This is a genomic window from Nonomuraea deserti, assembly GCF_004348685.1.
GTDB lineage: Bacteria > Actinomycetota > Actinomycetes > Streptosporangiales > Streptosporangiaceae > Nonomuraea > Nonomuraea deserti.
Window position 1 is genome coordinate 1 of the sequence record NZ_SMKO01000052.1, and the last position, 51,283, is coordinate 51,283.

The window sequence follows — 51,283 nt, forward strand, 5'->3', positions numbered from 1 at the left end:
GGCTTTGGTCGGCGGGTTGGGGCGGTGGTTAGCGTGAGGACTCGACCAGGAGGCCGGGCTCGCCGAAATTGCCGGACTTGAGCAGGAGTGCGAGACCGGACGCCGTGTGGATCCATGGCACGCCGCGTGCCGCCTCCCCGCCGATCACCCCGCCCGGCACGCCGAGCGCGCTCACGACGGCCCCCGAGGTCTCGCCGCCGGCCGAGATCACGCGGGTGACGCCCCGCTCGACCAGCCCCTGCGCGACGCGGCCTATCGCCGACTCCAGGATCGTGGCCGACCGTTCCGCGCCCACGATCTCCTGTACGCGGCGCAGCTCGGCGGGTTCGGCCGATGCGTAGACGAGGGGCGCGCCGGCCTCGACGTCCAGCGTGTCGTACCAGGCCAGCGCGTCCCGGGCCAGCGACTCGTGGTCCTGGTCGGCCAGCGCGTCCAGCCGGTAGGCCGGCCTGCCCGCCTCGATCATGGCGGCGACCTGCTCCAGCGTACGGGCCGAGCAGCTGCCCGCCAGCACCGCCGCGGCACCCCGCGGCGCGGGGGCGGGCGCTTCATCGTGCCCGGACCGGGCGTGCGCCGCGGCGAGCCCGCCGGCGAGCCCGGCCGCGCCCGCGACCAGCGGCGCGTCCGCCAGCGCCCGACCGGCGGTCACGAGGTCGGCGTCGTCCACGGCGTCGACGAGGGCGTAGCGCACGCCCTCCGCCCGCAGCTCGGCCAGCCGCCGCCCCATCGCCCCCGCCCGGACCTGCGCCAGCGTCACGACGCCCGCCCGGTGCGCGCTCTGGCCCTCAAGCAGGCGCGGCAGGTACGAGTCGGTCATCGGGGTCAGGGGATGGTGCCGCATGTGCGACTCGCCGAGCAGCACGTCACCGACGAAGAGGTAACCGTTGTACTGGGTGCGCCCGTGCTCGGGCGAGCTCGGCGTCATGGCGACCACGGGCGCGTCCATGGCGCCGGCCAGGGCGTCGAGGACCGGCCCGATGTTCCCCTCGGCCGTGGAGTCGAACGTGGAGCAGTACTTGACGTAGACCTGGCGGACGCCGCGCGAGCGCAGCCAGCCGAGCGCGCCCAGCGACTGCGCGACCGCGTCCGCCCTGGCGGCGGTCCGGGTCTTCAGCGCGATCACGAGCGCGTCGCACTCGGGTGGTTCCGCCGCCTCCGGCGGAAGTCCGAAGAACAGCACGGTACGGATGCCACGGCGGCGCAGGGCCACCGCGACGTCGGTCGCACCGGTGAAGTCGTCCGCGATGGCGCCGATCATCGAAGCACCGTGGCCTGGTGGGAGTCGAACATGATGCTGACGTTATCGGCGTGCGCCGCCGCCGCTGACCGGGGGTCTCGGACGGCACGGCGTGCGTCACCGATGACAGGGCGAAAGGGCTCTCACCCGGACGGACGGTTCACCCGGAAACGCTCAGGTCGTGGAACGGGTGAAAGGGCTCTCGCCGGGACGGCCCGTCGGTAGCCGTCCTCCGCTCAACCGGGGGGCGCTCAGGTCGTGGAACGGGCGCATGGGTTCTCGGCGGGATGGGCCGCCGGTCGCCGTCCTCCGCTCAGCCGGGGACGCTCAGGTCGCGGAAGAGGAAGTAGTTCTTGTGGTCCGCCTGCAGGTAGTGGTGGAACTTCGTGGCCTTGGCACGGGCCGTCCTGTCGGCGGTGACGACCGTGAGGACGACGTACCTCTTGATCGGTCCTGAGCGGATCTTCCCGTAGACGAACTTGTCGAGCGCCTGGTCCCGGCGCCACTTCACGGCGTTGGAGGAGAGCTTGGCCAGGCGCGTCGCGGCGGTCTTCGCGGCGGCCTCGCTCGGGAACGACATGATGACCTGTACCGCCTTGAGGTGCCCCGAGTAGGCCGAGTAGGCGAGCTCGATGGCGCGCTCGCAGTTGTTCTTGGCCAGCTCGCCCTGCCTGTCCACCGTGTCGCAGGAGTCGTACGTCCAGCCGCCCACCTTGTCGGCGGCGAACTTCACCTCCCCCAGGCTGAACTTCCAGTCGGGGAACTCACCGTGCGTGATCGGCGATTCCGGCTCGGGGCGGTTCGACCTGCCGGGGTTCGTGCTCGGCTCCGTGCGCTCCGCTGTGGGATCGGCGCTGGGCTCGGACGTGGGCTCCGACGTGGGCTCGGACGTGGGCTCCGACGTGGGGCTGGACGTGGGCTCGCCGGACGGCGAGGCCGACGGGGGATCCGACTGCGGCGGGGTGGGGGTCTGCAGGGCGACAGGCGGGATCGGGTCCCGGGCGCTCGTGTAGGCGTACACGCCGTACCCTCCGCCGGCCAGGAGGACCACCGCGAAGGCGGCGACCACGCCGATGATCAGTGCCTTGTTGGGCTGCTCAGGCGGGGAGCCGTACGGGATCGGGCCGGAGTAGCCGGGCGGGCCGTACGGCGAGGCCGGGACCGTCTGCGGGTCGTAACCACCTTCGGAGCCGCCCTGACCCTGAGGAGGTCCGTAGCCGTCCCGGCCTGGAGAAGGTCCGTAGCCGCCCTGGCTCGGGGGAGGTCCGTAGCCGTCCCGGCCTGGAGAAGGTCCGTAGCCGCCCTGGCTCGGGGGAGGTCCGTAGCCGCCCTGACCGGGCGGGGGACCGTGGCCGGGCTGTGATTGCGGAGGCTGCGGAGGAAATGCCATCACCCCATTGTGGGGTAATTCATCCGTTCTGTACCACCAGCCTCAGAAATGTGTGCCCGGTGGCCCGGTCAGACCCCGGTCGGCTCGCGGACCAGGCTGACCCGGACGGCCGAGGGATCGTCGCCGGTGAGGGGCACGGCGAAGACCGCCGTCCGCTCGCGTGCCCCGTAGACGACGAAGCGCAGGCCGTCCTCGTCCCAGGTGTCCTGGACGTCCGTGGTGAGCTGCGCGGACGCCGAGCAGTACGCGGGGCTGCGGTAGAGCAGGTGCAGCGAGGTGGCCAGCGGGACCTCCGCCGGCGGGGGAGCGGCGAGGGGGCGGCGCAGCCGTACCAGGAGGCGCCGCAAGGGGATGAGCCAGTGGCGGTCCAGCTCCGCCGAGAGGGCCAGCAGGACGGCGGCCTCCGCGAGGGCGAGCGTGGCGAGCGGCGGGCCGGGATCGGCGGGGATCGCGAGGAGACTTGCGACGAGCAGGAACGCCGCTCGGGCGAAGGCGCGCAGGTCCACGGGGCGGGAGTGGGCGCCGAGGCACCCGCACGAAGCGGTGGGCGCGGCGACGTGCGCGTAGACCAGGTACGCGAGGAAGCCGGCGCAGAGCGCCGCGGCGGCCGCGGCCTCCAGCGGAAGGAGGGGTGGGAGCAGGAGTACGGCGGCCACCGCGAGTTCTGCGAGCGCCACGAGCCGGAACGCGGGGACCGCGCGCGCCGGGCCGGCCAGCCGGGCCAGGGCGGTGTGCCCGGCCCCCGCCCGCATCCGCCGGCTGAGCAGTTTCATCAGGCCCGCCCAGACCAGGAAGAGGGCGATCACGTACGGCTGCGACGCGGCGATCCCGTGCATGTGGACGCTCCTAGTGCGGGGAGAAGACGGTGGCGATGTCGACTTCGTTCGTGTCCGGCCGCCAGGCGCCCAGGATCTGCACGTGCTGGCTCACTTTCAGCATCGACAGGTCCGCGGACGGCGGCGCGTCGGACCGGATCGCGACCGACTTCCCGGCCACGACGTGGCAGAGCACTTCCTTGCCGTTGTGGTCGAGGTGGAGGGTCTGGTCCTTGATGTTCGTGATGTGGCCCTTGATGTTGACGATGTTGAGCCACACCGATTCGGCGGCGAGCAGGCCGTCCGGCATGCGCACGCCGCGGGCGTAGAGGCCGTCACCGGGCTTGGCCTGGTCGAACGGGACGGGGCCCAGCTTCCACAGGCTCGTGCCGTCGACGACCCTGATGCGGTGGAACACCATGTTCGAGCCCAGGACGAAGAGCGTGTTGTCCTTGATCGAGCGGATCCGGCCCTCGACGAAGTCGGGGTCGGGGGTGCCGGGTTCGAGTTCCGGGCCGGAAGTGGTGGCGAAGGCGGCCTCCGGGCCGAGCGAGCCCAGCGCGGTGGCGGCGACGACGCCGGCGCCGCCGCCGAGCACGGCGGACTTGAGCACGTCTCTTCTGCTTCTCATCGTCGGCTCCCCTATCCGGTCGCGATCTCGCACGGCCGAAGGCCGGTGGAGAGGCTGGCGATGCGGCTGTAGGCCGCCGGGGTGAGGTCGATCAGCCGGTTGTTCGCGCAGGTCGAGCCGCAGCAGCTGCGCTCGCCGCAGAACAGGTCGGTCTGCGGGCCGCAGTCGGCGATCGTGGTGACGACGCTGGCGCCGCCGCACAGGGACGTGGTGCGGTGCCGGAATCCGCAGGTCCTGCGGGAGAGGTTGACGCCGCAGCGGTCGGGGCGGGTGATCGACCAGCAGGCGTCGGAGGCGTTCGGCCAGGCGTGCTGCAGGCTTCCCGAGTTGCAGGTGCCGCAGGCGCCCTTTCCTGTGCTGCTGCACGGTCCCCATGCGGTGCCGCAGCAGAACCAGGAGACTTCTCCTTGGACGGGGCCGAGTAAGTCGGCGGGCGGGTCGGTGGATGGGTTACGCGCCATGCGCGTCCTCCTAGGGGGTGAGCTCCGGACGAACCTTGAGGAGGTGCTGAAGCTTTCCGACTCGATCCATGAGTACCATGTAAGGATTTTTCGTCAATATCCCAATTGAGTCGGTATTCGCCCGGTATGTTGCGCTTCCGGAGTTAACCGGCGTCCCAGGAGCCCTGCCTCGGAGCAGTCGGGCTGAAGTGCACCGGCAGCGTCTCCAGGTTCCGCATCCACAACGACCGCCGCCAGCGCAGCGCGTCCGGCGAGACCGCGAGGTCCACGTCGGGCAGCCGGTCGAGGAGCACCTCGACCGCGGTCTCGGCGATGACCTCGCCGAGCTCCGGCGCGGGATAGGGGCAGCTGTACTCGCCGTGCCCGAAGGACATGTGGGCCCGGTTCGCGCCGGGATCGGACTCGTCCGCGGGCTGCACCTGCGGGTCGGCGTTGGCGGCGGCCAGGCCGAGCACCAGCAGGTCGCCCTTGCGGATGCGGCGCCCGCCCAGCTCGCAGTCCTGGGTCGCCCAGCGTCCCGGCGCGTTGCGCAGGGGCGGGTCCCGCCACAACACGTCGTTCATGGCCTGCCCGACGCTGCTGCGGCCGCCCTGCAAAGTGATCGAGAACCGGTCGTTGACCAGCATGAGGCGGAGCGTGTTGCTGATCCAGCCCGCGGTCGGGGTGTTGGCCACGACGAGCATCACCCCGAGGTCCATGTCGGCCTCCTCGTCGCTGAGCTCCGCCGGGTGGGCGATCAGCCGCGAGGCGATGTCGTCGCCGGGAACGTCACGCTTGGCGGCCATGAGCGTGCTCATCCTGTCGCGGAGCCAGGTGTAGGCGGCGTAGGTCTCGCTGGTGGCGTCGAGCACCACGTTGACGTTCGTGACCACGTCGTCCATGTCGGCCTCGGGCATCCCCATGAGCCGCGCGATGACCTGCGCGGGGATCCGTCTGGCGTACTGGGTGACCAGGTCGGCCCTGCCGTCGCCGGCGAAGCCGTCGATCAGCTGGTCGGACACCTGCTCCGCCAGCATGGCCAGCTCCGTGCGATCGACGTCGTCCATCGCGTCGCCGATCGCGCCCGTGCGCCGCTGCCGCTCCGCGCCCTCGGCGAACAACACCGTCGGCTGCCAGCGGAACGTCGCCATCAGGGACCCGTCAGGGGGTACGTGCTCCCACACGTTCCAGCGCCTGGAGTCGCGGCCGAACAGGTGCGGCATGCCGAAGACGTGGTGCAGCTCGCGGTAGCCGATCACGAACCACGCGGGCACGCCGTCGTCGAGCAGCACCGGCACCACGGTGCCGTGCTCGCGCCGGAGCCGCTGGTAGAACTCGTCCGGGTCCTCGTCGAGGGCCGGCCCGTAGAGCGGCACGGCGTCGGCGTGGTCGGGATAGCCGGACAGCGCGGCCTTCTCCGTCATGACGTGGTCTCCTGGGCGGGGGCGTACCAGGTGGTGAGGTGGCGCAGCAGCGTGACCAGCACGTCCTTGCTGGAGTGCCGGAGCCGGGCGTCGCAGTCGACGAGCGGCACCGTGTCCGGCAGCGACAGGGCATCGCGTACGGCGTCCACGCCCGGCCCTTCCGTGAACCGGTTGACGGCCACGACGAAGGGCATCCGGTGGTGTTCGAGCCGGTCGATGGAGTACCACGAGTCCTGCAGCCTGCGGGTGTCCACGAGGACGACCGCGCCGAGGCTGCCCGAGAAGAGCTGGTCCCAGACGTACCAGAAGCGCTGCTGGCCGGGCGCCCCGAACAGGTAGAGCACCTTGCTCTCCGTCAGCGTGATCCGGCCGAAGTCGAAGGCCACCGTGGTGGTCGTCTTGCCGCGCACCCGGCGGGTGTCGTCGATGCCGGCGCCCGCCTCGGTCATGACCTCCTCGGTGCTGAGCGGGCGGATCTCGCTCACTGCGCCGACCATGGTCGTCTTGCCCACTCCCAGGCCGCCCACGATCACGATCTTCAGCGCGTCCGCGGCGGTCGCGCGCAGCGCTGCGCGCTCAGATGTTCTGGAGGGCAACCAGCACCTCCTTCAGCAGCTCCGGACTCGGCCCGCCGGCCGACCGCAGCGCGGACGGATGGCGCACGGTGATCCGGCCCGTGTCCAGCAGATCGCACAGCAGGATCTTCACCACGCTGACCGGCAGCCGCAGCTGCGCGGAGAGCTCCACCACCGCCGTGGGCCGCCGCGTCAGCCGGAGGATCTTCACGTGCTCCGACTGCATGCCGGGGGCGGGCTCGCACTCGCTGACGATGAGCGACACCGAGTCGAAGGCGCTCTCGTCGGCGCGGGTGCGTCCCCCGGTGACCATGTAGAGCCGGTCGGGAGCCTCGTCGTCGACGGGCCGCTGCCTCATCTGGAACCGCCGGCCGCCGGCCGCGGCGCCGCGCTGAGGTAGGTGCCGATCTGCTCGACCAGCTCGTTCATGTTGTGGCCGACCAGGCCGACGTCGGCGTCCTCCGCGGCGACCACGGCCAGATGGGCGCCCGCGCCCGCGGGCACGATCAGCAGCAGGCCGCCGGGGAACTCCACCATCGCCTGCCCGGACCCGATGGCGGTGCCGAACTCGGCCGACGCGCTCACGGAGAGGCTCTGGATCCCGGAGGCCAGCGCGGCGAGCTGGTCGGCGCGGTCCTGATCGAGCCCGGAGGTGTGGCAGAGCTTGAGCCCGTCCCTGGTCAGGACCAGCACGTGGGCGATGCCCGGGGTCTTCTCCCTGAGGTTCTCCAGCAGCCAGTCGAGGCTGCTGTCCGTGGTCGTCAAGGCGTCCGTAGAGTTCATCGGGAAAGATGGGGGCGCGCGTCCCGCACGTCGGCCCCTGCCTCCTATCTGTGAATCGAAAAGCCGGTCAGGAGTCGGGGCTCGCGGCGCGCCCGCGCCCGCCGGCCTGGCGGAACGCGGCGAACCTGGCGGCCGGGTCGCGGCCGTCGCGTACGGGCTCGGCGGCCGGGGCGGGTGTGTCCCTGGTCGCCTCGGCGAGGGTCTGGCCGCGGCGCCGCTTGGGCAGCGACTCGCCGGTCTCGCCCTCCGGTTCCGGCGCCGGTGGCACGGGGGCGGACGCGGCGGGCACGGCGGGCGGGTCAGGCGGCTCGACGGCCGGCGGCTCGTCGTCCGGGCGCGGCTGGGTGATCAGGCGGCGCGGGATCAGCACCACGACGCCGGTGCCGCCTCTGGCCGACGGCCGGAAGCTGACCATCAGGCCATATTTGTCGACCAGGCGGCCCACCACGGCCAGGCCCAGCCTGGTGCCCGACAACATCCGCAGGTCGAGCGGCTCGGACACCAGCTTGGCCGCGCGGTGCCGCTCCCGGGAGCGCATGCCGAGGCCGCTGTCCTCGATGGTGACCACGACGCCGTTGTCCTCTTCCTCGACGTAGACGTGGACCTCGGTGCCGTGGGCGGAGAAGGCGGCCGCGTTGTCCATCAGCTCGGCCAGCGCGTGCATCACGCCTTCCGCGGCGTATCCGGCGACCGCGACCGTGCTGGTCGAGTGGAGCCGGACGCGCCGGTAGGCGCCGATGCGGCCCATGGCGCCGCGCAGCACGCTCTCCATGGTGATCGGCCTGGTCCACCGGCGTCCCGACCGGCCGCCGCTCAGCAGGGCGATGTTGTCGGCCAGCCGGCCCGTCTGGGAGACCCGGTGGTCAAGGTCGAGCAGGTCGGCGAAGACGTCCTCCTGGTCGCCGTACCGCTCCTCCAGCTCTCGCAGCCGGGCCAGCAGGCTGGTCGCCTGGGCCTGGACGCGGGCGGCGGCGCCGGCGCAGGCGCGCATCGCCGCCGTGCCCTTGCGCTCGCCCTCGCCGATCTGCCGCGCCGTCTCGGTCAGCAGCCCGCGCAGCGGGCCGTGCACCGGCTGGCGCACCTCCTTGAGCGCGGCGTCCACCGGCTGGTGGCCCGACTGGACGCGCTTGACCAGCTCGGGCAGCGCCTCGTCGGTCAGCCTGACGACCTCGGCCTCCAGCGACGCGCCTGCCGCGCGGGCGGCGGCGGCCTCGCGGGCGAGCAGGTCGAGCTCGTGGCCGGCCGCCTTGACCAGCCGCTGGAGCAGGTCGTCGGACGGCTGCGCCACCTTGGCGAGCGCGTCGACCGTGGGCACGCCCTCGCGCACCTGGCCGCCGAGCGCGGGCAGGATCTCCTCGGTCAGCCGCAGGGCCTCCCGCTCCAGCAGGGCGACTCGGCCTGCCTGCTCGCGGAGCGCGAGGGTGGCTGCCCGCTGGTGAACGAGCGCGGCGGCGGCGCAGGACAGCACCGCCGCCGCCACTCCGCCGACGGCCGCCACGAGACCCGTGGCGCCGGGAGGGGCCGACGAGACCACCCAGAGCCAGGCCGGCACCGTGACGACCAGTCCCCCGAGTAACGCGAGGGCGGCGCGGTGCCGCGGGGTGAACGTTCGCGGAGCGGGGGGATGGGCAAGTGCTGACATCGGTGGTCCTCAAGGCCGTGACGGCCAGGCGAGCGAGTTCGAACCAGGCGTTCCTGCAGGGGAACGCTGTGTTGCCGCCTCGCGACTGATCGCGTAGCAGGTTGGGGACAAACCGTAGCATCGGCGCACCATTAAGAACAGACAGCAACGCCGTAACCTCACGCCTCACCTGTATCACCGCAAGATCGACATTTCTCCTTTTGTGGTGAGGGCGGGGTGCGCCGGGTGTTGACGAGGGGCTGCCGAGCGCTTACGTTTCCCGCGACCGCTGAAATTATCGCTCTCTATCAGAAATTTTCGGAAAGTCCGGAGCGATCCGGCAGCGGTCGCCCCTGCAACGCTTCGCATCGGAGGTCGCCGGTGAAGCCCCTCATCATCGCCCTGGCGCTCGTGCTCGCCCTGCCCGCTCCCGCGTACGCCGGCCCGCGCCCGCCGCGTGACCTGCGGGAGCTGGCCCACCAGCACGGCATCAGGATCGGCACCGCCGTCGACATCGCCGCCCTGCGCGGCGAGGCCGACTACCGCAAGGTGCTCAACCACCAGTTCAACCACGTCACCGCCGAGAACGCGATGAAGTGGGAGTCCGTCGAGCCGGAGCGCGGTGCGTACACCTGGGCCGACGCGGACGCCCTCGTCCAGAACGCCCGCCGCAACCGCCAGCGCGTACGCGGCCACACCCTCGTCTGGCACAACCAGCTCCCGGCGTGGCTGACCGCGGGCGTCGCCGACGGCTCGATCGCCCCGGCCGAGCTGAGGCGGATCCTGCGCGACCACATCACCACCCAGGTCCGCCGCTACAAGGGCAAGATCAGGGCGTGGGACGTGGTCAACGAGGTGGTGGAGGAGGACGGCAGCCTGCGGCAGAACATCTGGCTGACGCACCTCGGCCCTGGCTACATCGCCGACGCCTTCCGCTGGGCGCACCGCGCCGACCCGCACGCCAAGCTGTTCATCAACGACTACAACCTCGAATGGAACGCCCCCAAGATCGAGACCACGCTCTCGCTGGTCAAGGACCTCCAGGCGCGCGGCGTGCCCATCCACGGGGTCGGTTTCCAGGGGCACCTCGGCATCCAGTACGACTACCCGGGCGACTGGGCGAACGTCATGCGCCGCTTCGCCGACCTGGGCCTGGAGATCGCGGTCACCGAGCTGGACGTGCGCATGGTGCTGCCCGTGACCCCCGAGAAGCTGACCACCCAGGCCGACTACTACCGCCGGGCGCTCACCGACTGCCTGAGCGTCGAGGCCTGCAAGGAGCTCACCGTCTGGGGCTTCACCGACCGCCACTCGTGGGTGCCGGGCTGGTTCGACGGCGAGGGCGCGGCGTGCCTGCTCGACGAGGACCTGGCGCCGAAGCCCGCCTACCGGGCGCTGCTCGGGGTGCGGGCGCGATGACCTGAGCCGCGCCGGAGCCCCTCGATCTCAGCTCGTGGTGGCTCCGGCCGGTTCGCCCGCGTGGGCGTCGGCCTCGGCCTGGTTGCGCTCGGCGCGCGCCAGATCGCGGTGGCCGGTGGCGAGGATGCCGATGCCGAGCAGGATCGCGCAGCCGCCGATGACGAACGGCACGTGCACGTTGACGTGCTCGGCGAGCTTGCCGGCCGCGAACGGCGCCAGCCCGCCGCCGATGAAGCGCACGAATCCGTACGCCGCCGAGGCCACCGGCCGCTCCACGGGCGCGACCATCATCACGGCCTGGGTGGTCAGCGTGTTGTTCACGCCGATGAACACGCCCGCGACGATCACGGCGGTGATCAGGACCGGCCGGCTGCCGGTGAAGGCGGCGATGACGAAGACGACCAGCGCGAACAGCGCGAGGTTGCCGTAGAGCGTACGGGCCAGGCCGAGTTTCCGCTGCAGCCAGGGCGCGCCGGCCACCGAGAAGATCGCCACCATCAGGCCCCAGCCGGTGAAGACGAGCCCGAGATGGATGGCGTCCAGCTCCATCGGGAAGGGGGCGTAGCCGAGCACGGTGAAGAAGCCCCAGTTGTAGCAGAGCGCCGTCAGGCTCATGATCAGCAGGCCGCGGTGGCGCAGGGCCCTGATCGGGTCGAGGAGCGAGGTCTTGCGGGGTGGCTTGGGCTGGGGGCGTACCAGCAGGATGGTAGCGACCAGCGCGAACGCCATCAGCACCGCGACGCCGTAGAACGGGCCGCGCCAGCTGATGTGGCCGAGCGCGCCGCCGAGCAGCGGGCCGACCGCGATGCCCAGGCCGAGCGCGGCTTCGTACAGGATGATCGCGCCGGAGAAGCCGCCGCTGGCGGCGGCCACGATGACGGCCAGCGAGGTCGCCACGAACAGTGCGTTGCCCAGGCCCCAGCCGGCGCGGAAGCCGATGATGCCGCCGATGCTTCCCGAGCTGCCGGCGAGCGCGCTGAAGACGACGATCAGCACGAGCCCGGCGATCAGTGTCCACTTGGCGCCGATGCGGCTGGACACCCAGCCCGTGACCAGCATGGCGACCGCCATCACCACGAGGTAGCTGGTGAAAAGCAGCGTCACCTGGCTCGGCGAGGCGTTCAGGTCGGCGGAGATCGCGGGCAGGATCGGGTCGACGAGCCCGATGCCCATGAAGGAGATGACGCACGCGAACGCCACCGCCCACACGGCCTTGGGCTGGCGGAACGGGCTGCCCGCCGCGTTGGCCTGCGTCATCCGGCCGCTCCCTGGGCCGGCGGTGTGGTGCCGAGGGCGCGGGCGGTGAGCCGTTCGAGGGCGGGCAGGGCGGCGGCGATGGCGGCGCGGTCGGCCTCCGGGAGCTCGGCGAGCAGCTCGGCCAGCCGCTTGGCCTGCGTGCTCCGCCGCCTGGCCAGCTCCGCCCGCCCGTGCTCGGTGATGGCGACGACCACGACACGCCCGTCCGCGGGGTCGGCCAGCCGCTCGGCCAGCGCCTCGCGCTCCAGCCTGGAGACGAGCTGGGTCATGGCGGGCTGGGTGACGCCTTCGAGCGCGGCCAGGTCGGTGAGGCGGCGGGAGCCCAGGCGTTCCAGGTTGGCCAGCGTGGACAGCGCGGTGATCGACAGGTCTCTGGGCACGTCGATCAGGCGCATCATCGTCCTGACCCGGCCGAGCCCGGCGGCCAGCTCCAGGTGGCTTCTGGGTTCCGAATCCATAAGCCCCTTTATATCACCAGCTCATATAAGTGGCTTATGAATCGGCGCCTGGCCGGTACGCCGCTCCCGCGCGAACACCGTCACCTTCGCCTCGGGGCCGGTCAGGCGCTCCCACCCCAGTCGTTCGTACACCCGGATCGCGCCCAAGGCCTGGGGCGAGGTCAGCAGCCAGCAGCGCTCCGCGCCCTCGCACAGCAGGTCGAGGATCTGGCCGGCCAGTCCCCGTCCGCGCGCGTGCGGGCCGACCGCCAACTCGTCGACCTCAAGGGCGCCGACCAGGCGCCGTTCGGCCTGGTCGCCGAGCTCGGCACGCACCCTGTCGTAGGCGCGGCCGGTGGGGAAAGGGCTCCGCGTGGGCCACGCCGTGCCGAAGCCCATCGGCCTGCCGTCCTGTCCGGCCAGCACCGCGACGAACCCCGGACGTCCGGTGTCGGTGGCCAGGCGGCGGGCGAAGTCCGCGACGCCGGATCCGTCCTCGTTCCACGGCGGTTCGCTGAAGGCGACGCCGTAGATCTCCATCAGCTCGGCGGCTCGGGCCCGTGTCTGCTCGCCGGTCAGCCGTTCCAGCGTCACCCGCCCCGCTGTCATGGCTTGCGGCCGAGCCCGGCCAGGACGTTGTAGCGGGTGAGGTCCTGGCGGATGAGGTCCTCCGGCTCGGCGCGCCAGTCGGCCGGCGGGACCAGCCCGGGCTCGACGAGCTCCATGTCGCCGAAGTACGACCGGATCTCCTCCCGGCTGCGCCAGCGCCCGGTGCCCAGATTCTGGTTGAAGCTCCGCTCGGCCTCCTCGGCGATCCCGGAGGCCTCCGGGTGCTCGGCGCCCGGATTGTGGAAGTGCACGATGGCCAGGAACTGCCGGATGCCGGCCTCCGTGACCATGTGCTCCACGGCGCGGCGCAGGAAGGCCCGGTTCGCCCGTCCCGCCTCGCGGGCGTCGGGGGCGATCCGCAGCGCCTCCTCGGCGACGGCGCGGTCGACGGCGAAGTTGTCCTTGCCGCCGAGGAAGTAGTCGTACACGCGGGCGATGCTGGGCTGGGCGGGGTCGATCCCCGGTGGGACCACGCCGTCTCCGGCCTCGTCCCGTCCAGTGACCTGATCGCCGTCGCGCATGGAGTCTCACGCCTTCATCGACCCGTGGCTGGACTGATCATCGTACGGGAGTCGCCGTAATCGGCATATGTCCAGACCTGTTCTTTGCCTTCCCTCGCCGGTGCCCCCGGAGGTACGAGGCCTGCCCGATCGCACCGCGACTTGCCGGTTTTTACTTGGCTGAGTTACTTTTTACCTGACCAAGTAATCAACTGGGCGGGAGCCACCTCATGACCGGATCGCCGATGAAGGGACGCAAGAGAGCCGCGTGGACCCTGGTCGCGCTGGCGCCGATCTGCGCGGAGATGACGTTCGGCGCGATCTCGCTGAACATGATGTGGCTGCTGCCGCTGCTGGTGCCGATGTACGGCGCGGGCGTGCTGCTGATCAGGGAGGCGGTGCGCCGCACCGGCGGCGGCTGGCCCAGCCTGCTCGTGCTCGGCCTGGTGTACGAACTCGCCGAGGACGGCATCGGGCTGCAGGCGCTGACCAGCCCCGCCATCTACCACGCCGCCGAGTGGGGGCCGCGCGTGTTCGGCCTCAACACGACCTACTGGGAGTCGCAGATCGGCTACCACACCGTGTTCAGCGTGATGATCCCGATCATGCTCACGGATCTCCTGCACCCGGCCCACCGCGACCGCCCCTACCTGCGGCGGGGCGGGCTGATCGGCGTCGGCGTCGTCGCGCTCCTCGGCGTGGCCATGTTGCGGGTGCTCATCCCGCCGGTCATGGATCCCGGCTACCAGGTGCCGCTGCCGGTGCTGGCCGCGTTCGTCCTGGCCTGCGTGATGCTCTCCGTGCTCGCCCTGAAGGTGCTTCCCGGGCGTACGCCGGCGCCCCCGGCCGGCACGAGCGCGCCGAAGCCCGCCGTCGTGGGCCTGCTGGCCGCGCTCGCCACCGCCGTCTTCCTCGGCCTGCTCATCCCGATCGTCCCGCCGCCCGCCGGCGGCAGGGGCTGGTGGGTGCTCGTGCCGATGATCCTGGCCGCCGCGGTCGCCGTCGTCGTCGGCGTGCTGCTCCACCGCTGGTCCGCCGCCGGCTGGACGGACACGCACCGGGTCTGGCTGGCCGGGGGCGCGCTGGTGTCCCACACCCTGTTCGGCGCCGCCGTCATGGCCACCACCACCTTCGACCGCGTGGGCCTGGTCGGCTTCGCCGTGCTCATGGCGCTGCTGCTGGCCCTGCTGGGCCGGCACACCGAACGCCGCCTCGTGCCGTCGGGCTGACCCGCCGCGCCGTGGTGCCGGTAGGGCAGGCGCCGGGGGTTCCCGTCATGGTCGCGGAGCACCTGTGATCCCTGGCGTTCAGCATTCTCCGGCCGCGCACATTGGCGAGTCCGACATGTCCGGCAAATGTCCGATCGTTGACCTGGCTCGCCCTCCGCCCTGCGGCGAGACTGGGCGAGTCCTGTTCATGGCGGTGCCGCGCGACGTGGAGGCGAGCGATGGGTAAGCGCAAGAGAATCGGTCCGGCTGTGGTGCTCTCGCTCGCGGCGTGCGCCGCCGTGTCGACGGCGGCCGCCGCTCCCGCGGCGGCGGCCACCTGCTACGCGAGCGGCGGGAACCTGTACTGCGACAACGCACCCGCTGCGATCTACGCCGCCCCGCAGTATTCCCGGCCCAACGGCAACCCGGAGCGGGTCGTCGACCGGCTGCTCACGACGTTCAGCTACTTCAAGTGTTACCGGACCGGCCAGCAGCACGGCGGCGGCAACAACGTCTGGTACTACACGTACGGTGACCAGACCGGCAGTTGGGGATACGTGGCGGCGGTCAACGTGTACACCTCGGTCGATCCGTACCCCGGCGTCGCGCACTGCTGATCGGCGCGGAGGCCGGCGCGCGCTCCCCGTGCCAGGAACGGCCGGGTCGCCGGTGTGATCCGAAGTCCTGACCGGGTGTGCCGGCGGCCGGTACCATGAGAAGTTCTCTTAGTGTGAACTTCTCGCGGGGTGGCATCCGGTGGCTGATCTCTGGTTCGGTGTCCTCGGCCCGCCGGACGTGCGGTCCGGCGGGCGGAGGATCCCCCGGCACGGGCCTCGCCAGGAGAGGGCGCTCGCGGCCCTCCTGCTGAACGCCGGCCACGCGGTGACGGTCGACCGCCTCATCGACGTCGTGTGGGAGGAGCCGCCCGCCTCGGCGCGCCGCCAGATCCAGGACCTGGTGTCGAAACTGCGGCGGGCCCTGGCCGACGCCGGCGCGGGCGGTGACGTCATCACCACCGTACGCGGCGGCTACCTGCTGCGGCCCGGCATCGGCCGGCTGGACGCGACGGAGTTCGAGGAGCTCGTCGCGTCCGCGCGCGACGCCGAGCCCACCCGTCCGGCCGCCCTGCTCAGGCGGGCGCTCGCCCTGTGGCGGGGCGAGCCGCTGAGCGGCGTCGACTGCCCCGCGCTCGCCGGCGACGTGCGCACCCTGCAGGAGAAACGGCTGGCGGTCTGGGAGGAGTGGGCGAGGATCGAGCTGGCCGCCGGCCGCCACCACGAGGTCACCGCCGAGCTGACCGCCCTGGTGGAGCGCCATCCGCTGCGCGAGCCGCTGGTGGCGGCGCTGATGCGGGCCATGACCGCCGCCGGCCGCGCGGCCGGCGCGCTCGACGTCTACCACCGGGCGCGGGAGAAGCTGCGGGACGAGCTGGGCCTCGATCCGGGCACGGAGCTCCAGAGCCTGTACGAACGTCTCCTGCGGGCCGCCGAGCCCGGCCCGCTCCCTGAGCCGCCGCCCCCGCCCGCCATCGCGTCCCGGCTGCCCATGGACGCCTTCGGCTTCGTCGGCAGGGGCGGGGAGCTGTCCCGGCTCGACGCCCTGCTGGACCACGCCGCGCCCCAGCCGACGGCGGTGGCGATGGCCGTCGTGTCGGGCAGCGCGGGCGTCGGCAAGACCGCGCTGGTGACGCACTGGGCGCACCGCGTCGGCGACCGTTTCCCCGGCGGGCACCTGTACGTGAACCTGCGCGGCTTCGATCCCGGCGGGTCGATGGTGGCGCCGGAGGAGGCGGTGCGCGGGTTCCTGTTCGCGCTCGGGGTGCCGCCGCAGGGCGTGCCGTCCGGCATGGACGCGCAGACGGCGCTCTACCGGAGCCTGCTGGCCGGCCGCCGGGTGCTGATCGTCCTGGACAACGCCCGCGACGCCGCCCAGGTGCGCCCGCTGCTGCCCGGCTCCGCCGGCTGCGTCGTGGTGGTGACCAGCCGCGACCGGCTGCCCGCCCTGGTCGCCAAGGAGGGCGCGGCTTACGCTGCCGCTGGACCTGCCGACCAGCGGCGAGGCCAGGGAGATGCTCGCCCGCCAGCTGGGGGACGGGCGGGTCGCCGCCGAGCCGGACACCGTGGACGAGCTCATCGCGAGATGCGGCCGGCTGCCGCTGGCCCTGGCGATCGCCGCCGCCCGCGCGGCCGTGCGGCCCTGCGTTCCGCTGGCCGCCATAGCCGAGGAACTGCGTGAGGCGCCCGGGGTGCTGGACGCGCTCGACGCCGGGGACCCGGCGACCCGGGTCAGGGCCGTGTTCTCGTGGTCGTACCGGATCCTCGGCGACCGGACGGCGCGCCTGTTCCGCGCGCTGGCGACGCACCGCGGGCCGCGCATCGGCGTGGCGGCGGCGGCGAGCCTGGCCGGGATCCCCGTACGCGATGCCCGCTCGCTGCTGGAGAGGCTGGCGGGCGCGCACCTCGTCACCGAGCACGCCCCTGGCCGGTACGCCTTCCACGACCTGATGCGCGCCTACGCCGGAGAGCTGGCCGACCTCCACGATCCGCCCGGGGAGCGGGACGCCGCCCGGCGCCGCCTGCACGACCACTACATCCACACCGCGGAGCAGGCCGGCCGGCTGCTCGACCCGCACCAGGACATCCCCCTGGACGAGCCGCCGGCCGGTGTCGTCGCCGAAGAGCACCGCGACCAGCGGGAGGCGCTCGCGCACCTCCTGCTGCGCCTGTCGGAACGGCACAAGGCCGACCATGAGACGTACCACGTCGCGCGTGACCTGGTCGCCTGGTGCCATGATCACGTCCGCGAGCTGGCCCGCGTCGGCAAGGACTACGGGCTGGACCTGGACCCGTCGCCTGCGGGGGACACCACGCTCATGGAACTCGTCCGCGAGAAGGCCGGCGAGTGGCTGGGCCGCCGCCCCGAGCCCTCGTTGTTGCTGCTCGCCGACTTCCGGCACCTGAACCGCGTGGCCTCCGGCGTCTCCCTCGACTGGGAGCTGCTCGCCCAGGCCGCCCAGGGGGCGAGGCGCAAGGATCTGCTCGCGCTCGCCCAGCGCTGCCATCCCGACACCCTGAGGCAGGTGCGCTGGGCGAACGCCCGGCTGAAGGACTCGGCGACGCAGGCGCTGGTGAGCTGACGCGCCTGCCGGTCCGCTGACCCCGAGGCGGGGTGTCGGGTAGGTTGCGGCAATGGCCCGTCCGCACCGCGTCCAGCTCCACACCGGGCGTTCGTCAGGGGTGAAGGTCCTGGGCGGGTGTTCCAGCGTCGTCGTGTTGTTCCTGATCCCCGTGCTGGCCTGGATCGCCAGCATCCTGTCCGGCTGGCTCTCCGTGGTGATGGGCGCCCTCGCCGCCCTGGTCGGGGTCACCTGCGTCGTCGCCCTGGGGATCGTGCTGGCCGACCTGCTGCGTGCGGCCGCCTGGCTCGACGGCACGGTCCTCGCCGTGCGCTCCGCCTTCACCACGAACCGGTGCGATCTGGCCGCGGCTCACCTGTTCACGATCGACTCGATCGCCGAGCGCTCCTATGCCGGGGACCTCGGCTCCGTGCCGACCGGGCGGCTGATCCCTCGGCTCCGCGTCCAGGATCCGGGCACGGGCCGCCTGGTCAGCCTGGTTCTGCAGGACCCGGCCACCCGCACCCTGCTCCCGGCGGTGCGGCTGCACGCCCTGGCCGACGCCATCTTGGCCGGCCGCCGCCCCGAGCCGTACGCGCGGCAGGCCCGGCAGGTCGCCCAGGAGCTGCGCCGCCTGGCCGGCGGCCCCTTCGCCGCGCACCCCTGAACGCCCGGCGTCAGCGGAGCGCCTCCTGCGGGGCGTCCGCGCGCAGCGGCCTGAGCGCCCGGGACCAGGTGACGACCTCGTCGAGCAGCTCGACGAGGGTCTCCTCCTGGTGCGGGCCGGGGGTGATCACGCCGGGTTCGGTGGGGTCGGTGAGCTCGAAGTCGGTGTACGCCGACAACCCGACCTGGGTGCGGACGTTGGCGACCTGGAGCTCGGTCATGGACAGCCGCAGCTGCTCCACGGCGCGGGTGCCGCCGTGGACGCCGTGGCTGACGAATCCGGCCGCCTTGTTGTTCCATTCGGCGAACAGGTAGTCGATCGCGTTCTTCAGCGCGGCGGGCATGCCGCGGTTGTACTCCGGCGTGACGAAGACGAATCCGTCCAGGGACGCGATGGTCCGCGCCCAGCGCCGGGTGTGCGGGTGGCGATAGTCGCCGAACATCGCGGGCACGGGCTCGTCCAGCAGGGGGAGCCCGTGCTCGGCCAGATCGACGACCTCGAAGGAGGCCTCTCCCGCCGTGACGGCGGCGTGCCGCGCGGCGACCTCGGCGACCCACTGGGCCGCGACGGCCGTCCTGCGGTGTGGGCGGGTGCTGCCGACGATGATGCCAATTCTGATCATGGGTCTCTCCTGTCGGTGCCTTGTTCGGGTAAAGTACAACGTGTATGGCAACATGTAAAACGATGACTGTAATTGAGGTGAGATGACCAGCGACAACAGGGCGAGACGTCGCCCCCATGGAGGGCTGGCCGACAAGCGCAGGGCCATCCTGGCGGGCGCTCTGACCGTGTTCGCCCGCGACGGCTACACCCGTGCCGGCATCGACGCGATCGCCGCGGCGGCCGGGGTGTCCACGCGGACGATCTACAACCACTTCACCGACAAGGCCGAGCTGTTCCAGACCGTCATCAAGGAGAGCGCGGGCCGGGCGGCCGACGCCCAGATCGCGATCATCGACCGGCACCTGCACAGGATCGTCGATCTGAAGGCCGACCTCGTGGAGTTCGGCCGCGCCCTCACCGCCCCGATGGCCACCGAGCACGCGGAGCACTTCGCGCTCGTCCGCCAGGTCAACGCCGAGGCCGGGCACATCCCCCAGGCCGCCGTCGACGCCTGGCAGGAGGTCGGTCCCCGGCGTGTCCTCCGCCGGCTCGCCGAGCACCTGCGGCAGTGGACGGCCAGGGGCCTGCTCCACGCGGACGACCCCGAGCGTGCGGCCGTCCAGCTCATGCTGCTCGTCTCAGCCGCCGGTCCGCCCCACCACGCCCCCGCCCCGAGCCGGCAGGAGGCCGACGAGATGATCGTCTCCGGCGTCCGCGTCTTCCTGTACGGCTACCGGCGCTGACCGCGTCACCCCTGACGAAAGTAAGGGGGCACGCTGGTCTTTCGGGCATGCCGGGGACGGCGCCGCCCTTCCTACGCTGCTACGCATGATCAGTGTCACCCGCGTCTCCGCGGCCGCCGTGCTCACCCTGACCCTGCCGCTGACGGCGCCGCCGCCCGCCGCGGCGGCCTCCGCGGGCGGTGCCAGGACGCGCATCGCGATCCCCGCCCCCACCGGTCACCACAAGGTCGGCCGCGACATCCTGCACCTCGTCGACCGCGAGCGCCGCGACCCGTGGCAGCCCGGGGCGGGCGCGCGGGAGCTGATGGTGTCGGTGTACTACCCGGCCCGGGGCGGCGGGCGCGCCGCCCCGTACATGACCACCGGCGAGGCCCGCCTCCTCCTCGAGGGCCAGAAGCTCGACACCCGCTTCGAGGCGGAGCAGCTCGCCGGCGTCCGTACGAACGCCCGCACCGGCGCCACCCCCGCCGGCGGCCGTCACCCCCTGGTGCTGCTCTCCCCGGGCTTCACCCTCAACCGCGCCACCCTGACCACGCTCGCCGAGGAGCTCGCCTCGAAGGGGTACGTCGTCGCGCTCGTGGACCACGCCTACGAGTCGTACGGCACCACCTTCCCGGGCGGGCGCCTGCTCACCTGCGTCGCGTGCGAGAAGGTGGAGAGCGCTCCCTCCGACGCGGCGAGCAAGAGGCTGCTCGCCGAGGCCGCCGCCGGCCGGGCGGCGGACCTCTCCTTCGTCATCGACCGGCTGACCCGCACCGCCTGGAAACGCTCGAAGATGATCGACCCGCGGCGGATCGGCGCCGCGGGCCACTCGCTCGGCGGCAACGCCGCGGCGAGCGTCATGGCCGGCGACCGCCGCGTCCGCGCCGGGGCGAACATGGACGGCACGTTCTTCGCGCCGGTGCCGAGGGCAGGCCTCGGCGAACGGCCGTTCCTCATGCTCGGCACCGAGGCCCAGCACTCGCCCGGCACCGATGACACGAGCTGGCCCCGGGACTGGCGCCGCCTGGACGGCTGGAAACGCTGGCTGACCGTGGCCGGCTCCGGCCACTTCACCTTCATCGACCTGCCCGTCCTGGGCGGCCAGGTCGGGATGACCGACCCCTCCGCGCCGCTGACGGGGAAACGTTCTGGCGAGATCACCACGGCGTACGTGGGCGCCTTCTTCGACCGGCATCTGCGCGGGAAACACCGGCCGCTGCTGGACGGCCCGTCCGCCGCCAACCCCGAGGTCACCTTCCACGACCCCTCGTGAAATTCTCACGGCCGGGCGCGTGCCCTCGCAGCTGGCCGGGCGGCGCCCGTGGCGGTGATTGAGGTGGGGCGTCCCGGCGCCCACGGTGCAGGAATCCGCACACGGTGATCCCGCCAAGGAGTCCGTCATGCGTGCCCGTGCCGTCCCGGCCCTGATCGTGGCCCTGCTCGCCCTCGTCGTCCACGCGCCCGAGGCACGGCTTCCAGGCCACCCGCCCCGGCGGCGACACCCAGACGCCCTCCGGCTACCTGTGCACGAGCCCCTGAGGCGACGTAGGCTGGACGGTGCGCGCTTCAGGACGCCACCGGTCCGCGGAAAGGGCCAAGCCCACCTGACGGTCTCCGAACGATCCCGGCATGACCTCTTTTCCGGCCTGACCATGCGGACACCAGGCCAGACGGAAAGGAGGCCATCGTGCCCATCCACCGCCTGCCCGACCACCCCCGCATCCAACGGCTTCGCAAGCAGGCCAAGACCCTCCTCCAGCAGATGAGGGCGGACGCTCCCGAGGCGCGCGGGCTCGTCGCGGAGTTCCATCCCCGGCCGCCGCAAGAGCCCAGGCTGTCCGACGCGCAGCTCGTCACCGCCCGCATGTACGGCTTCGCGAGCTGGCCCAAGCTGAAGGAGCACATCGGCACCGTCGAGCGGTACACCCGCTCGCCGCACCGGATCGCGCCGCGCGAGGACCCGCCGGAGGAGTTCCTGCGGCTCGCCTGCCTCACCTACGGCCAGGACGACCGGGGCAGGGCCGGCGAGGCCGGGCTGCTGCTGGCCCGGCACCCGTGGTTGTCCACCGCCAACGTCTTCACGATGGCGGCCACCGGCTCGGCCGGCGCCCTGGCCGGCGCGCTGGCCGCGGACCCCGGCCTGGCCCGCGCGCAGGGCGGCCCCTTCGGGTGGGAGCCGCTGCTGTACCTGGCCTACGCCCGCGTCGACCCCGCCGGCCGGCCCGTGGAGGCGGCCCGGCTCCTCCTCGACCACGGCGCCGACCCGAACGCCGGCTTCCTGTGGGACGGGCTGATCTCCCCGTTCACTGCGCTCACCGGCGCGTTCGGCGGCGGGGAGGGCGACCAGCCGCCGCACCCGCGGGGTCCGGAGCTGGCCAGGCTGCTCCTGGAGGCGGGGGCCGACCCCAACGACAGCCAGGCCCTCTACAACCGCGGGCTCGGCGGCTCCTTCTCCGACGACCCCGCCCACCTCGAGCTGCTGCTGGAGTTCGGTCTCGGGCGCGGAGAGGGCGGGCCGTGGCAGGTCCGGCTGGGCCCGACGCTGCGGTCGCCGCAGCAGCTGGTGCGCGACGAACTCGCCACCGCCGCGCTGCGGGGCGGCCCGCTGCGCACCCGGCTGCTCCTCGCGCACGGCGCGGAGGCGGACGGGCTCGGCGGGCATCCGGCGTTCGGCGGGCGCACACCGTACGAGCTGGCCGTGCTGCACGGGCACACCGAGGTCGCGGAGCTCCTCGCCGCGGCGGGCGCCTCGACCGTGCTGGACGAGACGGACGCGTTCACCGCCGCCTGCATGCGCGCCGACGCCGGCGCGGTGGCCGCGGCCGGCCGGGCGCCACTGGCCCGGGCGCTCGCCCGCACTCCCGATCTGATCAACAGGGCGGCCGAGCAGCGCAGGCCCGCGGCGGTACGGCTGCTGGCCGGCCTCGGCTTCGACGTGAACCACCTGCGTCGAGCCACCCCGCTGCACGCGGCGGCCTGGAACGACGACGTGGAGACCGCCACGACGCTCGTCGAGCTCGGGGCCGACCTCACGATCAGGGACACCGAGCACGACTCGACCCCGCTCGGCTGGGCCGAATACGGCGGCAGGCACCGCGTGGCGGCGTACCTGCGCGGCATGGAGCGGCACGAGTGACCCGGTGACGTGCGCCCGCGCGAGGGCGACCGGACCGCGCGGCCGATCTCCGGCCGCGCGGTCGCGGGCGACGGCTCGCTCACGAGATCGGGCGGATCTCCACGAGCGGGCAGGCCGGCCACGAGCGGACCAGCCCCAGCGCCTCGTCCAGGTCGGCCACCTCGACCTCGGCGAACCCGCTGACCACCTCCTTGCCCTCCACGAACGGCCCGTCCGTGACCACCGGCTCCCCGGAGCCGAGCCGCACCGTGGTCGCGGTGTGCACCGGCGCCAGGTGGGTGTGGTGGGTGATCTTTCCGGCGTGCTCGGCGAACCAGCGGCCCACCGCCTCGAAGGCGGTCTGCCGCTCCTTCTCGCCCATCTCCTCCAGTTCCTTGGCGAACTGCTCGGTCTCCACGAACATCAGCACGTACTTCACGCGTGTCCTCCTCGATCCTTCGTCGGGTGGCGGGTCCCGGCGATCTCGCCGCGGCGCGCACCCTTCACTGAACAAGACGATCGGGACGCCCGCCCGTACGACGCCTCGACGGCAGGAGCCGAATCGTATGTTCGAGCGCGACCCGCCGGCGGATCATGGAGCTGTCCGGCGTGGGTACGGGCTACCGCAGCCGGCCGCCGAGGGCCGCCGTGGCGCAACAGACTCCGCCGGTCACGATCGCCGCCGTCAACACCGTCACCCAGCTCCAGCCTCCCATCTCGACGACCCACAGGTACGCCGGCGCTCCGAGCAGCGTGCCGAGGCTGCCCGACTGCGTCACCGCCCCGACCCCCCAGGCGATACGATCGCCGGCCACCGCGGGAAGCGCCGCGAACACGGCCGAGACGGCCAGCCCGTTGACCGCCAGCACCCCCGCCGCGCAGACGGCCGCCACCGCCACCGGAGCCTGCAGGAAGACCCCGGCCGTCAGGGGCATCATGAGCAGCGCCGCGATGATCAGCCGCCGCGGCCGGGTCCCTGCGCGCAGCGCCGCTCCGGCCGCCAGGCTGCCCAGCACGCTGGCCGCGGACACCAGCCCGGCCAGCGGGCCGGCCTGCGACCCCGGCACGCTCAGCTCGGCCGTCAGATACGCCGGGAGCACGGTCACCACGCTGACCCCGACCAGGGCGATCATCGCGAACCCTGCCGCCAGGGCGGCCACCGGCCACATCGTGCCCGGTCCGCGACGCGAGCCGCCCCGGCCGTCCTCCCGGCCGGGGCGGGCGTCGCGCGGCAACGTCCAGGCCAGCGCGGCCACCACCACGGTGATCGCGCCCACGCCCGCGACCTCGGCGCGCCAGCCGGGGGCCAGCCCGCCGCCGGCGCCGGCCAGCGCCAGGCCGGACGGGACGCACAGCCCCCACAGCGCCAGGGCCGTCTGCCGTGACCTGCCGTCCAGCAAGCGAGCCAGCAGGCTCGGCCCCGTGATCACCACGAGGGCGTAGCCGGCGGCCTGGATCGCCCGCAAGGCGAACAACGCCTCCGCCCCTCCGGCGAACGGCGCCGCCAGCCCCGCCACCCCCAGAGCCACCAGACCGGCCACGAAGACCCCGCGCAGCTGGTGCCGATCAACCCATAACCCCAGCGGCAGGCAGGTGAGCCCGGCGACCAGCGTGACGGCCGAGGACAGCAGGCCCACGGCGGTGAGCGACAGATCGAACTCCACGCTCACAGAGGTCAAGAACGGGACGAATTCCCCCAAGGCCATGCTGGCCGCTCCGCCTGACGCCACCACGGTGACGACCGTACGAATGCTCAACGGGCACGCACCTCCCACAAGTCGGGAGACGCGACCGGCGAGCCGGCCCGATCCTCAAGCCCGGTTGGGCGACGCCTCGACGAGGATCCTCGGACATGGAGTGGCGCAAACCACCGGGCGACACCCTATCCCGCAGGTTTCGCGGGATCCAGTCCCCGCCGGCCAGGCGGTGAGCCGATCCGGCGGGGGGCGCGAACGGCCTCGCGTAAGCTGCGGCGGCTGTCGCGGGCGGTATCCCGTAAGCAGGGCCCGGACCGGCGCACCGACCGACCCCCTCCAGACGGTGGGGGCGGGGTCGTACGCCGAGGCGGCATGGCGCGGCTGGTTCGCGGCCGCGGGCTTCTTCGCGACCCTGCACCACTGGGTGCTGCACTCCCTGGGAGTGTTCGAGCCAGTGGCGCGTGCCGCTCGTACTCGCGCCGGCCGCGCTCGGCGGCGTGTGGCTGCTGAGCTTCGTGCTGGTCGCCGTCCACGCCAGGCTCTCCGCCGCCGTGCTGCCCGGCGCCGGGCCGCGAGCCCTGCGGAGGGACGCGCTCGGCGGGGACGCGACAGGCGTGCGCGGTGATCGCGGAGGCGCCGGCGGCCGTTCCCCCTACGGGTGTGACGCTTCGATCAGCCGCCGGTGCGACTCCAGCAGGCCCTTCGGCAGGTCGTCGGGGGCGCACCAGCGGGCCTCGAGGATCTCCATCGGGTTCAGCCGCATCGTGCCGCCGCCGGTGTACCCGGCCGCGTAGGCGACCTCCACCCTGAGCTGGAACCCGCTCCTGAGTTGCACCATCTCCCCGACGCGCACCTCCAGCCCGGTCTCCTCCCTGACCTCGCGGACGACCGTCTGCTCGAAGGTCTCGCCCCGCTGCGCGCCGCCCGTCGGCAGCCCCCACTGCCGGTCCTCGGCCCAGAACCGGTGCCGCAGCAGCAGCACGTTGCCGTCCGGGTCGCGGACGACGCCGGTCACCCCGACCATGAACTTGTCCTGCGACAGGTAGAGCAGCCGCCACTTCACCGGCCCGCGAAGTGAGCGCCAGAGCCGGGCCAACAGCCTCTTCACCGGCGTCCTCCGCCATCCGTTGTCCTTGACGGGGAAGCGTACCGGGGTGCCACCGAGGGTCACGTATACGCCGTCATATCAGCATATTTACCGCCGACGACGCGGTTTCGTGCCCGGTATAGTCCCCGCATGTTGCATGGTCGCCGTGCTGAGCAGGCCCTGATCGACGGGTTACTCGACGGGGCGCGTCGCGGCGTCAGCGGCTCGGCGATCATCCGCGGCGAGCCGGGCATCGGCAAGACGGTGCTGCTCGACCACGCGGAGAGCGGCGCCGACGGGATGCTGATCCTGCGCGCCGCGGGCATCGAGTCGGAGGCCGAGGTGCCGTTCGCCGGCCTGTACCTCCTGCTGCGTACCGCCCTCGACCATCTGGACGCGCTTCCTGAACCGCAGCGGCGGGCCCTCGCGGGGGCGTTCGGGCTCGGCGCCGCGAGCGGGGACCGGTTCATGATCGGCGCTGCCGTGCTGTCGCTGCTCGCCGACGTGGCGGAGCGCGCACCGCTGCTGTGCCTGGTCGATGACGCGCACTGGCTGGACCACGCCTCGGCCGAGGCCCTGCTGTTCGCGGCCCGCAGGCTCGACCGCGAAGGCGTCGTGCTGCTCTTCGCCTCGCGCGAGTACGGCGGGGTGCTCTGCTCGGCCGGCCTGACCGACATCGAGGTGCACGGGCTGGACCCGAGGAGCGCCGCGGCGCTGCTCGACGACGGTGGCGCCGTCCTGTCGCCCGCCGCGCGGGAGGAACTGATCGCCGAGACGCGGGGCAACCCGCTCGCCCTGCGAGAGCTGTCGGCGGCGGCCCTGCCCGCGGGGCCCAGGGTCGGTCCGATACCGCTCACCAGCCGCGTGCTCGACGCGTTCCACCACCAGGTGCGCACGCTGCCCGCCGCCGGCCAGACGCTGCTGCTGGCCGCCGCCGCGGACGGCACCGGCGACCTGGCGACCCTCCTGCGTGCCGCCAGGGAGCTGGGGGCCGGGGTGGCCGACCTGCAGCCGGCCGAGGCGATCAGGCTGGTGTCCGCCTCCGGGGGACGGCTGGCCTTCCGCCACCCGCTGATCCGGGCCGCCGTCTACCACGGCGCGAGCCTCGGCCAGCGGATCGCCGCGCACGCCGCGCTGGCGGTGGCCTTCTCGGAACAGGGCGACGTGGACCGGCACGCATGGCACCTCGCCGCCGCCACGACGGGGCCGGACGAGGAGGTGGCCGCCGTACTGGAACGGGCCGCGGCCGGCGCGGCCGCCCGCAACGGGCACGCCGCGGCGGCGACCGGCTACGAGCGCGCGGTCCAGCTCAGCCCCGACCCCGCCGCGGCCATGGGGCGGCTCGCCCTGGCCTGCGAGGCGGGAGTGACCAGCGGACAACTGCAGTGGGCCAGGGTCCGCGCGCAGCGCGGCCTGCGCTCGGAGCCGGAACCCGCGATCCGGGCGCGGCTGATCGACGTCCAGGCGCGCGCGGAATTCGTCGACGGCGACCTGCGCCACGCGCACCGGCTGCTCGTCACCGCCGCTGAGATGCTGGCCCGCACCGATCCCGAGCGCGCGTTCTGGATCCTGATGGCGGCGCTGCACGCGGCCTGGGCCGCGCGGACCGACCCGAAATTGATCTCCGAGCCGGCGGACCGGTTCGACGCGCTGGCCCTCGGCCCCGACGCGCCGCTCATGTCCGTGGCCTGGCTGGCGCGCTGGGCCACGGCGGCCAGCCTGGATCGCGACACGGCCGCCTACCCTCCGCTCGAATCGGTCATCGCGAAAGCGCGGGCGGCAGCGGCGGCCACCGGGCCCGCCGCCCTGGTCGAGGTGAGCAGCTTCGCGTTCATCGCCGCGCGCGACGCCGTTTCCGCCGACGTGGCCGCGGAGCTCGTCGCCGAGGCGCGGGCCGGCGGCGCGATCTTCTCCCTGCCCGTGGGGCTCGGCCAGCTGTGCCTCACCCAGACCGTGCTCGGCCGCCACCGGGAAGCCCTGATCAACGGCACAGAGGCGGTGAAGACCGCGCGGGACACCGGCCAGCCTCTGTGGGAGCGCTATGCCTGCGCGGCGCTGGCCTACCTGGCGGCGATCGAAGGCGACGAGGAACGGTGCCGCCGCAACGCCGAGCGGGCCGAGCTGGACACCGACGCCCCCGCGGGCGCGTCGACCGGCACCGCCTGGGCCCAGTACGGCCTCGCGCTGCTGGACCTGGGCTACGGGCGGGTGCAGGACGCCTACGATCGGCTGCGGGCGATGCTGCGCTGCCCGACCCGCCACCACTCCGCCGTCCAGCGCTGCGTACCCGACCTCGTCGAGGCCGCGGTGCGGCTCGGGAGGCCCGGCGACGTCGCCGCCGAGGCGGAACGGTACGCCCGGTGGGCACGGACCATGGGGCAACCCTGGATCGACGCGCTCGCCACCCGCTGCCGGGCGATGCTGACCTCCGACGCGGGCGCCGAGCGGCACTTCCAGCGGGCTCTCGCGCTGCACGAGCAGGACAGCCGCCCCTTCGAACACGCCAGGACCGCCCTGCTGTACGGCGAGTGGCTCCGCCGGACGCGGCGCAAGGGCGAGGCCCGGACCCATCTGGGCACGGCGCTGCGGTTGTTCGACGAGCTCGGCTCGGCCCCGTGGGCGGCACGGACGCGCAGCGAGCTCGGCGCCTCCGGGGTCGGTGCGCCCCGCGCCGCGGCCTCGGACGTCTTCGCCGACCTGACGCCGCAGGAGCTGCAGATCAGCCGCCTCGCCGCCCAGGGAATGTCGAACCGCGACATCGCCGCCCAGCTGTTCCTCAGCCCGCGCACCGTCGCGTACCACCTGTACAAGGCCTATCCCAAGCTCGGGATCAGCTCCCGCGGCGAGCTGGCCGGGCTGCACCGCCCCTAGCGGGCGCCTGCCGCCGGCGAAGTGCTGATACGGCGACGGATGTGCGGGCGTACGTGACGACCTAGCGTCGGCACCGTCAATCACACCATCAGAAGGCGGTGCGACAGGGTGATGGCCGATGAGGGTCAGCGGCTGCTCAGACCGGGTGACCAGGGATACGACGACGCGCGCACGGTCTGGAACGCCATGGTGGACCGGCGGCCGCGGGTGATAGCCCGCTGCGCGAGCGCCGATGACGTGGTGGCGGCGGTGCGCACCGCCCGTGAGCTCGATCTCGAGGTCGGGGTGCGGTGCGGCGGGCACGGCATCGTCGGGCTGGCCGTCCCGGACGGCGGCTTCATGATCGACCTCACCCCGATGGGCGGGGTCCGGGTCGATCCGGTGCGGCGCCGGGCGTGGGTGCAGGGTGGAGCGCTGCTCGGCGCACTGGACCGGGAGTCGCAGCGGCACGGCCTGGCGACGACCGCGGGCAACGTCTCCCACACCGGGGTGGGCGGCCTGACGCTGGGCGGCGGGATGGGCTGGCTGGCCCGGCAGTACGGGCTGGCCTGCGACAACGTCGTCTCGTACGAGATGGTGACCGCGGACGGCGACCTGGTGCGTGCGAGCCGGAGCGAGAACCCGGACCTGTTCTGGGGGCTGCGCGGCGGTGGCGGCAACTTCGGGGTGGTCACCGCGTTCGAGTTCCAGCTGCATCCGGTGGGCACCAGGGCGCTCACGGCCGAGTACTCGTTCCCGGTCGAGGAGGCGCTGCCGGTGCTGCGCGGCTGGCGGGAGCTGAACGCGGAGGCGCCCCGGCAGGCCACCTTCACGGCCTATGCCGGCGACGACGTGGCCACGGTCGGTTTCGTGTGGGTGGGCGACCCCGCCGACGGCCGGCGGCTGCTCCCCGGCCTGCGCGCGCTCGGCCGTCCGGTGGCCGAGCGGGTGGCCGAGACGTCGTACGTCGAGCTGCAGCGCGCGGACGACGCGGACGGCAGGCACGGGTTGCGGCGCTACTGGAAGGGGCACTACCTGCGGCAGCTGCCCGACGAGGCGATCGAGGCGTTCCTGCGGCGGGGGACAGCGGACGGTCGCGGCCGGGGCCTGCCCGGAGCGCGGCTGCAGGCGTACGGCGGGGCGATCGCCGACATGCCCGACGAAGCCACCGCCTTCGGCCACCGCGACACCCTCTTCGAGTACGTGATCTCGGCGAGGTGGAGTGACCCCGCCGAGGACCAGGCCCGTACGGCCGCGGCCAGGCGCGGTGCCGCGGCACTCGAACCGTTCGCCGGCGGCGTGTACGTCAACGCGCTCAGCGACGAGGGGGCCGAAGGCGTGCGCCGCGCGTACCCGCCGGCCAAGCTCGCCCGGCTGACCGCGCTGAAGGACGCCTACGACCCGCACAACGTCTTCCACCTGAACCACAACATCCGGCCGTCCGCCGAGGACGCGCACGCCTGAACGGGAGTGACCATGGGAGAGAGCACTATCGGGCCGGGCATGACGCTCGGGCTGGCACTGCCGACGTCCGGCGCGGCCTCCTCTCCGGAGGAGATGCTCCGCGTGGCGCAGCGCGCCGAGGAGATCGGGCTCGCCGCCGTCTGGACGTTCGAACGGTTGTTGCGCCCGGTCGGAGCCGCCGCGGTGGTCGGAGGCGGCCCCGCGGTCCCGCTGCCCGAGCCCTACGGCTGGGTCTACGACCCGCTGGAGACGCTCAGCTTCGTCGCCGCGGGGACCCGCGAGATCCGGCTCGGCACCAGCGTCCTCGTGACGCTCCTGCACAACCCCGTGGTCCTGGCGCGGCGGCTGGCCACCCTCGACCGGCTCAGCGGCGGCCGCCTGATCGCCGGGATCGGCCAGGGCTGGATGGCCGACGAGTTCGCCACGGCAGGGGTGCCGCCACGGCAGCGGGGCGCCCGTTTCGAGGAGCACGTCACCGCCATGCGCCGGGTGTGGCTGCCGGACCCGGTCGAGTTCGACGGCACGTTCTACCGGATCGCCGCGTCGCACATCGGTCCCAAACCGGTCCGGCCGGACGGGCCGGCGCTGCTCGCCGGCGCGGCCTCGCCCCCGGCGATCGAACGTGCCGCCCGCATGGGGCTCGGCCTGAACGCGATCATGATGTCGTGGGCGGCGTTCCACGACACGATCGAGGCCTTCCGGCGGGCGGCGGAGGCCGCCGGCCTGGACCCCGACACCCTGCCCGTCGTCGTACGGGTCAACGGCTCGATCACGGAGAAGCCGCTGGACGGGCGCGCGCCCCTGACCGGTTCGGCCGAGCAGGTGCTGGACGACCTCGCCCGGCTCGGGTCCGCCGGTGCGGATCACGTCTTCTGGGCGATGGAGACGGAGCCGGACGAGCAGCTCGACAGCATGGAACGCCTGCGCGCCCACGCGGGATGACTCCGGTGCCGGCCCGCCCGTGGTGATCCGGGCTCGGCCGGCCCGGCGCTGCGGCGAGCCCGCGGGACGGGCCCGGGACGTGCCCCGGGCCCGTCCGTCGTATGCGGCCCATGACCAGGCACCCGTTTGCTCCAGGAATACTATAGGGGGGTATGGTGTTTTTCACAGCGACACCACCGAGGGGAGGCCGGCGATGCCCGGATACAGCGGTAACAAGCAGGAGCACGCGCTGCGGCTGCGCCGCGTCGAGGGTCAGATCCGTGGCCTGCAGCGCATGGTCGAAGACGACAAATACTGCATCGACATCCTGACCCAGGTGTCGGCGGCGACCAGCGCGCTGAAGTCGTTCTCCCTGTCGCTGCTCGAGGAACACCTGGCCCACTGCGTCGCCGAGGCCACGCGGAAGGGCGGCCCGGAGGCCGACGCCAAGGTCAAGGAAGCCTCCGACGCCATCGCCAGACTTGTCCGTTCTTGATGGAAAGAGAGACCGCCATGAGCACCGTCACCTACACCGTCAAGGGGATGACCTGCGGGCACTGCGTCAGCTCGGTCAAAGAAGAGGTCGGCGAGGTTGCCGGCGTCGCCGCTGTCGAGGTGGATCTGGCGTCCGGGCTGCTGACGGTCGGCAGCGACGGCCCTGTCGACCCGGCGGAGATCGTCGCCGCCGTCAAGGCGGCCGGATACGACGTGGCGGATCCGTCATGAACACGCCTGCCAAGATCGGGGCCTACGTCCCGGGGCTCGCCGCCGTCTTCGGCGGCACCCTGGGCGCGGGCAAGGTCGTCGGGCCGGCCGCGACGAGCCCGGCCGGCGCGACGCCCGCCCCGGAGGACCACAGCGCCATGGCGGCGCCCACCGCGAGCGCGGCGCATGGCGAGCACGCCACCCAGCAGACGGCAGAAGATACCAGGGGGCTCCAAGTGTCCGAGAACGGCTACACCCTCACCCCGCTCACCTCGAAGCTCGAGCCCGGCGAGCCCGCCGACTTCCGCTTCACCGTGACGGGCCCCGACGGCCGGCCGGTCACCGGCTACGAGGTCCAGCACGACAAGAAGATGCACTTCATCGTCGTGTCCCGCGACCTGTCGACCTTCCAGCACGTGCATCCCGAGATGGCCGCCGACGGCACCTGGTCGGTCGAGCTCGCCTTCCCCGAGGCCGGCGCCTACCGCGCCTTCGCCGACTTCGCCCCCACCGGCGGCGATGCCCTGACCCTGGGGACCGACCTGTCCGTGGCGGGTGACTACGAGCCCAAGGCGCTCCCGCCGGTCACCCGCACCTCCACCGTGGACGGCTACACCGTCACCCTCGACGGAGACCTGAAGCCCGGGCAGGCGAGCAGGCTCACCCTGAAGGTCGGCAAGGACGGCGAGCCGGTCACCGACCTGCAGCCCTACCTCGGCGCCTACGGCCACCTGGTGGCCCTGCGCGCCAACGACCTGGCCTACCTTCACGTGCATCCCGACGGCGAGCCCGGCGACGGCAAGACCGGCGCGGGGCCGGACATCGTCTTCTACGCTGAGGTGCCGAGCGACGGCGACTACCGTCTGTTCCTGGATTTCCAGCACGGCGGCGAGGTCCGTACGGCCGACTTCACGCTCGGCGGCGGCCGGCGGGCGGCGACGCCCCGGCAGGCTCCGGCCGCCACGCACCGCGAGCACGACGACGATCACGGCCACTGAACGAGAGAGGGGAGCGGTGATGTCCACGATCACCGATGACCGGCAGCAGGCGGTCGAGCTCTCGATCGGCGGCATGACCTGCGCCTCCTGCGCCAACCGGATCGAGCGCAAGCTCAACAAGCTCGACGGCGTGACCGCCACGGTCAACTACGCCACCGAGAAGGCGAGCGTCACGTTCCCGGCAGACGTCGACCCCCGGCGACTCGTCGCCGAGGTGGAGAAGGCCGGCTACACGGCCGGGCTGCCCGCGCCACCCCACGCGGAGACGGCCGGGCAGGAGCCGCAGGACGAGCTCGGGCCGCTGCGCAACCGCCTGATCACGGCCGTGGTGCTGGCCGTGCCGGTGGTCGCGATGGCCATGGTCCCGCTGTTGCAGTTCACGAACTGGCAGTGGTTGTCGCTGACGCTGACGGCGCCGGTGGTGGTGTACGCGGGATGGCCGTTCCACAAGGCCGCGTGGACCAACCTGCGTCACGGCGCGGCCACCATGGACACGCTGATCTCGATCGGCACGCTGGCCGCGCTGGGCTGGTCGTTGTGGGCGCTGTTCTTCGGCACGGCGGGCATGCCCGGCATGACCCATCCGTTCGAGATCACGATCGAGCGCACCGACGGGTCGGGCGCCATCTATCTCGAGACCGCGGCGGCCGTCACCGCGTTCATCCTGGCCGGGCGCTACTTCGAGGCCCGCTCGAAGCGGCGGGCGGGCGCCGCGCTGCGGGCCCTGCTCGACCTGGGCGCCAAGGACGTCGCGGTGTTGCGCGACGGTGTGGAGACCCGCATCCCGGCCGATCAGCTGCAGACCGGCGACACGTTCGTCGTCCGTCCCGGCGAGAAGATCGCCACGGACGGCCTGGTCCTGGAGGGCGCGTCGGCGGTCGACGCCTCCATGCTGACCGGCGAGTCCGTGCCCGTCGACGTGCGCCCGGGCGACGCCGTCACCGGTGCCACCGTGAACGCGGGCGGGAGGCTCGTCGTCCGCGCCACCCGGGTGGGCGGCGACACGCGGCTGGCCCAGATGGCCAAGCTGGTGGAGGAGGCGCAGACCGGTAAGGCGCAGGTGCAGCGGCTGGCCGACCGCATCTCCGGCGTCTTCGTGCCGATCGTGATCGCCCTGGCGGTCGGGACGCTCGGGTTCTGGCTGGGCACGGGCGACGGCGTGGGGGCGGCCTTCACCGCGGCGGTGGCGGTGCTGATCATCGCCTGTCCGTGCGCGCTCGGCCTGGCCACGCCGACGGCCCTGCTGGTCGGCACCGGCAGGGGCGCCCAGCTCGGCATCCTGATCAGGGGCCCCGAGGTGCTGGAGTCGACCCGCAGGATCGACACCGTCGTGCTGGACAAGACCGGCACGGTCACCGAGGGCAAGATGACCCTCAGCGAGGTGCACGTCGCGGAAGGGGAGAGCGAGGCCGAGGTGCTGCGCCTGGCCGGGGCGCTGGAGCACGCCTCCGAGCACCCCATCGCGCAGGCCGTCGCCGCGGGCGCCGCCGACCGCTTCGGCGACTTGCCCGCCCCCGAGGACTTCGCGAACGTCGAAGGGCTCGGCGTTCAGGGCGTCGTCGACGGGCACGCGGTCCTGGTCGGCCGGCCCAGGTTGCTGGCGGACTGGTCGCAGCACCTTCCGCCCGACCTGGAGCGGCGGCTGCACTCCGCTCAGGCCGCCGGCCGCACGGCCGTCGCCGTCGGCTGGGACGGCGAGGCCAGGGCGGTGCTCGTCGTGGCCGACGCGGTCAAGCCGACCAGCAAGGAGGCCGTCCGGCAGCTCGCCGCGCTGGGGCTCGCCCCGGTGTTGCTGACCGGCGACAACGAGGCGGCGGCCAGGACGGTCGCGACCGAGGTGGGCATCGACGAGGTGATCGCCGAGGTGCTGCCCGCCGACAAGGTCGACGTGGTCAAGCGGTTGCAGGCCGAGGGCAGGGTCGTGGCCATGGTGGGCGACGGCGTCAACGACGCCGCCGCGCTGGCCCAGGCCGATCTGGGGTTGGCGATGGGCACGGGCACCGACGCCGCCATCGAGGCCTCCGACCTCACCCTGGTCAGAGGCGACCTGCGGGTCGCGGCGGACGCCATCAGGTTGTCCCGCAGGACACTGACGACGATCAAGGGCAACCTGTTCTGGGCCTTCGCCTACAACGTCGCCGCCCTTCCCCTGGCCGCGCTGGGCCTGCTCAACCCCATGATCGCCGGGGCCGCGATGGCCTTCTCCAGCGTGTTCGTGGTGAGCAACAGCCTGCGGCTGCGCCGCTTCCGATAGCACGGCGGGACGGCTCCGAGCACACCGGCTCGGGGCCGTCCTCCGCCGTGGAGCGGACGATGCGGGTCGTCGTAGGGCACCCACCACAGGACGATGCGGTCGTCGTAGGGCAGCCGCCACAGGACGATGCGGGTCGTCGCGGGGCAGCCGCCACAGACGAGGCGGGACACCGCCTACCGGCCCGGCCGGGACAGGGAGGCGCCGGTCGACGCTCTGATGATGAGCTCCGGCTGGAAGACGATCTCTTGGTGCCAGTGGCCCGCGTCGCCCCGGGAGTCGGTGAGCAGCAGCTCCGCGGCGGCGTGGCCGAGCTGGTGCTTCGGCTGGCGGATGGAGGTCAGCGACGGCGACAGCGCTGCCGCGAACTCCACGTCGTCATAGCCCATGACCGCCATGTCGTGCGGGACGCCGACGCCGCGCTGCTCCAGCCCGCGCAGCGCGCCCAGCGCCACCGTGTCGTTGACGCAGAACAGCGCCGTCGGCCCCCCGCGCAGGGATAGCCGCTCCAGCGCGGCCTCGCCCTCGCGCGGGGTGAGCGCGGGCAGGGTGACCTCGGTGACCACCTCGCCGGGGTCGAGCCCGGCGGCGCGCACCGCGTTGTCCAGCCCCTTGCGCCGGTCGGCGCACTGGCGCACGATCGACGGCCCGTTGAGGAACCCGATGCGCCGGTGGCCGAGCGACAGCAGATGGGCGCCGGCCAGCTCGCCGCCCCTGACGTTGTCGACCGCGACCGCGCAGAGCTGGGAGTCGGCGCCCGGCCGGTCGAGCAGCACCATGCCGATGCCGCGCCGGCGCAGCTCCACCAGGTGGGAGATGTCGTCGCCCGCGGGCGTGATGAGGATGCCGGGCACCCGGTGCTGCTCCAGGATCTGCAGGTAGTAGGCCTCTTTCTCGACCGAGTCGCTGGAGCTGCAGAGCACGAGCAGCAGCTCCTCCTGCGACAGCCTGGTCTCGATGCCGGGCAGCACCTCGGTGAAGAACGGGTTGCCGATGTCGCGCACCATGACGCCCACGGACCGGCTCGCGCCGCCGCGCAGCTGCCGGGCGGGAGCGTTGGGCACGAACCCCAGCGCCTTGATGGAGGCGCGCACCCGGCGCAGCGTCGGCTTGGCGACCAGCTCAGGCCGGTTGAGCACGTTGGAGACCGTTCCCACGGACACGCCGGCGTGGGCGGCGACGTCGACCATGCTGAGCCGGCGGCGCTCGGCCGGCTTGTGGATGTCGGTCACCGGCGGACAGCCCTTCTGGTCACCTGGCAGGAACACCCAGTGTAGCCATTGAAATGTTTCATCCGTATGACGTCAACGCATCAGGTTTTCAGGCAGGCATTGACGCGAGTACCTCCACCTGCTTACGGTGCGCGAGGATTGAAATGTTTCAAATAGTTGGGAGCCCCTGCATGCAGCTGGCCGTGACCGAGCCGCGGGTCGAAGGACTGGCCGAGCCCCTGGGCCTGGACGTGAGCGCTCCGCTGTTCTCGTGGCGGATCACCGGGGCCGGGCGCGGGCGCGCGCAGAGCGCGTACCGGGTGATCGTGGCGCGGGAGGGCGATCCGGCCGGCGAGGGGGCCGAGCTGGTCTGGGACAGCGGCGCCGTGACCGCGGCCGCCACGTACGACATCCCGTACGGCGGGGCGGAGCTGCGGCCGCGGACCCGCTACGGGTGGCGGGTCAAGGTGGCCGACGAGAGCGGCACGTGGTCGGAGTGGGGCCCCGCCCACTGGTTCGAGACCGGGCTCGGCGACACCGCCGGCTGGACGGCGGGCTGGATCGGCACGCCCGTGGTGCCCGGTTCGGAGCGGTTGCCGTCGCTGGAGAACGTGCCGCGCATGTGGGTCGCCGGCCGGCTCGGGCCGTCCCCTTCGCCGGTCGGGGCGTTCCGTACGCGGTTCGAGGTGCCGGGCGGGGCGCGGCCGCTGTCGGCGTGGCTGGTGGTGGGCGGCGGCTCCGAGGTGGAGGCGTACGTCAACGGCGTGCCGGTCGCCGGCGAGACGCGGGACGGCGCGTTCGTGGCCGACGCGGGCGACCTGGTGGCCTCGGGCGAGAACGTGCTGGCGATCAGGGCCGGCGGGTCCGGGCTGTGCGTGCGGCTGGAGGTCGTGGTCGAGGGGCGGCCGGTGCTGGCGCAGCTCGTGCCCGTGGCGGCGGCGGGCGGGGTGACCGTCACGTCCGGCGGCAGGTGGCGGGCGGGCGACCGGCCGGAGGACGGGTTCGAGCAGCCCGGCTTCGACGACTCGGCGTGGTCGCTGGCCGAGGTGGTGGGCCTGCACGGCGACCCGCCGCACGGCCGCGAGCCGATCGCCGACCGGCCCAGCCCCTACCTGCGGCGCGAGTTCGACGTGCCGGCGCCGGTGCGCAGGGCCAGGCTCTACGCCACCGCGCTCGGCGTCCACGAGGTGCACGTGAACGGCGGCCGGGTGGGCGCCGACCACCTCGCCCCCGGCTGGACCGACTACCGTCACCGGATCACGTACCAGACCTATGACGTCACAGACCTGCTGTCGGAGGGGCGCAACACGATCGGCGCGATCCTCGCCGACGGCTGGTACGCCGGCCACATCAGCTGGTTCGGCCCCTTCCAGTACGGCCGCAGGCCGGCCTTCCGCGCCGAGCTGGAGATCCTGCACGACGACGGCAGCGTGACCCGGCTGCGCACGGACGCCGGGTGGCGGGCGGGGACGGGCGCGATCCGCTACGCCGACCTGCAGAACGGCGAGCGGCAGGACCTCGCCGCGGAGCCGCTCGGCTGGACGGCGGCCGGGTTCGACGACTCCGGCTGGGCGCCCGCGGTGCCCGTGAGCCCGCCGCCCGGCCGGTTGACCGCCGCCGTCGCGCCGCCGATCCGGGTGCACGAGGAGCTGGAGCCGGTCGCGGTCTGGGAGCGGAGCCCCGGCGTGTGGATCGCCGACTTCGGGCAGAACCTGGTCGGCTGGGTCCGGCTCACCGGCCGCGCCGGCCGGGGCCGCCCGGTGGTGCTGCGCCACGCCGAGGTCCTCGACCACGAGGGCGGGCCGCACCTGGCCAACCTGCGCTCGGCCCGCGCGACGGACGAGTTCCTGCCGAGCGGAGACGCGCCTGAGACGTTCGAGCCGCGCTTCACCTTCCACGGCTTCCGCTACGTCGAGGTGTCGGGGCTGCGCGCGGCCCCGGCGCGGATCACGGCCAGGGTCGCCCATGCCGCGATGGAGCCGGCGGGCGAGTTCACCTGCTCCGACGAGCGGCTCGACCGGCTGCAGCGCAACATCGTGTGGGGGCAGCGGGGCAACTTCCTGGCCGTTCCCACCGACTGCCCGCAGCGTGACGAGCGGCTCGGCTGGACGGGCGACATCTGGGCGTTCGCGCCCACGGCGCTGTTCAACTACGACGTCTCCCGCTTCCTGCGCAGCTGGCTGGACGACGTGGTGGCCGCGCAGGGCGACGACGGCGCCGTCACGCACGTGGTGCCCGACGTGTTGTCCGGCCGCGGGTTGTCGCCCGACGCCAAGGAGGCGGGCTCGCCCGGCTGGGGCGACGCGCTGGTGATGCTGCCCTGGGTGCTGCACCGGCTGCGCGGCGACACGGGTGTGGTGGCGGCCTGCTTCGAGCCGATGAAGCGCTGGCTGGCGTACCTGGACAAACGCTCCGACGGCGGGATCTTCCCGGAGGAGGGGTTCGGCGACTGGCTGTCGATCGGCGCCGAGACGTCCAAGCGGCTCGTCGGCACCGCGATCTTCGCGCTGTCCGCCCGGCAGCTCGCCGGGCTGGCCGCCGCGCTCGGCCGCCACGCGGACGAGCGGGCCTGCCTGGAACTGTACGGCCGCGTACGGGAGGCGTTCCGCGCGGCCTTCGTCGAGGGCCCCGGCGTGCTGGCGGAGGGCACGCAGACCGCCTACGTGCTGGCCGTCACGGCGGGGCTGTTCGAGGAGCACGAGCTGCCCAGGGCGGCCGCCCGGCTGGCCGGCGACATCGAGGCCCGCGGCGGCCACCTGTCGACGGGCTTCCTCGGCACGCCGTTCCTGCTGGACGCGCTCACGTCGACCGGGCGGCTGGACGTGGCCTACCGGCTGCTGACGCAGGACACCTTCCCGTCCTGGCTCTACCCGGTCGTCCACGGCGGGGCGACGACCATGTGGGAGCGCTGGGACTCGTGGAGCCACCACCGGGGGCTGCAGGACCCGGGCATGAACTCCTTCAACCACTACGCGTACGGCGCCGTCGGCGACTGGATGTACCGGACGGTCGGCGGGCTCGCCCCGGGGTCGCCCGGCTACGCCGACGTCGTGGTGCGGCCGCGACCGGGCGGCGGGATCACCTGGGCGACGACCGCGCACCGCACCCGGCACGGCCGGGTGGAGGTCGCCTGGCGGCTGGAGGGCGACCGCTTCGCGCTGGACGTCGTCGTGCCGCCCAACACCCGCGCCGAGGTGCACGTGCCCGCGCCGCCCGAGCGGGTGACCGAGGGCGGCGTGCCGGCCGGCCGGGCGGAGTGCGTGACCTTCGACCGGGTGGACGGCGGGGGAGCGGTCTACCGGGTCGGCTCGGGCTCGTACGCGTTCCGGGCGCATGACACGGCAAGCTGAGAGGCAGTTCGATCGTGACCAGCACAAAGGCGCGCCGCCGGCCCCCGTGGGGCGTCTACCTCGTCCTCCTCCCCACATTCGCCCTGCTCGCGGCGTTCGCGTACTACCCGGCGCTGAACGGCATGGTCCACTCGCTCTTCGAGTGGCGGCCGGGCTTCGAGTCGCCCTTCGTCGGCTTCGAGAACTATCTGACGATGCTCGGCGACGACCTGTGGTGGGCCTCGTTCCGCAACATCGGGATCATCTTCGTCTGGGCGGTCACGCTCATGTGGGTGTTCCCGCTGCTGGCAGCCGAGCTGGTGATGTCGTTGTCGAGCGAGCGGCTGCGCTTCGTGTTCCGCACGCTGCTCATCCTCCCGCTGGCCTTCCCGGCGGTGGTCAACGTGCTGCTGTGGCAGTTCATGTACGACCCGCGCGACGGCGTCATCAACAGCCTGCTGCGCGCGATGGGGCTGGAGGGGCTGGCGGGCAACTGGATCGGCGACCCCGACACCGCGCTCGTGGCGCTGATGACGATCGGCTTCCCGTGGGTGGCGAGCCTGCCGTTCCTCGTCTTCCTGTCGGCGTTGCAGAACGTGCCGGCGGAGATCTACCAGGCCGCCGAGGTCGACGGCGCGGGGCGGCTGCGCCGCTTCTGGAGCATCGACCTGCCGATGATGTTCCGCGACGTCAAGCTGCTGTTCGTGCTGGCGGTGATCTCGGTGCTGCAGTACGGCATGCAGGCGCACATCATGACCGGGGGCGGGCCCGACAACGCCACGCAGGTGCCGGTGCTGCGCATGCTCGACGCGGCCTTCGTGGACACGAGCTGGGGTTACGCGGCGACGCTCGGCACCGTGCTGTTCGTGCTGACCCTCGCGGTGAGCCTGGTCGCGCTGACGCTGGGCAGGAAGGCGGACGCATGAGCCGCACGCGCAGGACCGACCTGGTGGCGGGGGCCGTGCTGGCGGTGCTGGCGTTCGCCGGGCTGTTCCCCTACCTGTTCATGCTGGCGGCCTCGGTCAAGGACAACGAGCAGTTCTTCGCCGGCTACTGGTCGCCCGCCTGGCCGTTCCACCTGGACAACTACGCGGTGGCCTGGGAGCAGGTCAGCCCTTACCTGTTCACCTCGTTCGTGGTGGCGGGGCTGGCCATCGCCGGCACGCTGGTGCTGGCCCCGGCCGCGGCGTTCGTCTTCGCCCGCTTCCGCTTCCCCGGTCGCGGCGCGCTGTTCGGGCTGATCGCGGCGCTGCTCATGGTGCCCTCGATCACCAGCCTGGTCCCGCTCTTCGTGCTGATGCGGGATCTGGGCATCCTGGACAGCCGGCTGGTGCTGATCGTCCCGCACGTCACCGCGAACACGGTGTTCGGGATCGTCATCATGCGCACCTACATGGCGCAGATCCCTGAGGAGATCTTCGAGGCGGCCCGGGTCGACGGCGCGGGCGGGACCCGGTTGTTCCTGGCCTTCATGCTGCCGCTGTCCCGGCCCGTCATCGGCACCGTGGCGCTGATGACGGTGCTGGGCGTGTGGAACGACTACTTCTGGCCGCTGCTCACGGTGCAGACCGATGCGTACCGGACGATCCCCGCCGGGCTGGCGTTCTTCGCCAACCAGAACGCGCAGCAGTGGGGTCCGCTGTTCGCGGGCTACGTTCTGGCCAGCCTTCCGCTGGTGGTGCTGTTCACGTTCCTGTCCAAGTGGTTCCTGGCCGGCATCCAGGGCGGCATCGTCTCCGGCAGATGAGGGCCGCCGTCCGTTGAAACGTATCAACCAAGAAAGGAACCGGCTCCCCATGAGAACACCCCCCAAGAGCGGGCTGGCGGCCTCGGCCCTGCTGCTCGCGCTCACCGGCTGCGGCCTGCTGGGCACCGGCGACACGTCGGCGACCGGCGCCGACGGCAAGGTCACGATCACGCTGGCCGGCCCCAACCAGTGGAACGCCAGCGGCAGCAGCTTCGGCCCGGCCTGGGAGGCGCTCGTCGACTCCTTCGAGAAGCGCGAGCCGGGCATCGAGGTCAAGACCCAGGTGCTGCCCCTCGACGGCTTCTCCCAGACGATCACCACCCAGCTCGCCGCCGGCACCGCGCCCGAACTGGTCTTCAACCAGCCGCCGCACAAGGCGCACGAGGTGCACGCGCTCGACGCCGAACTGCAGGAGCCCAACCCGTACGTGCCGGGCAACCAGCGCTGGATCGACGTGTTCAGGAAGGAGTACTACGGCCCCGGCGTCTCCAAGGCGCTCAGCAAGGAGAGCGGCAAGCTGGAGTACATCCCGTTCAACCTGGTCGCGATCGGCCTGTTCTACAACAAGGACGCCTTCGCCAAGGCGGGCATCGAGCAGCCGCCGGCCACCTGGGAGGACTTCAGGTCCGCCTGCGCGAAGCTGAAGGACGCCGGCTTCGACCCGGTCGCGCTCGACAAGGGCGGCCTGGCCGCGGGCTGGACGTGGGAGGCGGTCAGCACCCAGCTCATCGACAAGTACTACGACGAGTGGAACCAGTTCGACGCCACCGGCGAGCCCGGCAAGGCGCCGACCGTGACCGAGAAGTCGATGAGCAAGGTGATCAAGGAGGGCACGCTCACCACCAGGACGCCCGAGGTGGCCGAGTCGCTCAAGATCTACAAGGAGTTCTTCGACTGCGGCACGCCCAACTGGACGGGCGTGGCCGACGGCGGCGCGACGGTCGGCTACCGCGACTTCGTCTCCGGCAAGGCGGCCATGTCGTGGGGCACCGACTTCGCCGTCGAGGCGCTGAAGGCGGACGCGAAGTTCCCGCTCGGCACGATGCCGTTCCCGACGATCACCAAGGCCACCACGTCGCTGTCGACGGACGCCCCCGCCCGTTACGGCGCGTCGATCGGCGGCACCAGCTACATGATCCCGTCGACGGTCGAGGACGAGAAGTACGCGGCGGCGATCAAGTTCCTGCAGTACATGAGCTCGCCGGCGATCAAGCCGTGGCTGGACGCGACCGGCGGCCTGCCCGCCGTCGAGGGCGTCGAGCCGTCGGCCGAGACCGCGGGGCTCCTGGAGGGCGAGTGGGGCAAGCCGTTCCGGGTGACCGCGTTGCCCGGGGGCCCCGAGGGCACCTCGTTCCGCGACGTGTTCGACGGCTACCTGCTGGGCGAGCGCTCGCTGGAGGAGGAGCTGACCGACCTGGCGAAGTGGTGGGAACGCGGCATCGAGGCCGGAATCAAGAAGAACGCCTGGGGCGACGAGGACTGGGCCAAGTAGGAGGTAGCTGACAATGCGGTTATTGATCGCCCTGGTGCTGGCCGTACCGGCGATGTTCGTGAGCCTGCCCGCGCACGCGGCAACCCCAGACGGGGTGACCGGTGTGGAGGTCGGCGAGAGCGCGGTCACCATCACGGGCACCGCGTCCGGGCCCGCCGAGTTGTACGCGCTCGACACGTGGCAGGACACGCACACGGGGGAGGCGCCGGTCGCGACCGTCGAGGCGGGCGAGTTCCGTGTCGAGGTGCCGCGCATGGACGGGGACCAGGACCGGCTCTACGACAAGTTCATCGCGGTGGGCGCGGAGGGGCCGCTGGGCGAGGTGCACTACGCCGACCGGCTGAGCTTCGCGTCCACCAGCCAAGCCCCATATCCCGAAATGTCGGGCAAAAAGGGTCTGCAAGTGCAGATGTCCGACGACGCCGAGGAAATCGGCGTCCAGCACGCCGGCATCAACCTGGCCCTCGACTCGGTCATGATGGCCGGGCCCGGCGACCCCGGCAACACCATCGAGTTCGTCTCCCAGGGCCAGACCTACTACTTCGACCGCGGCGCCGTCGCCGGACTGGACGCCCAGGTCAAGCCGCTGTCGGACAACGGGATGCTGGTCAACCTGATCGTCCTCGTCTACAACAGCACCGCTCCCAACTCCGCCGCCCGCACCCTCATCCACCCCGAGGCCGAGCTGGGCAAGGGCACGGTCTACGCGTTCAACACCAAGACGGCCGAGGGCGAGGCGCACTTCACGGCCGCGATGGAGTTCTTCGCCCAGCGCTACAGCCGGGCCGACGGCCGGTACGGAAGGGCATGGGGCTGGATCGTCGGCAACGAGATCGACGCCCAGCAGTTCTGGTACAACATGGGCCCGCAGGAGCGGGACGTCTTCCTGGAGCAGTACACCCGGGCGATGCGGCTGACCTGGCAGGCCGTGCGCAAGGCCGACGCCGCCGCGCGCGTCTACACCTCGCTGACGCACTTCTGGACCGGCGCGGCCAACGACGACCCGAAATACACCTACAAGGGCCGCGACGTGGTCGACGGGCTCAACGCGCTCACCAAACGCCAGGGCGACTTCGACTGGAACATCGCCTACCACCCGTACCCGGAGAACCTGTTCAACCCCGCGTTCTGGAACGACAAGACCGCCACGGACAGCTTCGACACGATGCGGATCACGTTCAAGAACATCGAGCTGCTGCCGCGCTACCTCGCCCAGGACCACCTGACGTACGGCGGCGAGCGGCGGCGGGTGATCCTCTCCGAGCAGGGGCTGAACTCGCAGGACTACTCCGACGAGGAGCTCAGGCTCCAGGCCGCGGCCTACGCGTACGCCTACTACAAGGTGGCCTTCGCCGACGGCATCGACTCCTTCATCCTGCACCGGCACGTCGACCACAAGCAGGAGGGCGGGCTCCGGCTCGGCCTGTGGACGTGGGACGCGGAGCACGAGGCCGCGTCCAACGCCGGCGAGCGCAAGCCGGTGCACGAGGTGTTCGCCGGGATCGACACCGAACGGTCGCTGGAGGTGACCGAGTTCGCCAAGGAGATCATCGGGATCTCCGACTGGAAGGACGTCATCCCCGGTTTCGACCCCGCCGAGCTCGCCGTCAGGAAGCCGCCCACCACGGTCGGGGTGCGACTCGGCGCCGAGCCGGTGGCCGAGCGGGTGATCTCCGGCTTCGAGACGGACACCGGCGGCTGGCGGCCCTCGGACAACGCCGCCGCCGTGGAGCGGGTGGCCGCCGGCGACGGGCACGCCCTGCGCGTCCGCTTCGACCGCGACCTGCCCGGCTGGTCGCAGTACGCCAAGTCGTACAAGGGCGCCGACGTGGTGTTCGGCGAGCCGCTCGACGCCACGCGCACGTCGCGGCTCTCGGTCTCGATCAGGGTGCCGGAGAACGCCGACGACGGCTTCAAGCCGGGCAACGCCTTCTCCGCCAAGATCCGCGTGTACGGGCGGGACGGCGCGGTGGCGGAGGGCGTGGGCGCGATCGACCCCGCGCTCGGCTGGAACCGGCTCACGCTCGACCTGTCCCGCTGGGCCCCGCGCGAGGCGATCTCCAGGGTCAAGGTGTGGGTGCGCGGCTCGGTCGGCTCCGACTGGGCGGGCTCGTACGAGATCGACCGGCTCAGCCTGGCCGCGGCCGCGGTGCCCAGCCCGGACCGGCGCAACATCGACGTGACCGCCGCCACCGGCGAGCGCGGCCAGGTCGGCTCCACGGTCACCTTCACCGTGACCAACCGGGACGTGCTGCCCATGGCGGGCAAGGTCCGGCTCACCTCCTGCGACGGCGTGACCGTCGACCCGGACGCGCTGCGCGTGACCGGCCTGCGCACCGGAGCCAGCCGTACGTTCGGGACGAAGCTGACCGCGTACGAGCCGGCGGACCAGGAGTATCCGGTCGTGTGCGCGTCCTACTCGGGCCAGGAGCGGCGGGTGACGTTCCGGCTGCCGCCGGAGGCCGGGTCCGTGCCGCCCGCCCCTGACGCCTTCGCCAACCTGGAGCTCGACGACACCTTCGACAGCGCCGGCGACTACCAGGTGCACCGGGCGGAGCCGGAGAACAAGGAGCTGCCGCAAGTGACGTACGCGGACGGCGCGCTGTCGGCCGCCCACCCGTCGGCGGGCTGGTTCGGGCTGATGTCGTCGAGCGTGTCGCCGCGTAACCCGGCGTTCAGCACGGCGATCACCGTCAGGAAGTTCCAGGGCGACTCCACCGACATGGACACCGTCTACACGGGCCTGGTCAAGGACGGCAGGACGGACGTGGTGGCGTTCTACGTGAACACGCAGAAGTTTGTGGGCTTCGAGGTGCGCGGACCCCAGGTGCCGGGCGGACTCGCGGTCTTCGGCGTCAAGCAGGGCGTGAGCATCCCCGACGGCGGCCGGTTCGCGCTGTCGCTGGTGGGCGACCGCGCCGCCGTCTACGCCGACACCGGGTCGGGCTGGGAACTCGTCACCGCCGCCACGCTGGAGCACCTGCCCGCGCTGTCGGACCCGGAGGTGCGGGCCGGCTACCGGTACGGATTCGGCGTGCGCGGCGACGCGGGGGCCGGCCCGCTGCAGCTCGACGCGGTGGAAGGACGCAGCATCTCGTGAGGTCCGCGGTCTCGGGACCGGCCTACGTCCGCTCTTCTGCGGACAGCCGGTCGAAGAGGCCGCAGACGCCGACGAGGCACACGAAGAACGCCGCGGCCGCCCACAGCAGGCGTGCTTCCGGGTGCCCGGCGGGCGGCGTGGCCGCCTGGGTGACGGCGGCCACGCCGCCCACCCCGGCGGCGCACGCCACCGCGAGCTGCGAGAGCCAGACCACCGGCCGCCCGGTGGCCTGCGCGAACACGTCGCGCAGGCCGTACACCAGGGCGACGAGTACGACCAGCACGGCGCCACCGGCGGCGGCGTGCGGGGCGCCGAGCGAGAGGCCGTACCGGATCGGCAGAGCGGGAACGAAGAACAGCACCAGGAACCAGCCGAAGGAGTGGCCGACCGCGTCGACGCGGTGCCCCGGCGGGCGCCAGGGGAACGAGCGGGCCCCGTAGCGGACGGCGGCCAGCACGACCAGGGCGGCCATCCCGGGGATCGCCTGGGCGCCCAGGTGCCCGAGGTTGTAGAGCAGCGCGGTGTCGTACACGACGAGGACGAGCGCTCCGAGCGCCGCCGTCGAAAGGGCGAAGAGCAGCAGCCCCGACAGGCCGGTGGCGCGGGCCCAGCCCTCGCGGGTGAGCCGCGCCGCCCAGAGCGGCACGACGGCCGCGGCCACGACCCTGATGATGACGTCCTGAACCGTGTACGGATGGAACAGCTGCCACTCGACCAGGCAGAAGATCGCGGTGTACGCCGCCGACGCCGGCCATGCCAGCCGCAGCGCCCGCGCGTAGACGCCGGGGGAGAACCACCGGCAGACCGACAGGTAAGCGAAGACGACGAACGGCAGCTCAAGGAAGGCCTGCACCCGTAACACCGTCGGAGCCAGCAGCTCGGGCAGCGGGAAGCTCGCCGCCAGCGCCTGCATCGCGGGGCCGCGCGCGAGCGAGAACCACCCGTCCGGCAGGTGGCGGGCGACGAACGACACGTCGCCGCCCCGCACGCTCAGGATGTACACGGTGAACAGCACCTGGTTGGCATAGATCAGGCACGTCACCAGGGCCAGCGCGGCCTCGGGGGAGCGCCACCAGGACGCACGGCTCCCGCGCGGTTCCCTCGTCACCGGCTTGCGCCGGGCGAGCGCCAGCGCGGCCACGACCGATCCGGCGATGAGGGCGTGCACGATCATGCGGGTCATCATCCCGCGAAACCGCCCGCCGCCGCGGGCCCGGCGATCCCGGCGGCCCCGCATCCAGGCAGGGGCTCGCGCCGTCGTGCTCACAGCCAGTCGTGTTCGCGCGCGTAGCGCGCCGCTTCGTGCCGGATCCTGGTCTGGGTCTTCTGCATCGCGTTGGACAGGTGGTTGCGCACCGTGCCCTCCGCCAGGTGGAGCCGGGCGGCGATCACCCGCACCGAGGAGCTCACCCTGCTCAAGCGGCTGATCCCCGGCGGCTCGGCCACCGAACTCGTCGTCAACGCCTGGAACGGCGGCGTTCCCCTCGCGGACTCCCTGCTCCTCCTGGCACCCACGCCGGGCTGGGTCGTCGTCGCCGTCGCGCCGGCTTCCCGGATCTTCCGCTGGGAGCCCCGCCGATGACGCTCCCGGAGTCGATCCGGACCTGCCAGCACAACGTCACGACGGATCGTGTCCGCCACCCGACGTCCGGCGCGGCAGGGGCCGATCTCGCGCCGTGCGCGGCAGAACCGGCCCGGACCCGGTGACGGCGCCGCGGGGGGCGTGGCATTCCCGCAGGTCAGTGGTGCCGCTGGCGGAGCGGGTATACCCTTCCCTCATGACCCCGCAGGACCTCGCCACCCTCGTGCACCTGAGGCGGGCTCGGGATCTGATCGACCGGGAATACACCCGCCCGCTCGACGTGCCGACGCTGGCCCGCCACGCGTTCATGTCGCCGGCGCACTTCTCACGGCAGTTCCGGGCGGCCTACGGCGAGACGCCGTACAACTACCTCATGACCCGCCGCGTCGAACGCGCGATGGCGTTGCTGCGCGCGGGTGTCAGCGTGACCGACGCGTGCATGGCGGTCGGCTGCACCTCGCTCGGCTCGTTCAGCTCCCGGTTCACCCAGCTTCTGGGGGAGACGCCGAGCGCCTACCGCGCCCGGGAGCACCGCGCCGTGACGGCGATGCCCCCGTGCGTGGCGAAGGTGCACACCCGGCCGACCAGAAACGCGTCGAGCAGGATCGAAGAAGCGGACAGCGAGGCGGTTACCTAGCGTTGTCCGCATGACCATCTCACTCCACAACTGCCACATCACCGTCCACGACGTCGACGAAGCGCTCGGCTTCTACCGCGACGCGCTCGGCCTCGAGGTACGCAACGACGTCCCCTCCGGCGAGGGCCGCTGGGTCACCCTCGGCAGCCCCGGCCTGCCGGCCCCTGAATACGTGCTCTCCACACCGCATTCCGGCCGGTCGAAGGCCGACGGCGACGCCCTCCAGGACCTGCTCGCCAAGGGCGTGCTGCCGATGATCGTCTTCCGCGCCGGCGATCTCGACGCGACCTTCGACAAGGTCCGCGAATCCGGCGCCGAGGTGCTGCAGGAGCCCATCGACCAGCCCTGGGGCCCGCGCGACTGCGCGTTCCGCGACCCCTCGGGCACCATGGTGCGCATCGCGCAGGCACCGAAGGCGTAGGCGTACGCGGGGCGCTCGGCTGCCGGTGGCGCAGGTCGTCGGTGAGGACGGCACCGGGTGCCGGCTCCCGCCCGTCGGCGATCGGGAGCCGGGCACGTCGGACGTGGGGCGGGACCGGTCGCGGCCGGTGATCAGGGGGTGCGCGGGACGTCCTTGACGAACACGATCCCGTCGCTCGCGGCCACATGGGCCGGGTTCAGCGGGAAGTAGCCGTACCAGGGGGACACGCGGGGAGCGGGCGGCGGGTCGCTGAGGGCGGCGGCCAGCCGGCGGGCGTCGACGACGTAGTGGTCGTGCGGGATCGTGTACAGCAGCCCTTCGAGGGTGTCCGGGGGAGGGGTGTCCACTCCCTGGTGCCGGATCGTGCCGATGGCCGTGGCCAGGAAGGCGTACCCCTCGCCCAGGTGGGCGCTCACGAGCGCGCCGGCGCCCCACCATTCCGGTTGCAGGTCGCCCAGCCGCATCGTGCTCTTCTCGCGCTGGAGATGGGCGTTGTGGGCGTGGACCAGGGCCGGGCCCCGCTCGGCGATCGCGAGGAGGTTGGCGGCCATCATCGTGTCCCGCACGCCCAGCAGCCGTGCCACGCGGCCCGGTGACGTGTCTGCCATCCAGAAGTGGTAGCGCAGCAGGCCGGTGGCGGTGCGCCCGTACAGGCGCGCCCGGTCCCAGTCGTCGCGTGAGGACGCCGCGATCAGGTACGGCGTCTCCGCGTCGAGCAGCGCCACCAGGTCGTCGGCGAGCAGTCGCAGCTCCCTGGCCTCGGCCGACCGCCCGGTAGACCGGGACGGGTCCATGATCGCGGCGGGCTCGGTCCACCGGTCGTCGGCGCCGAGCAGGCGGTCGAGCGTTTCCGCGGAGCAGGGCAGCAGATCCGCCTCCACCCGGGCCGCGAGGTAGCCGTGGAGCGCGGTGAGGGCCTGCCGGGGGCTCGCGGCGGCGGTCATCTCCAGCGGGCCGTCGAAACCGGCGAAGCGCAGCCGCTCGGACGCGGGCCGGCCGTCGTTGTAGGCCCGCATCCAGCGGACGAGCTCACGGTTGGCCGCGGACGCGCCGAACCCGTGGCTGAACCCGCGCTCCATGACCTCGTCGAGCTTCCCCGTGCCCGAGGTGACGTGGTCGTCCACCACCAGGCCCATCATGCAGTCGCTCTCGATCGCGATCGTGCGGTGGCCCTCCTGCTCGACGAGCTGCCGGAAGAGGTCGTTCCGCTGGTGGAGCAGGATGTCCTCGCCGTGGGTGGGCTCGCCCAGGGCGAGCAGCCGCGGGCGGGCCGGGAGCAGCCTCATGACGGCGGCGGCCTCGACGGCCTGGGCGATGTCCTGGATGCGGGTAGTCATTCCTTCAACGGTATCGCTGAACCTTCCGTGGAGACTTTCCCGCGATATCACTATATTCACGGGGCTTAAGTCTCAAAACGGCGTCGACGCCGTACCGCCTCCTCGCCGCGGCGAGCGGATCCGCGGGCCGTGCGGAGTCACAGATTCGGAGGCTGCCCGGTCTTACCTGAGGAACGAATCCGATGCGACGCCATGGTGAGAGAGGACGACCATGAGTGGTACTCATCGCCGGAGATCGGTCTCCTCGGTCTCAACGGCTCCAGCGAGCACGGCTCGCCAGGTGATCACGGCGACGCGAAGCGCCGTGCCATGACGGGCGGGCAGGGGCTGCCGTCGGACGAGGGCCCGACGCCGGCGGGCCTGCGCGCCCTTCCCCGTCCCGTGGCGGCGGTGGTAGGGGGCGGAGGTGCGCTCGGGGCCGCGCAGGTCGGCGTCGGGTACGCGTTGGAGCAGCGCGAGTTCGTCCCGGACCTGATCGTCGGAACCTCGGTGGGCGCACTCAACGGAGCGATCGCGGCCGCCCACCCCGGCGAGGCCGCACCATGGCTGGATCGTGTGTGGACCCAGGTGCGCCGCCGCGAGGTGTTCCCGCTCGGCTACCGGTCCTCGCGGGCCGGCGTCTTCGCCGACCGTGGCCTGCGCAGGCTGATCGCCCAGGCCGGGCTGCCCTCGCGGATCGAGCAGTTGGAGATCCCCTTCACTGCGGTGGCCATGGATCTGGCCACCGGTGCTCAGGTGCTGCTCGACCGCGGAGACCTCGAGTCGGCGCTGCTGGCCAGCGCGGCCGTTCCCGGGGTCCTGCCCCCGGTCGATCGGGACGGCAGGACACTCGTCGACGGCGGCGTGATCGCGCTGGTCCCGGTACGTGCGGCCCTGCGGAAAGGGGCGGCCAGCGTGGTGGTGCTGTCGACCGGGCCGGCGAGCCGGCCGCCGCTCCCGGCCACGCCGCCCAGGAAGGCAGGCGCGGTCGCCGCCAGGGCCGGGCTGCTGCTCTGGCACGACCAGGTCGAGCGTGACCTGCGCGAGGTGTCCGAACGGATCCCGACCGTCGTGGTGCCGACCGGCGTCGAGACCTGGCCCGCGCCGTGGGACTTCGGCCACTCCCGGCGGCTGATCACCACGGCCTCCGGCACGGCGGGCCGTTTCCTCGACGGGCTGCGCGTCAGCGGGCCCGGCCTGTATCGGGCCGACGACCCACCCGCCGATCCGGCACGGACCGCCACCGCATCGGAGGCCGGCCGGTGAGCACCATCGCGTTCCTCAACGTCGCCATGCACGGCCACATCAATCCGACACTCCCGATCGCGGCCGAGCTGGTCCGCCGCGGCCACTCCGTCACCTATCACACCACGCCGGCGTTCGCGAAGGAGATCGAGGCCACCGGGGCGACCGTGTGCCTCTACGCCGGGGGAGACCGGCCGTTCCCCGGTCCGCCGATGCCGGTCACGATGCTGGACGGCCTCGCGCGCACCGCCGTCGGGCTGCTGCCCGCCGCGCTCGCCGATCTACGTCGTGTCCGGCCCGACCTTATCGTCCACGGCGCCGCCTGCCTCTGGGGAGCCGTCGCCGCCCGCGAGCTCGCGGTGCCGGCCGCGGCGCTGTTCACCACGTTCGCGTTCAACCGGCACGCGCCCAGCCCCACCGGCGCCTCATGGGAGCTGCTGGCCTCGGCGGCGACCCGGCCGCGCACCGTCCAGGGCTACGTGCGGTCGAGGTGGCGGCTGTCCCGTCGCCACGACACCCGCGGGTTGCCGCTGCTCGACCTGGCGAACGTACGCCAGCCGCTCAACCTGGTCTTCACCTCGCGCGCGTTCCAGCCGGGCGCCGGCGCCTTCGGCCCGTCGTACCGGTTCGTCGGGCCGAGCCTCGGCGCCCGCCCACCC

Annotated in this window: 47 protein-coding genes and 1 pseudogene; 26 read left to right on the forward strand and 22 right to left on the reverse strand. The window is 72.7% G+C overall.

The genetic code is table 11. The annotated features are described in order from the left end of the window. Nucleotides 1–28 precede the first annotated feature (28 nt). The 10 genes from otnK to E1292_RS20445 form a co-directional block, all read right to left on the reverse strand. Nucleotides 29–1,258, reverse strand: a complete 1,230-nt coding sequence (gene otnK / locus E1292_RS20400; RefSeq protein ID WP_132596829.1) for a 3-oxo-tetronate kinase — start codon at nt 1,256–1,258, stop codon at nt 29–31. A gap of 292 nt (nt 1,259–1,550) precedes the next feature. Next, nucleotides 1,551–2,627: a hypothetical protein gene (locus E1292_RS52255; protein WP_181958265.1), complete on the reverse strand. Its 1,077-nt coding sequence runs from the start codon at nt 2,625–2,627 to the stop codon at nt 1,551–1,553. 68 nt (nt 2,628–2,695) lie between these two features. After that, nucleotides 2,696–3,463 (reverse strand): MauE/DoxX family redox-associated membrane protein, encoded by a 768-nt coding sequence (locus E1292_RS20410; protein ID WP_132596830.1) that lies wholly within the window; start codon nt 3,461–3,463, stop codon nt 2,696–2,698. 10 nt (nt 3,464–3,473) lie between these two features. After that, nucleotides 3,474–4,073, reverse strand: coding sequence for a cell wall protein (locus E1292_RS20415; protein ID WP_132596831.1), 600 nt, complete (start codon nt 4,071–4,073; stop codon nt 3,474–3,476). An 11-nt stretch (nt 4,074–4,084) separates the two neighbouring features. Next, entirely contained in the window at nt 4,085–4,534 is a 450-nt protein-coding gene (locus E1292_RS20420) for an RlpA-like double-psi beta-barrel domain-containing protein (RefSeq protein WP_132596832.1), read from the reverse strand. 143 nt (nt 4,535–4,677) lie between these two features. Beyond that, nucleotides 4,678–5,937, reverse strand: coding sequence for a cytochrome P450 (locus E1292_RS20425; protein ID WP_132596833.1), 1,260 nt, complete (start codon nt 5,935–5,937; stop codon nt 4,678–4,680). Further along, complete coding sequence (locus E1292_RS20430) at nt 5,934–6,533, reverse strand: GTP-binding protein (protein WP_220446962.1); 600 nt, start codon at nt 6,531–6,533, stop codon at nt 5,934–5,936. Before E1292_RS20430 ends, E1292_RS20425 begins: the two co-directional genes overlap by 4 nt. Further along, on the reverse strand, nt 6,514–6,870 hold the full coding sequence (locus tag E1292_RS20435; protein WP_132596834.1) for a DUF742 domain-containing protein: 357 nt from the start codon (nt 6,868–6,870) through the stop codon (nt 6,514–6,516). Before E1292_RS20435 ends, E1292_RS20430 begins: the two co-directional genes overlap by 20 nt. Then, complete coding sequence (locus E1292_RS20440) at nt 6,867–7,295, reverse strand: roadblock/LC7 domain-containing protein (RefSeq protein WP_132596835.1); 429 nt, start codon at nt 7,293–7,295, stop codon at nt 6,867–6,869. The genes E1292_RS20435 and E1292_RS20440 overlap by 4 nt, the downstream gene beginning before the upstream one ends. A 67-nt stretch (nt 7,296–7,362) precedes the next feature. Beyond that, nucleotides 7,363–8,937: a sensor histidine kinase gene (locus E1292_RS20445; RefSeq protein ID WP_132596836.1), complete on the reverse strand. Its 1,575-nt coding sequence runs from the start codon at nt 8,935–8,937 to the stop codon at nt 7,363–7,365. A 360-nt stretch (nt 8,938–9,297) separates the two neighbouring features. Between E1292_RS20445 and E1292_RS20450 the strand changes: the two genes are divergently transcribed. Next, a complete protein-coding gene (locus E1292_RS20450) occupies nt 9,298–10,335 on the forward strand; it encodes an endo-1,4-beta-xylanase (RefSeq protein ID WP_132596837.1) in 1,038 nt (345 codons plus the stop codon). Between the two features lie 27 nt (nt 10,336–10,362). Here the strand turns inward: E1292_RS20450 and E1292_RS20455 are convergent, their stop codons facing one another. Genes E1292_RS20455 through E1292_RS20470 form a run of 4 tightly spaced genes read right to left on the reverse strand, consistent with a single transcriptional unit; the run spans nt 10,363 to nt 13,159 of the window. Further along, entirely contained in the window at nt 10,363–11,592 is a 1,230-nt protein-coding gene (locus E1292_RS20455) for an MFS transporter (protein ID WP_132596838.1), read from the reverse strand. Next, nucleotides 11,589–12,050, reverse strand: coding sequence for a MarR family winged helix-turn-helix transcriptional regulator (locus E1292_RS20460; RefSeq protein WP_132596839.1), 462 nt, complete (start codon nt 12,048–12,050; stop codon nt 11,589–11,591). The genes E1292_RS20455 and E1292_RS20460 overlap by 4 nt, the downstream gene beginning before the upstream one ends. A 21-nt stretch (nt 12,051–12,071) precedes the next feature. Beyond that, nucleotides 12,072–12,638 (reverse strand): GNAT family N-acetyltransferase, encoded by a 567-nt coding sequence (locus E1292_RS20465; protein ID WP_132596840.1) that lies wholly within the window; start codon nt 12,636–12,638, stop codon nt 12,072–12,074. After that, nucleotides 12,635–13,159: an SAM-dependent methyltransferase gene (locus tag E1292_RS20470; RefSeq protein WP_132596841.1), complete on the reverse strand. Its 525-nt coding sequence runs from the start codon at nt 13,157–13,159 to the stop codon at nt 12,635–12,637. Before E1292_RS20470 ends, E1292_RS20465 begins: the two co-directional genes overlap by 4 nt. A gap of 209 nt (nt 13,160–13,368) precedes the next feature. Between E1292_RS20470 and E1292_RS20475 the strand changes: the two genes are divergently transcribed. The 5 genes from E1292_RS20475 (at nt 13,369) to E1292_RS20495 (ending at nt 18,128) form a co-directional block, all read left to right on the forward strand. After that, nucleotides 13,369–14,367, forward strand: coding sequence for an AF_0692 family protein (locus tag E1292_RS20475; protein WP_132596842.1), 999 nt, complete (start codon nt 13,369–13,371; stop codon nt 14,365–14,367). 218 nt (nt 14,368–14,585) lie between these two features. Further along, complete coding sequence (locus tag E1292_RS20480; RefSeq protein ID WP_132596843.1) at nt 14,586–14,963, forward strand: hypothetical protein; 378 nt, start codon at nt 14,586–14,588, stop codon at nt 14,961–14,963. 139 nt (nt 14,964–15,102) lie between these two features. Next, entirely contained in the window at nt 15,103–16,581 is a 1,479-nt protein-coding gene (locus E1292_RS20485; protein ID WP_132596844.1) for an AfsR/SARP family transcriptional regulator, read from the forward strand. After that, nucleotides 16,466–17,482 (forward strand): hypothetical protein, encoded by a 1,017-nt coding sequence (locus tag E1292_RS53860; RefSeq protein WP_246090223.1) that lies wholly within the window; start codon nt 16,466–16,468, stop codon nt 17,480–17,482. The genes E1292_RS20485 and E1292_RS53860 overlap by 116 nt, the downstream gene beginning before the upstream one ends. Nucleotides 17,483–17,534: 52 nt before the next feature. Then, on the forward strand, nt 17,535–18,128 hold the full coding sequence (locus E1292_RS20495; RefSeq protein ID WP_132596845.1) for a hypothetical protein: 594 nt from the start codon (nt 17,535–17,537) through the stop codon (nt 18,126–18,128). Nucleotides 18,129–18,138: 10 nt separating this feature from the next. Here the strand turns inward: E1292_RS20495 and E1292_RS20500 are convergent, their stop codons facing one another. Beyond that, nucleotides 18,139–18,750 (reverse strand): NADPH-dependent FMN reductase, encoded by a 612-nt coding sequence (locus tag E1292_RS20500; protein ID WP_132596846.1) that lies wholly within the window; start codon nt 18,748–18,750, stop codon nt 18,139–18,141. Between the two features lie 82 nt (nt 18,751–18,832). Between E1292_RS20500 and E1292_RS20505 the strand changes: the two genes are divergently transcribed. The 3 genes from E1292_RS20505 (at nt 18,833) to E1292_RS20515 (ending at nt 22,592) form a co-directional block, all read left to right on the forward strand. Beyond that, nucleotides 18,833–19,474 (forward strand): TetR/AcrR family transcriptional regulator C-terminal domain-containing protein, encoded by a 642-nt coding sequence (locus E1292_RS20505; protein WP_132596847.1) that lies wholly within the window; start codon nt 18,833–18,835, stop codon nt 19,472–19,474. Between the two features lie 85 nt (nt 19,475–19,559). Further along, nucleotides 19,560–20,729, forward strand: coding sequence for an alpha/beta hydrolase family protein (locus E1292_RS20510; RefSeq protein ID WP_132596848.1), 1,170 nt, complete (start codon nt 19,560–19,562; stop codon nt 20,727–20,729). 414 nt (nt 20,730–21,143) lie between these two features. Then, on the forward strand, nt 21,144–22,592 hold the full coding sequence (locus tag E1292_RS20515) for an ankyrin repeat domain-containing protein (protein WP_132596849.1): 1,449 nt from the start codon (nt 21,144–21,146) through the stop codon (nt 22,590–22,592). A 79-nt stretch (nt 22,593–22,671) separates the two neighbouring features. On the opposite strand, the gene E1292_RS20520 is transcribed toward E1292_RS20515, so the two are convergent. The 3 genes from E1292_RS20520 to E1292_RS20530 all read right to left on the reverse strand — a co-directional run bounded on the left by E1292_RS20520 (nt 22,672) and on the right by E1292_RS20530 (nt 25,376). Further along, the gene (locus tag E1292_RS20520; protein WP_165974645.1) at nt 22,672–23,010 is read right to left on the reverse strand and encodes a YciI family protein; all 339 of its coding nucleotides are present in this window, start codon (nt 23,008–23,010) and stop codon (nt 22,672–22,674) included. A 181-nt stretch (nt 23,011–23,191) separates the two neighbouring features. Then, nucleotides 23,192–24,328 carry an MFS transporter gene (locus E1292_RS20525; RefSeq protein WP_132596850.1) on the reverse strand — a complete coding sequence of 379 codons (1,137 nt, stop codon included), beginning with the start codon at nt 24,326–24,328 and terminating at the stop codon, nt 23,192–23,194. A 592-nt stretch (nt 24,329–24,920) separates the two neighbouring features. After that, nucleotides 24,921–25,376: an NUDIX domain-containing protein gene (locus tag E1292_RS20530; RefSeq protein ID WP_165974646.1), complete on the reverse strand. Its 456-nt coding sequence runs from the start codon at nt 25,374–25,376 to the stop codon at nt 24,921–24,923. A 129-nt stretch (nt 25,377–25,505) separates the two neighbouring features. On the opposite strand from E1292_RS20530, the gene E1292_RS20535 reads away from it, so the two are divergent. From E1292_RS20535 to E1292_RS20565, 7 genes are all read left to right on the forward strand, one after another. Further along, nucleotides 25,506–28,226 (forward strand): helix-turn-helix transcriptional regulator, encoded by a 2,721-nt coding sequence (locus E1292_RS20535; protein WP_132596851.1) that lies wholly within the window; start codon nt 25,506–25,508, stop codon nt 28,224–28,226. A gap of 111 nt (nt 28,227–28,337) precedes the next feature. Beyond that, a complete protein-coding gene (locus E1292_RS20540; RefSeq protein ID WP_132596852.1) occupies nt 28,338–29,669 on the forward strand; it encodes an FAD-binding oxidoreductase in 1,332 nt (443 codons plus the stop codon). 12 nt (nt 29,670–29,681) lie between these two features. Then, entirely contained in the window at nt 29,682–30,611 is a 930-nt protein-coding gene (locus tag E1292_RS20545; RefSeq protein WP_132596853.1) for a TIGR03619 family F420-dependent LLM class oxidoreductase, read from the forward strand. Between the two features lie 193 nt (nt 30,612–30,804). Next, nucleotides 30,805–31,086 carry a metal-sensitive transcriptional regulator gene (locus E1292_RS20550; RefSeq protein ID WP_132596854.1) on the forward strand — a complete coding sequence of 94 codons (282 nt, stop codon included), beginning with the start codon at nt 30,805–30,807 and terminating at the stop codon, nt 31,084–31,086. Nucleotides 31,087–31,103: 17 nt separating this feature from the next. Continuing rightward, nucleotides 31,104–31,316: a heavy-metal-associated domain-containing protein gene (locus E1292_RS20555; RefSeq protein WP_132596855.1), complete on the forward strand. Its 213-nt coding sequence runs from the start codon at nt 31,104–31,106 to the stop codon at nt 31,314–31,316. Then, a complete protein-coding gene (locus E1292_RS20560) occupies nt 31,313–32,293 on the forward strand; it encodes a DUF8832 domain-containing protein (protein WP_132596856.1) in 981 nt (326 codons plus the stop codon). The genes E1292_RS20555 and E1292_RS20560 overlap by 4 nt, the downstream gene beginning before the upstream one ends. A gap of 19 nt (nt 32,294–32,312) precedes the next feature. Further along, complete coding sequence (locus E1292_RS20565) at nt 32,313–34,547, forward strand: heavy metal translocating P-type ATPase (RefSeq protein WP_132596857.1); 2,235 nt, start codon at nt 32,313–32,315, stop codon at nt 34,545–34,547. Between the two features lie 173 nt (nt 34,548–34,720). Here the strand turns inward: E1292_RS20565 and E1292_RS20570 are convergent, their stop codons facing one another. Then, nucleotides 34,721–35,776 carry a LacI family DNA-binding transcriptional regulator gene (locus E1292_RS20570; protein WP_246090224.1) on the reverse strand — a complete coding sequence of 352 codons (1,056 nt, stop codon included), beginning with the start codon at nt 35,774–35,776 and terminating at the stop codon, nt 34,721–34,723. Between the two features lie 170 nt (nt 35,777–35,946). Here E1292_RS20570 and E1292_RS20575 point away from each other — a divergent pair, with 170 nt between their 5' ends. From E1292_RS20575 to E1292_RS20595, 5 genes are read left to right on the forward strand one after another with little or no spacing between them, the layout of a single operon-like run. Next, nucleotides 35,947–39,105 (forward strand): glycoside hydrolase family 78 protein, encoded by a 3,159-nt coding sequence (locus tag E1292_RS20575; RefSeq protein ID WP_132596858.1) that lies wholly within the window; start codon nt 35,947–35,949, stop codon nt 39,103–39,105. Nucleotides 39,106–39,119: 14 nt separating this feature from the next. After that, nucleotides 39,120–40,010 carry a carbohydrate ABC transporter permease gene (locus tag E1292_RS20580; RefSeq protein WP_246090225.1) on the forward strand — a complete coding sequence of 297 codons (891 nt, stop codon included), beginning with the start codon at nt 39,120–39,122 and terminating at the stop codon, nt 40,008–40,010. After that, nucleotides 40,007–40,831 carry a carbohydrate ABC transporter permease gene (locus E1292_RS20585; RefSeq protein WP_132596860.1) on the forward strand — a complete coding sequence of 275 codons (825 nt, stop codon included), beginning with the start codon at nt 40,007–40,009 and terminating at the stop codon, nt 40,829–40,831. Before E1292_RS20580 ends, E1292_RS20585 begins: the two co-directional genes overlap by 4 nt. 49 nt (nt 40,832–40,880) lie before the next feature. Continuing rightward, a complete protein-coding gene (locus E1292_RS20590) occupies nt 40,881–42,323 on the forward strand; it encodes an ABC transporter substrate-binding protein (protein WP_132596861.1) in 1,443 nt (480 codons plus the stop codon). A 13-nt stretch (nt 42,324–42,336) separates the two neighbouring features. Continuing rightward, nucleotides 42,337–45,423, forward strand: a complete 3,087-nt coding sequence (locus tag E1292_RS20595) for a DUF5722 domain-containing protein (RefSeq protein WP_132596862.1) — start codon at nt 42,337–42,339, stop codon at nt 45,421–45,423. Between the two features lie 22 nt (nt 45,424–45,445). On the opposite strand, the gene E1292_RS20600 is transcribed toward E1292_RS20595, so the two are convergent. Further along, a complete protein-coding gene (locus E1292_RS20600) occupies nt 45,446–46,597 on the reverse strand; it encodes a hypothetical protein (RefSeq protein ID WP_132596863.1) in 1,152 nt (383 codons plus the stop codon). An 89-nt stretch (nt 46,598–46,686) separates the two neighbouring features. Next, nucleotides 46,687–46,815, reverse strand: a pseudogene (locus tag E1292_RS20605) (LuxR C-terminal-related transcriptional regulator); the annotation flags it as partial. On the opposite strand from E1292_RS20605, the gene E1292_RS20610 reads away from it, so the two are divergent. The 3 genes from E1292_RS20610 to E1292_RS20620 all read left to right on the forward strand — a co-directional run bounded on the left by E1292_RS20610 (nt 46,781) and on the right by E1292_RS20620 (nt 48,063). Next, on the forward strand, nt 46,781–47,005 hold the full coding sequence (locus tag E1292_RS20610; protein WP_246090226.1) for a hypothetical protein: 225 nt from the start codon (nt 46,781–46,783) through the stop codon (nt 47,003–47,005). The pseudogene E1292_RS20605 and the gene E1292_RS20610 sit on opposite strands and share 35 nt — an antisense overlap. A 196-nt stretch (nt 47,006–47,201) precedes the next feature. Beyond that, the gene (locus E1292_RS20615) at nt 47,202–47,642 is read left to right on the forward strand and encodes a helix-turn-helix transcriptional regulator (RefSeq protein ID WP_132596864.1); all 441 of its coding nucleotides are present in this window, start codon (nt 47,202–47,204) and stop codon (nt 47,640–47,642) included. Nucleotides 47,643–47,652: 10 nt separating this feature from the next. Beyond that, nucleotides 47,653–48,063, forward strand: a complete 411-nt coding sequence (locus tag E1292_RS20620) for a VOC family protein (protein WP_132596865.1) — start codon at nt 47,653–47,655, stop codon at nt 48,061–48,063. 131 nt (nt 48,064–48,194) lie between these two features. Here E1292_RS20620 and E1292_RS20625 read toward each other — a convergent pair whose 3' ends face one another. Then, a complete protein-coding gene (locus E1292_RS20625) occupies nt 48,195–49,400 on the reverse strand; it encodes an erythromycin esterase family protein (RefSeq protein ID WP_132596866.1) in 1,206 nt (401 codons plus the stop codon). Nucleotides 49,401–49,592: 192 nt separating this feature from the next. Here E1292_RS20625 and E1292_RS20630 point away from each other — a divergent pair, with 192 nt between their 5' ends. Further along, nucleotides 49,593–50,645, forward strand: coding sequence for a patatin-like phospholipase family protein (locus tag E1292_RS20630; RefSeq protein ID WP_220446963.1), 1,053 nt, complete (start codon nt 49,593–49,595; stop codon nt 50,643–50,645). Further along, on the forward strand, nt 50,642–51,283 hold a 642-nt coding region (locus E1292_RS20635), incomplete at its 3' end, for a glycosyltransferase (protein WP_342775675.1). The genes E1292_RS20630 and E1292_RS20635, both read left to right, overlap by 4 nt.

Coding starts and splice junctions, on each gene's coding strand:
- otnK (WP_132596829.1), bottom strand. CDS start 1,258: ATGATCGGCGCCATCGCGGACGACTTCACCGGTGCGACCGACGTCGCG.
- E1292_RS52255 (WP_181958265.1), bottom strand. CDS start 2,627: ATGGCATTTCCTCCGCAGCCTCCGCAATCACAGCCCGGCCACGGTCCC.
- E1292_RS20410 (WP_132596830.1), bottom strand. CDS start 3,463: ATGCACGGGATCGCCGCGTCGCAGCCGTACGTGATCGCCCTCTTCCTG.
- E1292_RS20415 (WP_132596831.1), bottom strand. CDS start 4,073: ATGAGAAGCAGAAGAGACGTGCTCAAGTCCGCCGTGCTCGGCGGCGGC.
- E1292_RS20420 (WP_132596832.1), bottom strand. CDS start 4,534: ATGGCGCGTAACCCATCCACCGACCCGCCCGCCGACTTACTCGGCCCC.
- E1292_RS20425 (WP_132596833.1), bottom strand. CDS start 5,937: ATGACGGAGAAGGCCGCGCTGTCCGGCTATCCCGACCACGCCGACGCC.
- E1292_RS20435 (WP_132596834.1), bottom strand. CDS start 6,870: ATGAGGCAGCGGCCCGTCGACGACGAGGCTCCCGACCGGCTCTACATG.
- E1292_RS20440 (WP_132596835.1), bottom strand. CDS start 7,295: ATGAACTCTACGGACGCCTTGACGACCACGGACAGCAGCCTCGACTGG.
- E1292_RS20445 (WP_132596836.1), bottom strand. CDS start 8,937: ATGTCAGCACTTGCCCATCCCCCCGCTCCGCGAACGTTCACCCCGCGG.
- E1292_RS20455 (WP_132596838.1), bottom strand. CDS start 11,592: ATGACGCAGGCCAACGCGGCGGGCAGCCCGTTCCGCCAGCCCAAGGCC.
- E1292_RS20460 (WP_132596839.1), bottom strand. CDS start 12,050: ATGGATTCGGAACCCAGAAGCCACCTGGAGCTGGCCGCCGGGCTCGGC.
- E1292_RS20465 (WP_132596840.1), bottom strand. CDS start 12,638: ATGACAGCGGGGCGGGTGACGCTGGAACGGCTGACCGGCGAGCAGACA.
- E1292_RS20470 (WP_132596841.1), bottom strand. CDS start 13,159: ATGCGCGACGGCGATCAGGTCACTGGACGGGACGAGGCCGGAGACGGC.
- E1292_RS20475 (WP_132596842.1), top strand. CDS start 13,369: ATGACCGGATCGCCGATGAAGGGACGCAAGAGAGCCGCGTGGACCCTG.
- E1292_RS20480 (WP_132596843.1), top strand. CDS start 14,586: ATGGGTAAGCGCAAGAGAATCGGTCCGGCTGTGGTGCTCTCGCTCGCG.
- E1292_RS20495 (WP_132596845.1), top strand. CDS start 17,535: ATGGCCCGTCCGCACCGCGTCCAGCTCCACACCGGGCGTTCGTCAGGG.
- E1292_RS20500 (WP_132596846.1), bottom strand. CDS start 18,750: ATGATCAGAATTGGCATCATCGTCGGCAGCACCCGCCCACACCGCAGG.
- E1292_RS20505 (WP_132596847.1), top strand. CDS start 18,833: ATGACCAGCGACAACAGGGCGAGACGTCGCCCCCATGGAGGGCTGGCC.
- E1292_RS20510 (WP_132596848.1), top strand. CDS start 19,560: ATGATCAGTGTCACCCGCGTCTCCGCGGCCGCCGTGCTCACCCTGACC.
- E1292_RS20535 (WP_132596851.1), top strand. CDS start 25,506: ATGTTGCATGGTCGCCGTGCTGAGCAGGCCCTGATCGACGGGTTACTC.
- E1292_RS20540 (WP_132596852.1), top strand. CDS start 28,338: ATGGCCGATGAGGGTCAGCGGCTGCTCAGACCGGGTGACCAGGGATAC.
- E1292_RS20545 (WP_132596853.1), top strand. CDS start 29,682: ATGGGAGAGAGCACTATCGGGCCGGGCATGACGCTCGGGCTGGCACTG.
- E1292_RS20550 (WP_132596854.1), top strand. CDS start 30,805: ATGCCCGGATACAGCGGTAACAAGCAGGAGCACGCGCTGCGGCTGCGC.
- E1292_RS20555 (WP_132596855.1), top strand. CDS start 31,104: ATGAGCACCGTCACCTACACCGTCAAGGGGATGACCTGCGGGCACTGC.
- E1292_RS20560 (WP_132596856.1), top strand. CDS start 31,313: ATGAACACGCCTGCCAAGATCGGGGCCTACGTCCCGGGGCTCGCCGCC.
- E1292_RS20565 (WP_132596857.1), top strand. CDS start 32,313: ATGTCCACGATCACCGATGACCGGCAGCAGGCGGTCGAGCTCTCGATC.
- E1292_RS20575 (WP_132596858.1), top strand. CDS start 35,947: ATGCAGCTGGCCGTGACCGAGCCGCGGGTCGAAGGACTGGCCGAGCCC.
- E1292_RS20585 (WP_132596860.1), top strand. CDS start 40,007: ATGAGCCGCACGCGCAGGACCGACCTGGTGGCGGGGGCCGTGCTGGCG.
- E1292_RS20590 (WP_132596861.1), top strand. CDS start 40,881: ATGAGAACACCCCCCAAGAGCGGGCTGGCGGCCTCGGCCCTGCTGCTC.
- E1292_RS20595 (WP_132596862.1), top strand. CDS start 42,337: ATGCGGTTATTGATCGCCCTGGTGCTGGCCGTACCGGCGATGTTCGTG.
- E1292_RS20600 (WP_132596863.1), bottom strand. CDS start 46,597: ATGATCGTGCACGCCCTCATCGCCGGATCGGTCGTGGCCGCGCTGGCG.
- E1292_RS20615 (WP_132596864.1), top strand. CDS start 47,202: ATGACCCCGCAGGACCTCGCCACCCTCGTGCACCTGAGGCGGGCTCGG.
- E1292_RS20620 (WP_132596865.1), top strand. CDS start 47,653: ATGACCATCTCACTCCACAACTGCCACATCACCGTCCACGACGTCGAC.
- E1292_RS20625 (WP_132596866.1), bottom strand. CDS start 49,400: ATGACTACCCGCATCCAGGACATCGCCCAGGCCGTCGAGGCCGCCGCC.
- E1292_RS20630 (WP_220446963.1), top strand. CDS start 49,593: ATGGTGAGAGAGGACGACCATGAGTGGTACTCATCGCCGGAGATCGGT.